This is a genomic window from Arthrobacter glacialis, from assembly GCF_002909445.1.
In the GTDB taxonomy this organism is placed as follows: domain Bacteria; phylum Actinomycetota; class Actinomycetes; order Actinomycetales; family Micrococcaceae; genus Specibacter; species Specibacter glacialis.
This window is the reverse complement of record NZ_PPXC01000015.1, coordinates 55493-106606: the sequence shown is the minus strand read 5'-3', so window position 1 is coordinate 106606 and position 51114 is coordinate 55493. Positions and strand designations below refer to the sequence as shown.

At 62.5% G+C, this 51114-nt stretch carries 42 protein-coding genes and 1 tRNA gene (1 of these 43 running past the window's edge); 15 read left to right on the top strand and 28 right to left on the bottom strand.

Going from position 1 to position 51114, the window contains the following annotated elements; all coding sequences use genetic code 11:
* Positions 1-158 precede the first annotated feature (158 nt).
* The 4 genes from cls to CVS27_RS16730 all read right to left on the bottom strand — a co-directional run bounded on the left by cls (position 159) and on the right by CVS27_RS16730 (position 5227).
* The gene (gene cls, locus CVS27_RS16745) at positions 159-1625 is read right to left on the bottom strand and encodes a cardiolipin synthase (protein WP_103466997.1); all 1467 of its coding nucleotides are present in this window, start codon (positions 1623-1625) and stop codon (positions 159-161) included.
* Between the two features lie 100 nt (positions 1626-1725).
* Entirely contained in the window at positions 1726-3228 is a 1503-nt protein-coding gene (locus CVS27_RS16740) for a leucyl aminopeptidase (RefSeq protein ID WP_243400249.1), read from the bottom strand.
* 36 nt (positions 3229-3264) lie between these two features.
* Positions 3265-4818 carry an AbgT family transporter gene (locus CVS27_RS16735; protein WP_243400248.1) on the bottom strand — a complete coding sequence of 518 codons (1554 nt, stop codon included), beginning with the start codon at positions 4816-4818 and terminating at the stop codon, positions 3265-3267.
* Positions 4819-4849: 31 nt separating this feature from the next.
* Entirely contained in the window at positions 4850-5227 is a 378-nt protein-coding gene (locus tag CVS27_RS16730) for an SHOCT domain-containing protein (protein ID WP_103466979.1), read from the bottom strand.
* A 199-nt stretch (positions 5228-5426) separates the two neighbouring features.
* On the opposite strand from CVS27_RS16730, the gene CVS27_RS16725 reads away from it, so the two are divergent.
* Positions 5427-7235: an SLC13 family permease gene (locus CVS27_RS16725; RefSeq protein ID WP_103466978.1), complete on the top strand. Its 1809-nt coding sequence runs from the start codon at positions 5427-5429 to the stop codon at positions 7233-7235.
* 147 nt (positions 7236-7382) lie between these two features.
* Here CVS27_RS16725 and CVS27_RS16720 read toward each other — a convergent pair.
* The 3 genes from CVS27_RS16720 to CVS27_RS16710 form a co-directional block, all read right to left on the bottom strand.
* Positions 7383-7459, bottom strand: a tRNA-Met gene (locus CVS27_RS16720).
* A gap of 174 nt (positions 7460-7633) precedes the next feature.
* Positions 7634-10624 (bottom strand): UPF0182 family membrane protein, encoded by a 2991-nt coding sequence (locus tag CVS27_RS16715; RefSeq protein ID WP_243400247.1) that lies wholly within the window; start codon positions 10622-10624, stop codon positions 7634-7636.
* A 111-nt stretch (positions 10625-10735) separates the two neighbouring features.
* Positions 10736-11764, bottom strand: a complete 1029-nt coding sequence (locus CVS27_RS16710) for a YlbL family protein (RefSeq protein ID WP_243400246.1) — start codon at positions 11762-11764, stop codon at positions 10736-10738.
* Between the two features lie 319 nt (positions 11765-12083).
* On the opposite strand from CVS27_RS16710, the gene CVS27_RS16705 reads away from it, so the two are divergent.
* Positions 12084-13457, top strand: a complete 1374-nt coding sequence (locus tag CVS27_RS16705; RefSeq protein ID WP_103466976.1) for a zinc-dependent metalloprotease — start codon at positions 12084-12086, stop codon at positions 13455-13457.
* A gap of 87 nt (positions 13458-13544) precedes the next feature.
* Here the strand turns inward: CVS27_RS16705 and CVS27_RS16700 are convergent, their stop codons facing one another.
* The gene (locus tag CVS27_RS16700) at positions 13545-14201 is read right to left on the bottom strand and encodes a M48 metallopeptidase family protein (protein WP_103466975.1); all 657 of its coding nucleotides are present in this window, start codon (positions 14199-14201) and stop codon (positions 13545-13547) included.
* A gap of 169 nt (positions 14202-14370) precedes the next feature.
* Between CVS27_RS16700 and CVS27_RS16695 the strand changes: the two genes are divergently transcribed.
* A complete protein-coding gene (locus CVS27_RS16695; protein ID WP_103466974.1) occupies positions 14371-15465 on the top strand; it encodes a TOMM precursor leader peptide-binding protein in 1095 nt (364 codons plus the stop codon).
* Here CVS27_RS16695 and CVS27_RS16690 read toward each other — a convergent pair.
* On the bottom strand, positions 15426-17573 hold the full coding sequence (locus CVS27_RS16690; RefSeq protein WP_243400245.1) for an ATP-dependent DNA helicase UvrD2: 2148 nt from the start codon (positions 17571-17573) through the stop codon (positions 15426-15428). The genes CVS27_RS16695 and CVS27_RS16690 overlap by 40 nt on opposite strands.
* Positions 17570-18535, bottom strand: coding sequence for an NAD(+) diphosphatase (gene nudC, locus CVS27_RS16685; RefSeq protein WP_103466972.1), 966 nt, complete (start codon positions 18533-18535; stop codon positions 17570-17572). Before nudC ends, CVS27_RS16690 begins: the two co-directional genes overlap by 4 nt.
* 152 nt (positions 18536-18687) lie before the next feature.
* Here nudC and CVS27_RS16680 point away from each other — a divergent pair, with 152 nt between their 5' ends.
* Complete coding sequence (locus CVS27_RS16680) at positions 18688-20028, top strand: macrolide 2'-phosphotransferase (RefSeq protein WP_103466971.1); 1341 nt, start codon at positions 18688-18690, stop codon at positions 20026-20028.
* 10 nt (positions 20029-20038) lie between these two features.
* Here CVS27_RS16680 and CVS27_RS16675 read toward each other — a convergent pair whose 3' ends face one another.
* The 3 genes from CVS27_RS16675 to CVS27_RS16665 are packed head-to-tail and all read right to left on the bottom strand — an operon-like array spanning position 20039 to position 27275.
* Entirely contained in the window at positions 20039-23503 is a 3465-nt protein-coding gene (locus tag CVS27_RS16675) for an ATP-dependent helicase (RefSeq protein WP_103466970.1), read from the bottom strand.
* Positions 23500-26838 (bottom strand): ATP-dependent helicase, encoded by a 3339-nt coding sequence (locus CVS27_RS16670; protein ID WP_103466969.1) that lies wholly within the window; start codon positions 26836-26838, stop codon positions 23500-23502. Before CVS27_RS16670 ends, CVS27_RS16675 begins: the two co-directional genes overlap by 4 nt.
* Positions 26835-27275 (bottom strand): MGMT family protein, encoded by a 441-nt coding sequence (locus CVS27_RS16665; protein ID WP_103466968.1) that lies wholly within the window; start codon positions 27273-27275, stop codon positions 26835-26837. Before CVS27_RS16665 ends, CVS27_RS16670 begins: the two co-directional genes overlap by 4 nt.
* Before the next feature lie 68 nt (positions 27276-27343).
* Here CVS27_RS16665 and CVS27_RS16660 point away from each other — a divergent pair, with 68 nt between their 5' ends.
* From CVS27_RS16660 to CVS27_RS16645, 4 genes are all read left to right on the top strand, one after another.
* The gene (locus CVS27_RS16660; protein ID WP_103466967.1) at positions 27344-28030 is read left to right on the top strand and encodes a 3'-5' exonuclease; all 687 of its coding nucleotides are present in this window, start codon (positions 27344-27346) and stop codon (positions 28028-28030) included.
* Between the two features lie 365 nt (positions 28031-28395).
* Positions 28396-29331 (top strand): ABC transporter substrate-binding protein, encoded by a 936-nt coding sequence (locus CVS27_RS21065; protein WP_103466966.1) that lies wholly within the window; start codon positions 28396-28398, stop codon positions 29329-29331.
* Between the two features lie 3 nt (positions 29332-29334).
* Positions 29335-30093 carry an amino acid ABC transporter permease gene (locus tag CVS27_RS21060; RefSeq protein WP_103466965.1) on the top strand — a complete coding sequence of 253 codons (759 nt, stop codon included), beginning with the start codon at positions 29335-29337 and terminating at the stop codon, positions 30091-30093.
* Positions 30094-30096: 3 nt separating this feature from the next.
* Positions 30097-30834, top strand: a complete 738-nt coding sequence (locus CVS27_RS16645; RefSeq protein ID WP_103466964.1) for an amino acid ABC transporter ATP-binding protein — start codon at positions 30097-30099, stop codon at positions 30832-30834.
* Between the two features lie 285 nt (positions 30835-31119).
* Here CVS27_RS16645 and hemL read toward each other — a convergent pair whose 3' ends face one another.
* The 8 genes from hemL to hemE form a co-directional block, all read right to left on the bottom strand.
* Complete coding sequence (gene hemL / locus CVS27_RS16640) at positions 31120-32427, bottom strand: glutamate-1-semialdehyde 2,1-aminomutase (protein ID WP_103466963.1); 1308 nt, start codon at positions 32425-32427, stop codon at positions 31120-31122.
* 46 nt (positions 32428-32473) lie between these two features.
* On the bottom strand, positions 32474-33454 hold the full coding sequence (hemB, locus tag CVS27_RS16635; protein WP_103466962.1) for a porphobilinogen synthase: 981 nt from the start codon (positions 33452-33454) through the stop codon (positions 32474-32476).
* 17 nt (positions 33455-33471) lie between these two features.
* A complete protein-coding gene (locus tag CVS27_RS16630; protein WP_243400244.1) occupies positions 33472-34398 on the bottom strand; it encodes a uroporphyrinogen-III synthase in 927 nt (308 codons plus the stop codon).
* Between the two features lie 131 nt (positions 34399-34529).
* Positions 34530-35513, bottom strand: coding sequence for a hydroxymethylbilane synthase (gene hemC, locus CVS27_RS16625; protein WP_243399859.1), 984 nt, complete (start codon positions 35511-35513; stop codon positions 34530-34532).
* A 17-nt stretch (positions 35514-35530) separates the two neighbouring features.
* Complete coding sequence (locus CVS27_RS16620; protein WP_103466960.1) at positions 35531-36712, bottom strand: ferrochelatase; 1182 nt, start codon at positions 36710-36712, stop codon at positions 35531-35533.
* Positions 36709-37404: a hydrogen peroxide-dependent heme synthase gene (gene hemQ / locus CVS27_RS16615; RefSeq protein ID WP_103466959.1), complete on the bottom strand. Its 696-nt coding sequence runs from the start codon at positions 37402-37404 to the stop codon at positions 36709-36711. Before hemQ ends, CVS27_RS16620 begins: the two co-directional genes overlap by 4 nt.
* Before the next feature lie 74 nt (positions 37405-37478).
* Entirely contained in the window at positions 37479-39035 is a 1557-nt protein-coding gene (locus CVS27_RS16610) for a protoporphyrinogen/coproporphyrinogen oxidase (protein WP_103466958.1), read from the bottom strand.
* Between the two features lie 34 nt (positions 39036-39069).
* The gene (gene hemE / locus CVS27_RS16605) at positions 39070-40125 is read right to left on the bottom strand and encodes a uroporphyrinogen decarboxylase (RefSeq protein ID WP_103466957.1); all 1056 of its coding nucleotides are present in this window, start codon (positions 40123-40125) and stop codon (positions 39070-39072) included.
* A 164-nt stretch (positions 40126-40289) separates the two neighbouring features.
* On the opposite strand from hemE, the gene CVS27_RS16600 reads away from it, so the two are divergent.
* Positions 40290-41636: a glutamyl-tRNA reductase gene (locus tag CVS27_RS16600; protein WP_103466956.1), complete on the top strand. Its 1347-nt coding sequence runs from the start codon at positions 40290-40292 to the stop codon at positions 41634-41636.
* Positions 41637-42080: 444 nt separating this feature from the next.
* On the opposite strand, the gene CVS27_RS16595 is transcribed toward CVS27_RS16600, so the two are convergent.
* Positions 42081-42506: a MarR family winged helix-turn-helix transcriptional regulator gene (locus tag CVS27_RS16595; protein WP_103466955.1), complete on the bottom strand. Its 426-nt coding sequence runs from the start codon at positions 42504-42506 to the stop codon at positions 42081-42083.
* A gap of 58 nt (positions 42507-42564) precedes the next feature.
* Between CVS27_RS16595 and CVS27_RS16590 the strand changes: the two genes are divergently transcribed.
* Complete coding sequence (locus tag CVS27_RS16590) at positions 42565-42936, top strand: VOC family protein (RefSeq protein ID WP_103466954.1); 372 nt, start codon at positions 42565-42567, stop codon at positions 42934-42936.
* An 81-nt stretch (positions 42937-43017) separates the two neighbouring features.
* Here the strand turns inward: CVS27_RS16590 and CVS27_RS16585 are convergent, their stop codons facing one another.
* Both CVS27_RS16585 and moeB read right to left on the bottom strand, forming a co-directional pair.
* A complete protein-coding gene (locus CVS27_RS16585) occupies positions 43018-44004 on the bottom strand; it encodes an SDR family NAD(P)-dependent oxidoreductase (RefSeq protein WP_103466953.1) in 987 nt (328 codons plus the stop codon).
* 74 nt (positions 44005-44078) lie between these two features.
* Positions 44079-45278: a molybdopterin-synthase adenylyltransferase MoeB gene (gene moeB, locus CVS27_RS16580; RefSeq protein WP_103466952.1), complete on the bottom strand. Its 1200-nt coding sequence runs from the start codon at positions 45276-45278 to the stop codon at positions 44079-44081.
* A 111-nt stretch (positions 45279-45389) separates the two neighbouring features.
* Here moeB and CVS27_RS16575 point away from each other — a divergent pair, with 111 nt between their 5' ends.
* From CVS27_RS16575 to CVS27_RS16555, 4 genes are all read left to right on the top strand, one after another.
* Positions 45390-46028, top strand: coding sequence for a TetR/AcrR family transcriptional regulator (locus CVS27_RS16575; protein WP_103466993.1), 639 nt, complete (start codon positions 45390-45392; stop codon positions 46026-46028).
* Between the two features lie 62 nt (positions 46029-46090).
* A complete protein-coding gene (locus CVS27_RS16570; RefSeq protein WP_103466951.1) occupies positions 46091-46315 on the top strand; it encodes a DUF3107 domain-containing protein in 225 nt (74 codons plus the stop codon).
* A gap of 46 nt (positions 46316-46361) precedes the next feature.
* Positions 46362-46667 (top strand): hypothetical protein, encoded by a 306-nt coding sequence (locus CVS27_RS16565; RefSeq protein ID WP_103466950.1) that lies wholly within the window; start codon positions 46362-46364, stop codon positions 46665-46667.
* Between the two features lie 36 nt (positions 46668-46703).
* Positions 46704-47579, top strand: coding sequence for a lytic transglycosylase (locus CVS27_RS16555; protein ID WP_133162962.1), 876 nt, complete (start codon positions 46704-46706; stop codon positions 47577-47579).
* 18 nt (positions 47580-47597) lie between these two features.
* Here the strand turns inward: CVS27_RS16555 and CVS27_RS16550 are convergent, their stop codons facing one another.
* Genes CVS27_RS16550 through thiO form a run of 4 tightly spaced genes read right to left on the bottom strand, consistent with a single transcriptional unit; the run spans position 47598 to position 50302 of the window.
* Positions 47598-47933, bottom strand: a complete 336-nt coding sequence (locus CVS27_RS16550) for a 4a-hydroxytetrahydrobiopterin dehydratase (protein WP_103466947.1) — start codon at positions 47931-47933, stop codon at positions 47598-47600.
* A 23-nt stretch (positions 47934-47956) separates the two neighbouring features.
* Complete coding sequence (locus CVS27_RS16545) at positions 47957-48757, bottom strand: thiazole synthase (RefSeq protein ID WP_103466946.1); 801 nt, start codon at positions 48755-48757, stop codon at positions 47957-47959.
* Positions 48758-48809: 52 nt separating this feature from the next.
* Positions 48810-49049, bottom strand: a complete 240-nt coding sequence (gene thiS, locus CVS27_RS16540; protein WP_103466945.1) for a sulfur carrier protein ThiS — start codon at positions 49047-49049, stop codon at positions 48810-48812.
* On the bottom strand, positions 49046-50302 hold the full coding sequence (gene thiO / locus CVS27_RS16535; RefSeq protein ID WP_103466944.1) for a glycine oxidase ThiO: 1257 nt from the start codon (positions 50300-50302) through the stop codon (positions 49046-49048). The genes thiS and thiO overlap by 4 nt, the downstream gene beginning before the upstream one ends.
* A gap of 133 nt (positions 50303-50435) precedes the next feature.
* On the opposite strand from thiO, the gene thiE reads away from it, so the two are divergent.
* Positions 50436-51114, top strand: the 5' portion of a protein-coding gene (gene thiE / locus CVS27_RS16530; protein ID WP_103466943.1) for a thiamine phosphate synthase. 2 nt of this gene lie beyond the right edge of the window; only the first 679 of its 681 coding nucleotides appear in the window; its start codon is at positions 50436-50438; only part of the stop codon is in view: it crosses the right edge, with 1 base visible at position 51114.

Genomic DNA, 51114 nt, shown 5'->3' with positions numbered 1-51114 from the left:
CCTACGTCGCCATCAACGACCCCAAACAACGAACTCAACAAAACGTCAATCTCTCTCAAACAGGTTGACAGATACCGTATGTGAAGGAGCGTTGCCGAAAACGACCCCCATATGTGAAGGAGCGCCTGAAGGGAGGGAGGAGTGGCAGCGTCTGGGGACTATTGCAGGTTTGACGTCAATCTGGCCGCGCTGTCCCAGAACTTCTCCCACGACGGGCGCTTGACCCAGTCTGCGAGTTCCAGCTGCCGGCTGTTGGCCCGGTAGCCGTCCTCCACGGCACGCATTTGCGTCACAAAGGAGGCACTGTGGATCAGCACGGAGATCTCCATGTTCAGCGAGAAGGATCGAATGTCCATGTTGGAGGAGCCAATCACTGCAACATCGGAGTCAATGCTGAAATGTTTGGAATGCAGCACCTCCGGGGCCTTGTACAGGTAAATTTTCACCCCGGCCCGCAGCAGCGCCTCGTAGTACGATCGCTGCGCGTGGTAGACCATGGCCTGGTCGCCAATCTCCGACACAAACAGCTCCACGTCCAGGCCGCGCCCGGCCGCTGTGATGATGGCCAGCAGCACCGAGTCCTCCGGCACAAAGTACGGGCTGGTGATGCTGACCCGTTCGGTGGCCTGGTGGATCATGGAGACAAAGAGTTTCAGGTTGTTGTCATTCTCAAAGCTCGGCCCGCTGGGAACCACCTGCGCATCCACCAGGTGCGGGGCCGGGTCCATGACAACGGGTGAGGTGTCCAGCTCCAATAAAACCTCGGTCTCGCTGAACCAGTCGGTGACGAACACGGCGTCGAGCTCGCGCACCACTGGCCCGTGCACGCGCATCATCAGCTCGTGCCAGCGCAGCCCGCGCGCAATGTTCTTCTTCTTGTTGTAGCTCTCGTGGACCAGGTTTTGCGATCCGGTGAAGCCCACCACCCCGTCAACCACGAGCAATTTCCGGTGGTTGCGCAGATCGATCCGCTGCCATTGGCCCCGCCACGGCCGCAGCGGCAGCATGGCATGGTATTCGGCACCCATGGCGGCCAGCACGGCCAACGTTTCCTTCCGGCCCGGGTTCATGACGGCCGCCAGATGGTCGCTGAGCACCCGCACTTTCACCCCGCGCAGGCAGGCCCGTTCCAGCGCATCAAAGAACGGCTTGGTCGCCGCGTCGTGCACCAGAATGTAAAACTCCACGTGCACGTAGCTTTGGGCGGCGTCGATTTCCTTGGCCATGGCGGCGATCGAGCCGTGATAGTCGGGGAGAAGTTCGACGTCGTTGCCTCCCACCATGGGCAGCGCACCCAAGGTGTTGTTGAGGGTGACAAGGGTGCCCAGGCCGTGCGGCCAGTCCTCCCGATGGCTGAGCTGGTCAAACCCCTCGGTACGGTCCAGGATCAGCTCGTTGACATGCTTTTGCTTGTCGCGACGGGCCCTGGGCAGCCGGTTGTAGCCCACCAGAAAAAAGGCGATGATCCCGATGAAAGGGATGAAGATGATGGTCAGCATCCACGCGATGGCAGTTGCCGGCCGGCGTCGTGCGGAAATATAGGCAACTGCCACGGCGCCAAGAATCACGTGCAGGGCTAGCAGGACCCAGGCAAGATGATTGGCGTCGCTGAACCAATCCAGGATGCTCACGAACAGGTATCTCCCTCATGAAAAACGAGCAACGGCGGACTCATGCGAGTCCGCCGTTGCTCCTCAATGGTTCTAGCAGTCTAGGGCAAGCCGGTTAGGAAACCTTGGCGAAATTCAGCATCAAATCGCTCAACAGCCGTGTGCCATACCCTGTTGCGCCGCGGGGGCGCCAGGAATCGTCGGTGTCGCTCTTCATGGTCCCGGCAATGTCCAGGTGCGCCCAGGGCGTGCCCTTGACGAATTCGGACAGGAACAGCGCCGCGGTGATGGCCCCGGCTGTGGGGCCGCCCATGTTGGAGATATCGGCAATGTCCGAGTTCAGCTGGGGCAGGTACCGTGTCTCCAGCGGCAGCTGCCACGCCGACTCCCCCGTTGCCTGCGCCGACGCCGTGACCTGGTCCACCAAGTCCTGGCTGTTGCCGATGACAGCACCCACCAAGGTGCCCAGGGCAGCCATGGCGGCACCTGTTAGCGTGGCGACATCCACAATGGCGTCAGGGGTTTCTTCCATGGCCAGGCACAGGGCGTCCATCATGACCAGGCGGCCTTCGGCGTCGGTGTTCTTGACCTCAACCGTTTTGCCATTGCGGGCTGTGAGTACGTCGCCGAGCTTGGTTGCCGTGCCGGAGGGCATGTTGTCGGTGCACATCAACCAGGCGCTGACCTCGGCGGTGGCACCCAGATCGCGCAGCCCCGTCATGGCGGCCAGCACGGCAGAGGAACCTGCCATGTCCATTTTCATGGCCAGGTGCATAGGATCTGATGGCTTCAGGCTGATTCCGCCGGAGTCATACATGATGCCTTTGCCCACCAGGGCCAGGTGGGCTGTGGGGACACCCGCCGGCTTGTACCGCAGCACAATCATGCGCGGTTCCTCGAAGCTGCCGGCATTCACGCCGAGCAGCCCGCCGCAACCGAGTTCAATGAGCGCAGCTTTGTCGAACGTTTCCACCGTCAGCCCAAACGAGGGGCCCTGCTCCGTGGCAAAGTCAGCATATTCGGTGGCCGTGAGGTGCCCGGGCGGGTTGTTGGCCAGATCGCGGGCCAGAGCGGCAGAACGGGCCAGCACCTTTCCGCGGGCCGCACCGGCTGCTGCGCCGTCGCCGGCGCCCACCACGTCAAGGCTCTCGACGGTGACATCCTTGGGAGCCGTCTGCAGGGCATTGAAACGGTACCGGGCCAGCAGGGCGCCTTCCACGACAACCTGGGCGGCCAGTGCGCCGTCGAGCCCGTGGCCAGCCGGGAGGATCAGGGCCAGCTTGGCATGGCGGGCCGCGGCACGGGCGAACGCGGCGGCAGCGTCGCGCAGCTCGTCGGCCGTGCGGGTGGCACCGGCTCCGGCACCCACCGCAACTGCCGCCGTCGCATCTGCACGGGGAATGACCAGTGTCTGGCCAGCTGCGCCGGTGAAGCCGGCAGCTGCCAGGGCCTCCTTGCCCAAGCCAAGTTCGGCAGGTGCGTCACCGTCAGTGGACACAAAGTATCCGACGGCGGTTGCCTCGCCAGCAGGCGCATCCGGGGCAGACACGGCCGGATCAAGCTGCAGCGAGGGGGCCGGGTTGTACGATTCGGGAATCAATTTAATGGGCGTATGCACCAGGGGAAAACCTTTTCTCTCGTAATGAAACGCTTGCTAGCTTGCGGGGCCCCAGGGGATGCCTGTGACAAACCAGAGCACCAGGAACGTCGTCCACACCACAATCAAGACCACCGTGTAGGGCAGCATCATGGCCACAATGGTGCCAACGCCTGACTTGGGGCGGTACTTTTGGGCGAACACCACGATCATAGCGAAGTATGGCATGAGCGGTGTGACGATGTTCATGGGTGAATCGCCCACGCGGTAGGCGGCCAGCACGGCCTCGGGCTCAATGCCCAGGCGCATGAACAGGGGTACGAAGATCGGGGCAAGAATGGCCCAGGCGGGCAGCCCGCCGGGCATCAGAATGTCGATGATCAGGGCCACAATGACAAAGCCGATCAACAGCGGAACCGGTCCAAAGCCGGAAGTTTCCAACCAGTCGGCCATGCCCACGGCACCCACTGTTGCCAGGTTCGTGTAGGCAAAGTAGGCGATGAACTGGGCGATGACCAGCAGCAAGAAGATCAGGCCCGCAAGATTGGCAAAGGTCTTCACGATCGGGTTGATGATGTCCATGCTGTTTTTGATGGTGCCAGCGCCCAAGCCGTAGGCGATGCCGCAGCCAAGGAAGACGATCATGACGAGGAAGATGATGCTGTCCATCAAGGGTGCGGCAACAATCAAGGAGCCTGTCTCCGGGTTGCGCAGCGGCCCCCAGGACGGCAGCGAGAGCAGAAGCACGACGGCGGCGATGCCAAGACCTGTGAACATGGCCCATTTCAGGCCCTTCTTCTCCGCAGGGTCAAGTGCACCGTCCTCGTGCCCGGCTGACGGACCTTCATAGACACCCAAGCGGGGTTCCACGAATTTGTCCGTCAGCACGGTGCAAACGATGGTTACCAGAATGGTGGAGGCGATGCTGAAGTACAGGTTGGCCGTTACATCCAGGTTCCGGGCCGGGTCCATCATGTGGATGGCCTCGTTGGTGACCTCCGTGAGCATGCCATCGAGCGGGGTGATCAAAACGTTGACACCAAAGCCCGCAGCGACACCGGAGAACGCTGCGGCAAGGCCGGCCAGCGGATGCCTGCCCAAGGAGTGGTAGATCGCCGCACCCAGCGGGATCAGCACCATGTAGCCGGCATCGGTGGCAATGCTGGAGATGACACCCAGAAGCACAATCACAAAGGTGATCATGCTTGGGTGCGTGACCAGCACCAATTTGCGGATCAGGGCGGAAATCAGTCCGGCTTCCTCAGCGAGGCCCACACCGAGCATCGCCACCAAGATCACGCCAACAACACCAAAGTTGGTGAAGTTGGTGACCATGGAGGTGAAAAGGAAACGGATTCCATCGGCGTCCAGAAGGCTACGCACCTTGGTGGTGACGTCGTCGATCTCTCCTGTGACGATGTTGGCGCTCTGGAACGTGGCGCTGGCACCGGCCCAGGAGAAGATCACCGACAACACCATGACCAAGCCAATAAGGATCAAAAAGATGACGGCAGGATGCGGGACTTTATCTCCCACTACTTCCACACCTGTCAGAAACTTCTCAAGAAATGACTTTTTTTGCGGTTTAAGTTCCGCCATCTTTTCGGCCATGATGTGTTCTCCCCAATCCTTACTATGTTGCTTAGACCAGAGCCTTGGCCTTGAGCTGTGCGTACTCGCCCTCCGTGATGGTTCCGGCGTCTAGCAATGCCTTCGCAGCGGCGATCTGCTCGGCGGGGCTCTGGGTGTGAGCCACGCGGCGAACGTACTCCTCAGTTTCCTTCTGCGCCTGGTTCACCTGGGCGATGCTGCGCTCAGTCATGCCCTGGCCACGGGCGATGATGTAAACCAGTGCGGTCAGGAACGGCAGCACAACCAGACCAATGATCCACACAACCTTCATCCAGCCGGAAAGCTTGGAGTCACGGAAAAGGTCGGCGACAATCTGGAACAGCAGTATGAGGTAGGACAAGAACAAGAAGAAGATAATGATGGACCAAAGTGTTTCAAGGAAGTTCATTGTTACCCCAATATTGGTAGAACGGAATGGGCACACTATTGGTGTCCAGAAAGTAATTCACGACGCTCAAAGAGCCGCGTTTCTTTGTTAGATTAGCAGGTGATGGGCCGGTGAAGTTCATTGAAAGATCACAATGCCTCAACGGTTTGGGGCGGCGTCAAAATTGTTATGCGCCCACCAAAGAAGTTAGCCTGTGCCTATGAGCGAAATCGCTGTCATGCTGACAATTCTGGCAATCACCGTTGCCATATTCGTGTGGAACAAAATCCCCGTGGAGATAGTGGCCATCGGTGTTGCGCTGATTCTCTTCGCCACGGGAATCATTGGAATTGATGATGCATTTTCAGGCTTCGGCTCTCAAACAGTCATTCTGATTGCGGCGCTCTTCGTGGTTGCTGAATCCATTGATGCTGCCGGAATCACCACCTGGATGGGTGGCTTGCTGGTGAGGTTCGCCGGCGACAGCAGGCCCCGCCTCATTGCCCTGATCATGCTGTTTACGGCGCTGCTCACAGCAATTATCAGTGTGAATGGCGCGGTTGCCGCCCTGCTGCCCATGGTGGTGGTTTTGGCTGTGCGACTGGGCCGGGAGCCTGGCCAATTGCTCATGCCCATGGCCTTCGCCGCCCACGCGGGCTCCTTGCTTGTCCTGACTGGTTCTCCTGTGAATATTTTGATTTTGGAAGCAGCCATCGACTCCACCGGCCGGGGTATTGGCTTCTTCGAGTTTGCACTTGTTGGCTTGCCCTTGCTGATAGGCACCATTGTGGTGGCTATCTATTTGGGGCCCAAACTCCTGCCGCAACGGGTTCCCGAGGACTCACCCAAGGACCTCAGTGACCATCCACGGGTTCTGTTGGGACACTACTGGCCGGCCGAGCATGAACTGGTGCGTCTTCTGGTTCCGGTGGGAAGCGGCCACGTTGGCGACAAGATAGCCGGGGTGCTGCCCGCCACCCGCGGCGGGGTGCACCTGCTCAGCGTGCAAAACGCAGCCGGCAAGCCGCTCTCTTCAGATGTGTTGGGTGCCGGTAACTACCTCGTGGTGCGCGGCACGGCAAGCGACATTGCCGATTTTGCGCTGGAACACGAGATGGCAGTGGATACCACCCATGGAAGTGACGTTGCGTGCGGCTTGGTGAGCAAGTCGTTCGGAGTGGCTGAAGTCTTGGTGGCCCCCCGCTCAAATTTGATTGACACAAGTGTTTACCCGGGCATGGTCACTGAGAGTGGTTCCTTGGTGGTCTTGGCGCACCAGCGAGCCGGCAAGTCCCCGGAGTCCGGCGCAAACCAAGTCAAAGCTGGCGACACCTTGCTGCTGCAGGGAAGCTGGAACTCATTGGATCAGCACACCCGCGACCAAAACGTGTTGCTGGTTGACTCCCCCGACGCCATCCGCCGGCAAACGGTGCCGTTGGGTCCTGGCGCCATTCCCGCGCTCATCATCCTGGCAGCCATGGTGGTGATGATGACCACCAACATTGTCCCGGCATCAGTGGCAGCACTCTTGGCCGCCATGGCCATGGTCCTGACCCGTGTGGTCACCATGGGGCAGGCGCACAGGTCCATGTCTTGGCAAACCCTGATTCTGGTCGCAGGCATGATCCCGCTCTCAGCGGCCATCACCAAGACTGGTACGGCGGAAATGTTGGCCAACGGCATTGTCTACCTCACCGGTGGCAGCAGCCCCTATCTGCTGTTGCTCGGCATTTTTGTTGTCACAGCCGTCTTGGGCCAGCTCATTAGCAACACGGCCACTGCCCTGATCATCATCCCGATCGCCTTGTCAGTGGCCAACGAGGCCGGTTTGTCCCCGCTCACCGTGTTGATGTGCGTCAGCGTGGCCTCGGCAGCGGCCCTGCTGACACCCATTGCCACCCCCGCCAACATGATGATCATGCGCCCGGCGGGGTACAAGTTTGGCGACTATTGGAAGTTTGGCCTGGTCATCATGTCCTTGTACGTGGCGGTGGCGGTGTTCCTGGTGCCAGTCTTCTGGCCCTTCTGATTCCGCCCGTCGGATTCCGGCCCCGTCTATGACGCAGTAGGTGCAGCAATTTCCCATCGGAATGCGCTTTCCAATGCAACTACTGCGTCACAGACGGTGGGGAAACAAGAAAGTCCCCGATCCGAAGATCGGGGACTTTCTTTTCCATGGTTGCGGGGACAGGATTTGAACCTGTGACCTCCGGGTTATGAGCCCGGCGAGCTACCGAACTGCTCCACCCCGCGATGTGATTATTACTTTACGCTGCCCCCGCCCCGGGTGCCAAACTGAAAGCACGTGACCTTCGTCTCCCCTCCGGTTTGCCCCGTGTTTACGCAGATTTCACCCGGCAAGGGCACAGAAAAAAGCCCCGTCACCACAAGTGACAGGGCCTTTCTCATGAACCTTCGACGCCGGAGCTAGGGTGCTGCACTCGGAGTAGCCGTGGGAGCCGGTACAGGCGTTCCGGACACACCCTCAGCTGCCAGGGCCGCAGTGAGTGCAGCCTCCAGAGTCTTCTGGGCTTCGCCGTAGGCTGCAAAGTCACCCTTGGCCAACGCTGCCTGGCCTGCCTTCAGGGCGGCGTTTGCGTCGTTGAGGGCCTTGGTCAGTGCGGGGTTGGTACTCGAGGGCGTGCCCGTACCAGTGGAGCTTCCGCCTGAACCTGTGCCCTTGTCAATGCCGGCGTCACCTGCGGTGGCACCGGAGTCACCTCCAAAGAGTTTGTCCAATGCCTCGTTGAGAGTGTCCGCATACCCAATGCTGTTACCGAAGGCCACCAGAACCTTCTGCAAGGTGGGGTAAGAGGTGGATCCCGTGGATTTCACATACACGGGCTGCACGTAGAGCATGCCGCCACCCATGGGGAGGGTCAGCAGGTTGCCGTTGATGACATCCGACTGGCCCAGCTTGAGCACGTTCAACTGCTCCGATACCTCGGTATTTGATTGGAAGGTATTTTGAACCTGGCCCGGCCCTGGCACCTGGGTAGCGTCCGGAAGTTCAAGCAATTGCAACTTGCCATAGTCAGGGCTCTTGACGCCCTTGACATTGCCGGCATCACCGTTGGCCGCCATGAAACCGTAGAGAATGTTGCGGGAGTCCGTGTTTTGAACTTCCTGCGGGATGAAGTCGGTGGTCAGCGAGAACGCTGTCTTGTCTTTCCCTGGCATCTTCAAGGACATGTAGTACGGCGGCTGCTTGTCTTTGGCTGGCGTGGTGGGGTCATCCGGCACGCTCCACGCCAGCGTGTTCTTGAAGAAGTCCCTGGCATCGGTGACGTGGTAGCGGCCCATGAGCTCACGCTGGACCTTGAAGAGGTCCTCCGGGTAGCGCACGTGGGCCATCAGGTCCCCGGACATTTCCGAGAACGGCTTAACAGTGGTGGGGAAAACGTTCTGCCAGGACTTCAGGATGGGATCCTGCGCATCCCAAGCAAACAGCTCCACCGAACCGTCATAAGCATCCACTGTGGCTTTAACCGAGTTGCGGATGTAGTTGACCGAGGCGTTGGGCAGCGGGGCCACGCCGTTGGCAGCCGTCAGGGAGTCAGTGGTGGCCTCCTGAAGTTGCTGCTGCTGCGAGTACGGGTAGTAGGAGCTGGTGGTGTAGCCATCCACAATCCACTTAACCTTGCCGTCAACGATCGCCGGGTACGGGTTGCTGTCCAGGGTCAGGTACGGGGCAACCTTGGCAACACGTTCTGCCGGGGTCCTGTCGTAGAGGATCTGCGACTTCTCATTGACACCATTGGTTAGCAGCAAATCCGTTGACTGGAACTTCAAGGCGTACATCAGGCGGTTGAACCAGTTGCCCAGATTGGGGCCGGCGTCGCCGGTGAAGGTTGTCAGCGCCTCGGAGGCAGGATCGTCGCTTCCGGTGGTTGTTGAACTTCCCTGCGGGCGGTCCAGTTCAATGGGAGCGGTTCCATCTGGCGCGCCCACAATGGAGTAGTCGGTGGTTGACTGGCCAAAGTAGATGCGCGGCTGGTAGCTGGTGTCAGTACCCAGCACGCCAGTGGAAGGCACTCCGGACTGCATGAAATCGGGTTTGCCATCAGATGTAGCCCTGTTGGCATAGGCTGCCACCATGCCGTAGCCGTGAGTGTACACCAAATGTTGGTTGTACCAGCTCTGCTGGTTGGGGTTGATGCCCTGGGGGTTCAGTTCACGCACAGCAATAACTGCGTCCTGGACCTTGCCGTCAACGGTGTACCTGTCCACATTCAAGGTCTTGGGGAACTTGTAGTACGGGCGGAACTGCTCCAGCTGGGCAAAGGTGGAGGACATCAGGTTCGGGTCAAGCAAGCGGATGTTGGCAGCAGTGTCGGCGTCCTTGCGCAGGGCGCCAGCCTCCGCCGTCGTGGTTGCGTTGTAAGGGGTGACTTCCATGTCGGCGAGTCCATACGCGTTGCGGGTCATCTCAATGTTGCGCGCAATGTACGGCAGTTCCACGTCACCTTCGGAAGGCTTCACCTGCCATTCCTGAACGGCCAAGGGGTATATTCCGCCAGCCACAATGGCCGTTACGGCCAGCATGCCGGCGCCAATGAGAGAAAGCTTCCACTTGCCGATGAACGCGGCCACAATAAACAAGATCGCAACAATGATGGCGGCGGCAGCCAAGATCGCTTTGGTGGGGATTACGGCATTCACATCAGTGAACATGGCACCCGCACGGTAGCCGCCGTTGTCCTGCAACGTGGCGAAACGGCCCAACCAGAAGTTGACGCCCAGCAGGATCAGGAAGATTCCCACCATGACGGCAATGTGGATCTGGGCGGCGCGGGAGGTGAAGATGCCACGCTCGGTCAGGCGGATTGCACCATAGAGGTAGTGCGTCAGCAGCCCGGCAATGAAGGCTATGACGGTGGCGCTAATGAGCATCCCCACAGCAAAGCCAAGGAAAGGCAGCGTGTTGGTGTAGAAGCTGATGTCCATGCCGAACTGGGGGTCAGTGCTGCCAAAAGGCACCTGGTACAGGAAAAGCATGACCTTTTCCCACTGGGCCATGGCTGCGGTCCCGGCGAACAAACCAAAGACCACAGGAATGCCAATCATCACCACGCGGCGGATGGGTTCCAGCTGCATTTGGTAGCGGTTGAGGTTGTCCTCACGGGCACTGTCCGGGGCGTAGATGGGCCGGGCCCGGTATGCCACGCGGATGGAGAAGAACACCGCCAGCGCCATGATCAGGAAGCCTGCGAAGAAGATCACCAACTTGGCAATGCGCTCAGTCCAGAAAACTTCGGAATATCCGATCTGACCGAACCAGAGCAGATCGGTGTACACGCCGGAGAAAAGCACAACACCAACCACCAGCGCCGCCACCACAATGATGGTTGGTAGTAGGGCGCTGCGGCGCTTGGGCCGGACGGAATTACTCGGCGGCGGGGCTGGGCGGGATGTCACTCTCTACCTCTAACTCAAGTGGTGGAACTGAAAATGCAGGTGCTACTACTTAGTACTCTCTCTTGTTGCCACGAACAGCTCACAATCAAAGTTCCATATGATGCGCAATTGTTACGTGCAGCTCGGCAGCGCCGAACCGTCTTTGCCCGAACCAATCAGGGAGACCGCGTCATAGGCTTCTTCAAGCGTATCGACCTTGATAACCTGCAGCCCGTTGGGAATATGCCCCACAACATCGCCACAGTTGGCGCCCGGCGCCAGGAAGTAGTCGGCTCCGTTTTGCTGGGCGCCCACCATTTTTTGGGCGATCCCGCCAATGCCGCCGACCTTGCCTGCCGGGTCGATGGTGCCCGTGCCGGCAAACTTCTTGCCGCCCGTGAGCTCCCCGGGTGTCAGATTGTCCATGATGCCGAGCGCAAAAATCATGCCCGCACTGGGTCCGCCAACGTTTTCCAGGGAAATCTTGACCTCGAAGGGAAACTTGAACGTGTTTTGCGTGGAGATGCCCAACAAGTACTTGCCGGCCTCACCGAGTTTTGGTGTCACAGAGACAGTCTTCTCCACCCCGTCCCGCAACACAGTCAGCTCCACAGGGGCGCCCTTGCCCTCGGCGAGCACCTCCTGCACCACTGACAGGTCAGTGAATTTCCGCCCCCCTACGGTGAGCAGGACGTCGTCGGGGTTCAGGATGCCCGAGGCGGCACCATCGGCCGGGATCGACGCCACTGTCAAGCTGGATTCGAAAGGGATGCTCAGGGCCGTCAGTGCTGCGGCCGTGGCATTTTCCTGGGAACCCGTCATGGCGGCGGAATTCTCACTGTTGACAGTTTCCTGGCTGACCCCCGGGGCATAGATAAGCTCGGCAGGGTAGAGGGTGTGCGACGGCGTGAGCCACGACTGGAGCGCGTCGAAGAAGCTGATCCGGCTGTCGGGCAGGCCGCCGGTGAGGTGGACAGTGGTGAGGTCCAGGCTGCCGGAGGTGGCGGGGAAGTTTTCGTGGCCCGAGATGGTGATGATGGGTTTGCCGTTAAAGGTGCCGATCGTATTGATGGCGGGGCCCGGCGACTCAACAACATACGGGACCGGGATGGTCATGGCTGCCACCGCCAGCACCACCGACAGGGCCCCGGAGACAAGCATGAAGGGGAATCTTTTGTCCCGACCGGTGCTCGGTGACGTGGCTGTCTCTAGTATCTCCTGGCTCAAAGCTGTGACCTTTCCAAGCTCTTTTGGGCCTCGCTGGAACCCGTCAGAAATCAGGCGCCAACCACTAAGCTTACTGTGTCTAATTGTGCTGCCCATGTGCCCAAGCTGAGAGCACGCAGTGAATAGTTCCGTCCGTGGCCAAGGGCCAAAAACCCTTTGCCTGTAGCGAACAGGCGCCTGCCACGGGGCGACAACTCAACGCTGCGGCGGTAACGTAAAAGTATTCAGCGTCCACGCCAACGAACGGGCCATCATGTCTTCCACACCAGCCAATAACGACGACGACACCCCGAAGGATCCGCTTCAGGAAATGCTCGCCAACCTCTTGGGCGGCAAGGGCATGGAAGGCTTTGACCCTGCCGAACTGGCCAAGGCAGCCGGGCTGCCCTCCGATCCCAACGCGCTGGCGCAAATGTTCTCCCAGGTTCAGGCCATGATGAGCGGCTCCTCGGACACCCCCGTCAACTGGGATCTGGCGCGCGACGCCGCCCGCAAGGCAGCAGCCGGTGATGATCCTTCCGTGACCGCCGCCCAGCAGCAGGCCGTGGATGAAGCACTGCGCTTGGCCGAAATGTGGTTGGACCCTGTGACGGATCTGGCCGCAACAGCCATCATTGGCCGCGCATGGTCTCGGGCGGAGTGGGTTGAGGAAACCCTTGGCACCTGGCAGCGGTTGACGGAGCCGGTGGCCAACAGCATCGCCTTCGCGATCTCCAAGGCCATGAATGAACAACTCCCCGAGGAAATGAAGTCGGCCATGGGCGGCGCTGCATCGATGATGCAGAACATGGGCGGGGCCCTGTTTGGCTTGCAGCTGGGCCAGGCTGTGGGCGCCCTGGCCAAGGAAGTGCTCGGCTCCACTGACATTGGCATCCCACTGGCTGATCTGCAGATGGCCCTGATTCCCGCCAACATCAAGGCCTTTGGCGAAGGGCTTGAAGTACCAGAGCAGGAGATCCTGCTGTACTTGGCCCTGCGCGAGGCCGCCCACGCCCGCTTGTTTGTGCAAGTCCCTTGGCTGCGCGGGCACCTGCTGGGAGCCATCGAGTCCTACGCCCGCGGCATCCACATCGACATGTCCCGAATTGAGGACCTGGCCCAGAACCTCGATCCGTCCAATCCGGAAGCCATGCAGGATGCACTCTCCCAGGGTGTGTTCATGCCGGCCCGCACACCCGAACAGGATGCTGCCCTGGCCAAGCTGGAGACCGCACTGGCTCTGGTTGAGGGCTGGGTTGACGAGCTCAGCTTTGAGGCTGCCGCGAACCTTCCGGCCGCCGCGGCCATCCGCGAAACCATTCGCCGCCGTCGCGCCACGGGCGGCCCGGCCGAGCACGCTTTCGGCTCGCTGGTTGGTTTGGAGCTGCGACCCCGCAGGCTCCGTGAGGCAGCTGCCCTGTGGGCTTCACTGAAGGAACAGCGCGGCATTGCCGGCCGTGACGCCATTTGGGCCCACCCGGATCTGCTCCCCACGGCAACTGACTTGGATGACGCGGCGGGCTTCAGTGCCCGCCGCAGTCTCGAAGACGCCTCCGAGTCAGATGTTGATGCGGCACTGGCCAAACTCCTTGACGGCGGCTTTGACGACACCCCCTCGGGCGACGCCGAACCCGATACGGACAAGTAAGCACCTCGTTTTCCGCTCCGGCGGTCGATGTGGTTTTTCGCTGGTGATATATCACCAGCGAAAAACCACATCGACCGCCGGATTCAGTTAAGGCCCGCCAACGGTGTCGAGGTCGCCGTCAAAATCATTGTTCATGCCGTGAATCTTGCGGTTGGCGGCAAACGAGGCACCGTCAAGGAACGCCTTGGCCCTGTCCAGCTCGGCAAAACCTGCCATCTCTGCCCAGAAGGCCGGGCTGTGGTTGGGGTGGATCAAGTGTGAGAGCTCGTGCAGGAGCACATAGTCCACCACCCACTCGGGCATGCCCTGCACATGGTGGGAGATGCGAATGGATTTCCTGGCCGGCGTGGCCGATCCCCAACGGCCATTTTGGTTACTCACCCACCGCACCGATTCGGGCACGGCGCGGGAGCCCAGATACTTTCCGGACAGGAACAGGCAGCGCTGCATCAGGGCGTCGTCGCTGGGCTGCAGCCGGCGCTTGCCGCCCCTGAGGCTGGCCTCAAGCTTCGCCACCATGTGCGGCACCCAATACTGTTCGTCCTCCAGGCTCAGCCGGGCCGGCACGGCTATGACTGCTTGGGGGCCTTCCCAAAACGCAGCCAGTCCTGTCTTTCGCCGGGCCGTCCGCCGGACCACCACGGCGTCCCCGTTGCTGCGCCGGTGTGCTGAGTACGAGTCTCCCAGCGGCCCGGGTGTCCCCTTGCCGATGGGCCGCCTGCGCGGATCCAATGCTGCTGCCATGCTTCGACGGTACAGCGAGGTTGCTCCAGTTCTAAACTCGGCGGCGCCAGATTGTGGACAAGTTTCAAGGTGTGGATAACTCTGCGCACGCTGGGGCGCAAAGTGCCATGATCGGTAAGTAGTGCTGTTGCCGCCAGCCAGCCCGAGGGAAATCCGCAAGGAGGTCGTCATGACAACTATCAACCCGGGGCTTCGCATGGTGCGGCGCAGCAGCCACAGCATCCAGATAGGTCTGGGCCCGGGCGGGGTTATTCTGGACGGTTTGGCGGAGTCCGATCTGGCGTTCGTCACCGCCTTGGGGCAGGGCATCACTGATGGCGAGGTGTTCGTGCAGGCCGCAGCGCTCGGTGTGGAGCCGGCCCGTGCCCTGGATATCTGCGCGAAGATTTCGGAGCTGCTGTTCAGCGATTCCGAGCTGACTACCCAAGGTTTTCGCGGCGAACGGCTCCTGCCTGAACGCGCAGCCCTGCTGAGTTTGTACCGGGCGCCGAGCCAGGACTACATGACCCGGCGCGAACATGCCGTGGTGCACGTAGTGGGCTTGGGCCGCACCGGAGCAGCACTGGCCGCGGTGTTGGTCAGCGCCGGTGTGGGGACGCTTCTGCTCGAGGATGACAGGGCCGTGATCGCCACCGACGTCAGCCCCGGGTCTTTCCTGCTGGCCGACATTGGCTTGGCCCGATCGGTGGCTGTGCGCCGGCATCTGTTGCGGCTAGATCCCAGCAGCAACGCCCATATTGTGCACGACGGCGGGACCGGAGGTCCCAGCCTGCGGTACCTTGACCTTGCCGTAGTGGTGGGCCACGACGTGGTGCACGCGTCAACCTCTGCCCGTTTCATGGGTGCGGAGCGGCCCCACCTGTTTGTGCTCCTGCGTGAACAGGACGGCGTGGTGGGTCCGCTGGTGGTGCCGGGCGAAACCGCGTGTGCCGAGTGTGTGGAACGGCACCGCAGCATCCACGATCCACAATGGTTGGAGGTGTGCGGCCAACTGGCAAGGAGCCAGCAATCCGCCACCGGCCGCAGGCGCACTGCGCATTTGTTGGAGAACGCGGCCATGGCCGTCACGCTGGCCGGAACTGCTGCGCAGCACGCCCTCTTGTTCCTCGACGCGGTTAACCAGCCAGCCTCGTGGTCATCCGTGCTGACGTTTCACCCGGACAATGGGCGGTGGACGCAGCAAGAATTCAGCGCCCACCCCGAGTGCGGCTGCCAGTGGCAGAATCAGTCGTTGGCCACAATCTCCAGCACAGCTTCCCCATAGCGTTCCAGTTTGGCCGGGCCCACCCCGGGCAGCGATGCCAAGGCATCAAGGTCCTGTGGGGCTGCCTCCGCAATAGCCATGAGTGTGGCATCCGTAAACACCACAAAAGCCGGGACTTCCGCGGCTGCGGATTCCTTCAAACGCCACTGACGCAATTGTTCAAAAATTGCTTCATCGTAGCCCGGCGGGCAATCGGGGCAGCGACCAACCTTCCGTTCGGCACCGGTGTTCAGGATTTTCCCGCAGACCCGGCATACCGAAGGACCGGCCACCTTGCGTGACTTCTTCGCGGCGGGCTGGCGGGGACCGGTGGGTGCGCCACCCACTGAGCTGGGCCGCAACCCATCAAGGAATCTCGAGGGCCTGCGGTTGGCCCGGCCGCCCGGGGTCCGGGCTGTTGACCAGGAGAAGTTCAAGAATTCCCGGGCACGGGTGATCCCCACATACAGCAGCCTGCGTTCCTCATCGACGGTTTCCGGGGTGTCCGCGAAGGAGATGGGCATGAGCCCTTCACTGAGCCCCACCAGGAACACCGCATCCCATTCGAGGCCCTTGGCCGAGTGCAGGGACGCCAAGGTGACGCCCTGGACGGTGGGTGCGTGCTGTGCCGAGGCACGGTCCTGCAGTTCGGCCACGAAGTCCACCAGGGTAAAAACGTGCTCGGGTGTGCTGCGTGAAACTACCAGTTCATCGGCAAGGGCCACGAGTGCTGAGAGTGACTCCCAGCGTTCGCGCACCGCCCCGCCAGTGTTGGGCGCCTCAGCCTGGTAGCCCAGGTTTTTGAGCACATCCCGTACCAGCTGCCCCAAGGGCTCGTCCTCGGCCGCGCGCGAGGCCGCGCGCAACTGCAGCATGGCATCGCGTACTTCCTTGCGGGCAAAGAACCTTTCGCCTCCCCGCAATTGATAGCCGACGCCCGCACCCGTGAGCGCCTGCTCGTAGGCTTCGGATTGTCCGTTGGTGCGGAACAGCACGGCAATTTCGCTGGCCGGTGTTCCGTGCTCAATCAGGATCTTGATCCGGGCGGCAACCGCCGCCGCCTCGGCTTCGTCGTCGCTGCACTCCAAAAATTCCGGCGCCGGGCCGCCGGGGCGCTGAGCCACCAACTCCAGCGGTGCCGACCACAGGGCATCAGCGCTCAGGCCACCACTGCGTCGATTGCCCAGCAGCGAGTTGGCCAGCCCCACCACCTGCGGGGTGGAACGGTAGTCGCGCACCAGTTTCACCACGTTGGCGGCGGGGAAACGCTTGGGGAAGTCCAGCAGATGCCGCGGCGTGGCACCAGTAAAGGAGTAGATAGTCTGGCTGGCATCGCCCACCACACACAGTTCGTCACGACCACCCAGCCACAAATCAAGCATGCGTTGCTGCAGCGGGGACACATCTTGGTACTCGTCCACCACAAAATGCCGGTACTGGTCCCGGACGGTGGCCGCCACCCGCGGGTCCTCCTGCAGGATGCCCACAGTTATGAGCAGCACATCCTCAAAATCAATGAGGTTCCGATCCGCCTTGACGTCCTCATAGCCCTGGAAAAGCCGACCCACAGCCACTTTGTCCAAGCCGCCGGGCTCGCCGCGGTCAACGGCTTTCAAAAGGTACGTCTCAGGCGTCAGCATGGAAACCTTGGCCCACTCAATTTCCGCCGCCAGGTCACGGATGGATGCCCTGTCGGCGGGCAGGCGCAGCCGACGCGCGGCCTCACCAATGATGGTCGCCTTGTGTTCCAGCAAGCCCGGGAGCTGACCGCCGACGGCGTGCGGCCAGAAATACTGCAGCTGCCGCAACGCTGCGGCGTGGAAGGTGCGGGCCTGCACGGTGCCAACACCCAGGTCCCGCAAACGAGTGCGCATCTCCGCGGCCGCGCGTGCTGTAAACGTCACTGCCAGGAGCCTGTTGGGATTGTAGACACCCGTGTGTACACCGTAGGCAATGCGGTGCGTGATGGCCCGGGTTTTACCTGTGCCGGCACCCGCCAGAACACACAAGGGTCCGCTCAGTGTTGTTGCCACTGTGCGTTGTTCCTCATCCAGTCCGGCCAGGATGCGTTCCTCGGCGGTTCTCTCATCCATGACCGGCAACCCTGTAAGCCGCGGATCAAAACTCATTGCTGCTCCCCAACGTCCAGGATGGGACCGCCGTACCACTGCTCAATCAAGGACCGGGCAATGGACTGCCTGTGTGAAATGGCCACGTCACCGTTGAGCACGGCGGTTTGCAGTTCGTCCCGGCTAAACCATCTGGCTTCCCTGACCTCAACGTTGTCTGGTGTTGGCACCACATCATCCGTGTAGCCAATGAAGCCCAGCATCAAGGAGCGTGGGAAGGGCCAGGCTTGGGAGCCAGAGTATTCCAATGAATGCAGGTGAACGCCCACCTCTTCAGCGATCTCGCGCACTGCAGCCTGTTCGGCGCTCTCCCCCGCCTCGGCAAACCCGGCCACTGTGGAGTACCTGTGGAGGTCCCACGCGAAGTTGTTGGCCAGCAGGATCCGCTGGTCGGCACCCACAATGGCCACGATGATGGCCGGATCGGTGCGAGGAAAGTGTTCGGAGGCATCCACCGGGCAGCGGCGCATCCACCCGGCGGAGGCAACCTCAGTCAGGTTTCCGCAACGCGGGCAGCACGGGTGGGTGGTGTGCCAATTGGCCACGGCGGCAGCCTGGATAAACACTTCCGCATCAGCAGGATGCAGGTGCGCGGCGGCCTCACGGTACGTGACAAAGCCGGCGCCAGCAGGCACCCAGGCCGGCACGTGCGCCTGCTCCGGGAGACCGGCGTCGTACGGGAGAACCTGCAGCACCAGGGACGTCGTGGCAGGCAGCTTATGGTCATGGTCATCGTTGACCTTGCCCAAAAACACTGTGACCGTCCCGGCCGGAAGCACCGCGGGGAGGTCGGCAGGGTCCAAGTAGCTCAGCGCACCGCCGTTCATCAGGGCCTTGCCCTGGTGCAGGAGCACCACCCGGTGGGAGGGATCGCGCTGCACGGCCTCCAAGTAGCCGGGTTCAGTACGCTGCTCGCACGCCCTGTCAAGAACTGTTTCGGCAGAGGGCTTGGATGTGGTCATGGTTCTACCGTACGCATCCGCAGCAAGTTTTTACATTCCACACTCGCGTGATTGTGGACAAGTTGACCAGCTTGTCCACTACTTCTCACGACTCGCCGCCGCAACGGCGCGGCGTTGGCGCAATAGCGTTCTACGGTAGAGGTGTGAGAAGAATGACTGCAATCGAATTGGCCGCTATTGCCAGCGCTGCCGTGCCCGGACTCAACGTCACTGCCTTTGGCCCGGAACCAGATGACACTGCCGATTTCTGCTCAGCATTGCTCGTTGACTCGGACAAACGGCGTTGGCGTGTGCGTTCACCGCGGCATGCCGAGGCAAGCACGCGCCTGGAGACCGAACGCCAGGTGCTGAGGGCGTTCCCGCCGGCCATCCGCGCCGAATTGCCATTCCTGCTGCCCACGGTTGCCGGGACGGTGCGCCAGGGCGAGCTCACCACTTTTGTTTACTCCCACATTGCCGGCCGGGCCGCAACCGTGGATGAATTGGCAACAGGAAGCACCGCGATGGCGTTGGAGATTGGCGCCGCCATCGCCGCCATCCATGATCTGCCGCACGACCTTGTCACCACCTATGACCTGCCCAGCTACACGGCCAATGAATTCCGTCAGCGAAAACTCAACGAGTTGGACCAGTCGGCCACCACCGGCAAGATCCCCCCAGCCCTGTTGCGCCGTTGGGAACATGCCATGGAGGACGTTGCCCTCTGGCGTTTTAATGCGTGCGTGGTCCATGGCGACCTGCATGAAGACAATATATTGCTCGACGGCGATCAGGTCACCGCCGTGATTGGCTGGACCGATCTGCGCGTGGGCGACCCCGCCGATGATTTTGCCTGGCTGGTGGCCGTGAACGATTCCACCTTTGTGGACTCCGTGATGGCTGCCTATGCTGCAGCCCGCAATGAGACTCCCGATCCTCATCTGCTGCGCCGTGCCGCCCTGAGCGCCGAATTTGCGCTGGCCCAATGGCTGGTCAAGGGCTATGCGGCGGACAGCGCACGCATGGTGGAAGATGCCGAAACCATGCTGCGCACCTTGGAGGCTGATATTGCCGAACATGGCGGGCAGCCCATCAGCGTTGAAGCCACAGTGGTTCCTGCCGCCTCTGCCGCCCCGGTGAATCCGGCTGCGCCCGCCCACGCCGCGCCACTGAAGCAGGCCGGGCCTGCTTCAGCTGCTGCTGCGGCCAAAGCAGGCCCGGCCAAAGCAGTTCCGGCCAAACAGGCGGACCCGGCCAGCCCCGTCACCTCGGCTGTGCCAGTTGTTGCGCCCGCAGCTGTCGAAAAACCCAGCGAGAGCGCCGCCGAGAACACTGGCGGAAGCGGAGCGGATGCCGATGGCAGCGCAGGCGAAACTGAACCCAGCAGCTCGGCTGACGCAGCTAGCGCTGACGAGACAGGCGAGGCAGAAACAACGGAACCGGCCGACGCAGATGCTGGATCCGCAACGGAACCGGCCACTGCTTCCTTGAAGGTCATCCCCCTCCACAAGTAGGTGGCAGGCGTTAGGCGGAGTAGGCGTTCGTGACGATTGCCTCCAGTTCATCCTGGCCCGCCAGGTCCACGGGACGGATGAGTTTGTCCTGGCTCACATAGTAGAACGCCGCGCGAACCTGCTCCAGCGGCACGTCCTTCAGTCGCGACCAGGCAAGCCGGTACACGGCCAGCTGCACACCACGCACCGCCAGCTGCGCCTTCGAAGGAACTTTCCCGGTTTTCCAGTCGATCAGGTCCCAGCCGCCGTCGTCGTCGCGGAAGATCGCGTCAATGCGACCGCGCACCACAACCCCGGCAACCCTGGTCTCTATGGGCACCTCCAGTTCGGCCGGGATGCGGGTGGCCCAGGCAGAGTTCTTAAACGTTTCTTGCATGTCGGCAAGCCCATAGGCCTCGTCAACGTAAGCGTCGGCGCCGGGAACCTCATCAAAGTCCAGCTGGCCGCTAGTCCCAAAGTAATCTTCAATCCAACTGTGGAAGGCCGTTCCCTTCCTTGCCGCCATGCCGGGCTTGGTGGGCACGGGCCGGCGCATGGCACGGGTGACCTTTTCCGGATCCTCACCGAGAGCCACCAGCCGTGACGCGGAAATATGGGGTGGCAGTTCCACCCGGAGTTGATCCGATTCCCTGTGTTCCTGGGCCAGCAGCACAGCCAATTCCTTGCCCCAGTGGGGATTGAGTGCAAAGAACTCCTCAGATTCCAGCGCCGCCGCACCGGCAGCGGCCAACTGCAGCCGTGCCGCGTGGACCGCTGCTGCCGAGCGTTCGGCGTTCTCGCGCCGCCCCAGCCGCGCCGCAACGCCGGACCGGCCCACAATGACGGGCCCATTGAGCGGATCGTAGGGCCACTGGGCGCTTTCAGCACCAGCACTCACGGGGTTCTCCGCGTCCTCCTCGGGATCCTCAAACCACTGCAGAATTTCCGCTGTATGCGCGGCACCCTCGGTGAGCGGCAGTAGTTCCTCCAGGAACTTTGACGGGGGCAGCGGTTTCTTCCCGGTGCCCCAAACGGTGCCCGAGCACATGAGGAAGTCGCGGGCCCGGGTGAACGCAACATAGGCCAACCGCCGTTCCTCCTGTTCGCCGTGGAGCAGAACGTCGTCGGCGAACAATTTCTCGTTCTCCATCAACGTTTTCAGATCCGGCACGTTGAGGTCCCATTCGGGCAAGTCCTCCTTGTCCCCGCGCAATGGCCAGGGCAGGGATTTGGCACCCGTGCTCCAGCGGTCCGCCCGGGTGCTGGGAAAGGCGCCGGAATTCATGCTCGGCACAAACACCACATCCCACTCCAGCCCCTTGGAAGCGTGCACCGTCAGCAGCGCCACGGCGTCCGGATTGCTCTCGGTGGGCGTCATCTCAAGCCCGCCCTCCTCCGACTCCGCCGTTTCCAGCCAGCCGAGGAAGGCATCCAGATCAACCCTCTGGGCGGCCTGCATGAACGTTGCCGCGGCATCGGCAAAGGCATCCAGGTTGCGCCGGGCATGGTGGATGCTGGATCCGGGTTTTGCCGCCAGCTCAATGTCCAGGAGCATGGTCCGCTCCACCACACCGAGCAGATTACTCAGGTCCTCCCCCACAAAGGTTCGCAGCACCCGCAGCTCGTCCCGCAACGCCAGAAGGCGTGTTCGGGCAACGTCACTGAGCGGGCGCGCCGCCTCGGGCCAATAGTCAGCGCTGAGGTAATCCAAGGCCTCAATCAAGGACGATGAATCCACCAAATCGGCGGTCACCACGGTTTCTTCAACTTCATCCAGAGGACCTTGCTGCGAGCCGCGGGTTTGTAGATTTTCGCCCGTCCCGGCATCGACCCGCACGGCTGCGTCAAAGTCCACTTTGTGCGTGGCCGCCCAGTGGCGGCGCCTGGCCAGGTACCGGGCCCAGTCGGCAAAAGCCATCAAGTCGGCCGGACCAATCCGCCACCTGGCACCTGTCAGCAGGCGCATCAGGGCGTCCGAACGGCCGGGGTCGGCAATGACCCGCAAGGTGGCCACCAGGTCCACAATTTCAGGGGTGCCCAGCAGCCCGCCCAAACCGACAATCTCATAGGGAATTCCACGAGCCTCAAACACCGACTGCAGGCGCGGAAATTGTGCCCGACGGCGGCACAAAACCGCCACTGTCATGGCACCTTGGGCGCCTCCTCGGTGGCTGAAGTCGCCCTTGCGAGCCGAAATTTGATCGGCAATGGCTTCTGCTTGCACCAGTTCTGTTTCGTACCGGGCCAGCACCACTTCCCCGGCCTGTGCGTTCGGCTTTTCCCGCAGGGGCGAAACCACCACGGCGGGTCCGGCCGCTGCACGCTCCGCCTCGGAAAGTCCTGCCGCCAACGTGGCGTTGGCCTTCCGGATCTGGGCCTGGGCCAGTTCTGCCGACATGACGTTGGCGGCGGCCAAAATATGGGCAGAGTTGCGCCAGGCGATGGTGAGCTCGGCAGTGGGTGCGTACCCGCCGTCGGACTTGAGGAAAATCTCCGGGAACCGGAACAGCTGGCCCGCGGAGGCGCCCCGGAAGCCGTAGATGGACTGGTGCGGATCGCCCACGGCCGTGACGGGGTGCCCGCCGCCAAAGAGCTGCGCAAAAAGCTGCAATTGTGCGTGCGAGGTGTCCTGGAATTCATCCAGCAGCACCACTTTGTAGCGTTGGCGTTCCATCTCCCCCGCGTGCGGAACGTCCTGGGCAATTCTGGCTGCCAGGGCCACCAGGTCCCCATAGTCCAGGACGTTGCGACGGCGTTTGGCCTCCGCGTAGCTCTGCACCAGGGCTGTCACGGATGCGCGCGTGCGCAACACGTCCAGCTGCTTCTTGACGGTGGCCGTGGCCGGCTTGGCGGTCTCGGCAATGTAGGGCAGTGCCTCAAAACTGCTGACGTAGTCCTCAATCACGTTCTTCACGTGGGCAGGATCCTGCAGGTGCTCGGCACATTCACCGGCCAAATCCATGACCGACTGGATCAAGGTGGACTTGGCGGCCGTGAAGTGTTCGTGGGCGCCGTCATGGGCCTCCACCACCTCGCTGGCCAGCTGCCAGGCCTCAGCGGCACCCATGACCACCGCGTCCCGTTCAATGCCCAGGCGCAGACCATAGTCGGTGACAATGCCGCTGGCGTAGGAGTGGTAAGTGGACACCTTGGGCTCCAGCGCGTCCCGGGCCGCAGCCGCTGGCGCCAGTTCCACCTGGCCGGAGCGGGCCAAGGTGCCCAATTTGGCAAGTTGTCCCCGGATCCTGGCCGCCAGCTCCCCTGCAGCCTTGCGGGTGAAGGTGACGCCAAGAATTTCCTCGGGCAGCACCAGTCCGTTGGCCACCAGCCACACCACACGGTCGGCCATGGTGGTGGTCTTTCCCGATCCGGCCCCGGCAATGACCAGCAGCGGTTCCAGCGGGGCACAAATAATGGCTGCCTGCTCCTCTGTTGGCGGGCGCTGTTCCAACAGCTCAGCAAGTTCATAAGGGCTCAGAAGCGGTGAAAGGCTCATTCGGTGATTTGTTTCCCTTCCGGGCACAGCGGGCAAATAGTGGGCAGGGGGCAGCCATTGCGTTCGGACCAATCGGCGCCGTGGCGGGCGGGGAACACAGACTGGGCCATCAGCAATGCGGCTTCCATGACCTTGTGGGTGGGGTCGTTCTCGCTGCCGGCAACCATGGGTGTCTGGTCCTGGGTTTTTACCGACTTGGTGCCATCCCCCAACGGCAGCAGGGCAGCCCCGCCGGAGGCCGCACCAGCCAAGCCGGCGGCCGCAGCTAGTTCAGCGAATCCTCCAGCGGTCACAGCCACCTGGTAGGCGCCAAGCTGCGGATGCGCCGCAACCTGATCCTTGGTGGGTTTGCTGCGCCCGGTTTTGATGTCCACAACAATCAGCCTGCCGTCTGCATCGGCCTCCAATCTGTCCACCTGGCCGCGCAAAACAACCATCCGTTCCGGAACTGGAGTGCCTGCGGCGTCGGTCGTGTCCGCAGTGCTCTCTCCGGCAGGCAGCTCACCCAGTTCAACGCTGAAGTTCTGCTCAACTCCCAACAGGGTGCGGCCGTCCTGGCGGGCGGTGATGACATATTGGGCCAATTTGCCCAGCATCTCCTGGGCGCGGCGGTAGTCCACATCGCTTTCCCACGACTCCGGAAGCCCCAACGACGGCCACCGTTTGTCCAGTTCAGCCAGATATTCGTGGCCTGCCCCGTTGGGAATGTCCTGGGCAATGGCGTGGATCAGCGTGCCAAGGCTGCGGGCAAAGTCTGTGGTGGCTTCCCCGCCAGCTGCCTTGATAAACCAGTTCAGCGGGGATTTCAGCACTTCTTCAACCTTCGACGGCGAGACTGTCACCGGCTCGCCCGGCGCAATAATGGGCGCCTCCGTGCTCACGGGCAGAAGACCCCACCACTGCTGCGCATCAGCACCGGCAATGCTCCTCTGTGCCAGCACTGCCAGCATTCTGGCCGCCTCCGGATCGGCATGCATCTCCGATTCCTGCCGCAGCTCAGCCACCAGGGACCGCAGGGTCATGGGTCGTGGCACGTGTTCAACGGGGCGCACAGGGTACTGGGATTCACCGCCGGAATCCGTGACCGGGATGTAAGGGGCTGCCAAGTCAATGAACTGGGAGGGCTGCAGGTCATGGCCGGCAGCTGCCGTGAGAATGAGTTTCTCGCTGGCCCGCGACATGGCCGCGGCAAAGCTGCGGAGTTCGTCATACCGGATGTCCCGCAAGCGGGCCGCCGGCTCAATTTGCCGGGCAGCCTGGCCACCCCTTTCCAACACGTCCACCAACAGTTGGCTGCCCAGCAGCTCACCGCGCAGGCGGGTGTTGGGCCAGACCCCCTCCTGCAGGCCGGCCACAATGACCACCGGCCATTCCCTGCCGGCAGCACTGGCGGGCGTCAGGATTTCCACCGCGTCAGTGCGTTGTGCACGCGCCGCCAAGGTGTCCATGGGCAGCTCCTGGCTCATCAAATAGTCAAGGAACTGCTGGGGACTGGACCCGGGCAACTGGTCAACGTACCGCTCGGCCGTTTGGAACAGGGCCATGACAGCGTCAAGATCCCTGTCGGCGCGGATGCCCGTGGGCCCGCCTCGCAAGGCCTGGGATTCCCAGGTCCCGGAACTGTCGCAGGCATCCCACAGTGCCCAGAGCACTGTTTCGGCGTTGGCGCCCGGCTGGGCCACGGCCTCGTGGCCGGCTGCGAGCATGGCGGCAAGCCGGGTGGCGTTGGCTGCCTCCCAGCCCAGCCCGGCCAGCTTTTCTGGATTCAGCAGCGCCTCCACCAACAGTTCGTCGCTGGCGCGTCCCCCGCCGGCATGCAGTTCCTGCTGCCGCAATGCCTGGCGCAAACGCCGCAATTGCAAGGCGGTGGAACGCCCCAGCCGGGACGTCAACAGCGCAACGGCTGCCTCGGCGTCGAACGTTTCAGGGGCCAGTGCCACGGCAAAAGCCTCAAGCAGGGGCCGCACGGCTGGCTCATCGCGCACAGGGTTCTCCGCCACGGGAACCTTCACGGCAATGCCCTGCCCGCTCAAGTACCGTTGCAGCGCGGCAAGCGCCGACCCTGTGCGCACAATGACAGCAATCTCATTGAGACCGTGCCCGCCCAGGTGCTGCAGGTGCAATATGCGTTCGGCCACCAGGCGCAGCTCATGAACCTCGGAGGCCACAACATGGGCGCTGACACAGGATTCGGGGTTCGCCTCACTAACTTGGGGCCAGCTGAGTTCACGCGCCTTGTGACCGCCACGGATCTGGAAGATGCGCTCAGCCACCCCGGACCAAGCCGCAGCCAGCTGCCGGCTCATCCGGTGCGAGGTGGACAGCGAGAACTGCCGCAGGGGCAAGTCTCCGGTGCCCAAGGATTCGCCCAGCGTGGCCACCAGGTCCGGGCGGGCACCACGGAAACCCTGCACCACCGTGTCAGGGGAAGCGGCCACCAGCACGTCCTTGCCGTGGCCCACCAACTGCAAGAGCTCGTGCACCGCCTTGTTGGCTTCCTGGATCTCGTCAACCACAATCAAGGCAAGCCGCTGGCGTTCCTGGGCCAAAAATTCGGGGTCGATGCGCAGCAGGGTTGTTGCTGCGGTGATGATGCCTGCGGGGTCAAAGGAGCCCGACTTGCCCCAATCCACCACATCCCGGTATTCGCCATAGAGCGAAGCTGCGGCAACCCAATCGGGGCGCTGGTTGGCAGCTCCCAGCTCCGCCAGGTCCTCGGGGGCCAATCCATACTCAATGACCCTGTCAAAGAGCTGGCGGATCTCTTGGCGAAACCCGCGGGTGTCCAAGGCCTCGGCAAGTTCCGCCGGCCATTGCGGGGCGGTGCCCAGCCCCATCCTGTGACCGGCAAGAAGGTCCCTGATGATGAGATCCTGTTCGGGGCCGCTCATGAGCCGCGGGGGGCCGTCAAGGTGCGGCATGCGGCCCTCCACCTTGGCCCGGCGCAACAGGTCGAAGGCATAGGATGACCAGGTTCTGGCGGGGGATGTGCTCAAACTTCTGCTTAACCGGGCACTGAAGCCGTTGCGCAGCCGCGCGGCAGCCAGTCGCGACGGCGCCAGCAGCAGGGCACCTGCTGGATCAACGGCGTCGTGCTCGATCCGCTTCACGGCCGCCTCAATCAGCACTGTGGATTTGCCCGTGCCGGGGGCGCCCCAGATCAGCACTGGTCCGGTTCCGGGGCTGAGGTCAACCACGGCCTGCTGGTCGGGACTCAATGCCGGAGCGGTGACCTCACTCTGGGCGGGCGCCACCAGCGTGAGTTTGGGCAGCGCCTGTACCGGCACGGTCTGGTTGGACCGTGGCTGTGGCTCCTGCTTTGCTTGCGTGCTCATGCACCCAGTCCATCACGAGGCACTGACATTGGCGCAGTGTCCGCGGAGGGCAGCTGATCCGCGGCGTGCAACCGTTCCGCGATGGCGTCAATGAGCACAAAATCCGGCTCTCGAGGGTTCCACCGGGCCGTCCTCATATCCACCCGCCAGCTGGGGGCACGGCCGGGCACTGGCTCTTCATCCGGATCTCCTCGCAGCGCAGTCCCCTCGTGGCGGTAGTGGCCCAGTGCCCGTGCCTCGTGGCCCTGCGGGGCCATGCCACTGGCGCGGATCACCCGCCACCACGGCACAGCTCCGCCGTCGACGGACATGGCCGCACCCACCTGCCGCGGGCCGCCGCTTTCCAGCAACGCCGCAATGTCCCCATAGGACAAAACTCTGCCCGCGGGGATCACCTCGGCCACGGCCAAAACTGCCTCAACATACTGCTCACGCATGCTTCAAGCGTAGTTCGCCGCAGCGGCCCGCGCGCCCGGATGTCCGCCCTAGCGGGTAGCGTTGGAGCATGACTAGCTGGAGCATGCACCCCCGGGCCGCGTTTGACTTGGAAACCACAGGCAAGGACCCCCGCACCGCCCGGATTGTGACAGCCTCCATTGTGGTGGTCGATGAGACCGGCGCAGTGGTTGACGTCCATGAATGGCTTGCGGATCCGGGCATGGAGATTCCCGAGGAAGCGGCAGCCATTCACGGGGTCAGCACCGAGCACGCCCGCGAGCATGGGCGCCCGGCGGCTGTTGTGGCTGCCGAGGTGGGCGCCGTCCTGGCCACACTCTTTGCCAACAACATTCCCGTGATTGCCTTTAATGCCAGCTACGACTTCACGGTCTTGGCCAATGAGGCCCGCCGGCATGGGCTGGAGCAGATCACAGCAGCTCCCGTCATTGATCCCTTTATCTGCAACAAGCACTTGGATAAATTCCGCAAGGGCAGCCGGACACTGGTTGCCCTCTGCGAGGAATACGGGATTAAGCTCGAGGCCGCCCACACCTCGGCCGCCGACGCTGAAGCCACGCTGCGGCTGGCCGACGCCCTGGCTGCCAAATACAGCGCGCTGCGCATTGATGTCATGGATCTCCACACGGTACAGGTCACCTGGGCCTTGGAGCAGGCAGCTGATTTCCAGGGATATCTGCGCCGGGTCAAGGATCCGGCAGCAGTCATTGAGGGCGATTGGCCGGTACTGCCCTAAACTCCAGTGCTTCCCTCAACGACGGAGGACGTACGAGGCATTGACAGCAGGCATGATCTATATCACAGTATCGATAGCGCGGCACTTGACACGTAGTGGTGCGTCAGTCGTGCAGCGATGTGACCCTGCCAGCGTCCCGCGCCAGTCGCAAAAACAGCATTGATCGCAGATTGTTCTGCAATATTCTGGTTAGGGCAATCATATATTCGCATCTGCCACATTTTGTGGCCGGGTGACATAATTTAGTTTTGTGGCTCGAGTTCTGCTACGAAACTCCTGTGAGTTTCTTCATCGCTCGCCACGCTACGCTTACCCTGCCCGATGCGTCTTTCGGGCTGGGCACCTGCAATGAAAGTGAATGTTTGATGAAGAATTCAGCCCTCAAGTGGCTCACCACGGTCCCTGTTGCCGTTGCACTGGCTTTCTCACTGGCAGCCTGCGGCGGAGCTGCCACTGACTCCGGCTCGGCCAAGCCCACGGATGCCCTGGCTGGCAGCGACCAGGTGTCACTGGACAAGTACACAACAGCGGACGTTGTTCCCCTCGACAAGATCGACAAGGCTGCCCTCGGCCTGGTCACTGCCGGCACCATCTCTGTTGGCACGCTCTCCGATGCCCCGCCGAACATCTTCTTGAAGGACGGCGTGTTCACCGGTTACGACAACGAGCTGTTGCGCGCCATGGGCGAGAAGCTGGGCCTGAAGGTTGAATTCAAGTCCACCGATTTCTCCGCGCTGTTGGCTCAGGTTGAGAACAAGCAGTTCGACGTCGGATCCTCCTCCATCTCCACCACCGACGCACGCCGTAAGAACGTTGGCTTCACCAACGGTTACGACTTCGGCTACATGGCTGTTGTTGCCAAGACCGATTCAGCCATCAAGGGCTTTGCCGATCTGAAGGCCGACACCCGCATTGCAGTTGTCACCGGCACCGTCCAGGATGACTACGTCAGCAATACTTTGAAGATTGAGCCCGTGCGCTTCGCCGACTACAACACGGCGTACGCCAACTTGAAGAACGGCCAGGTTGACGCCTGGGTTGCTCCTTCCCAGCAGGCCACCGGCCAGGTGAAGGACGGCGACGGAACTACCATCGCCGAAGAAGTTGTCAACACCCAGAACTTCACCGCTTACGCCGTGAATTCCGAGAACAAGGCACTGACTGACGCATTGAACTCTGCCTTGGATGCAGTCATCGCCGACGGCACCTGGTCCAAGCTGACCAAGGAATGGTACCCGACCCGTCCCATGCCCGAAGACTGGACCCCGGGCTCCAAGGCAGTAACGGTTCCCAAGGCCTAATCTATGGATGTTCTCGAGCAGCTCGCAAAAACGTTCCTTGACTGGGAGGCCATGGCGGAAGTAATTCCCGCCATGCTCACAGTTGGTTTGCCCAATACTTTGATTTTGGCCGTTTCCTCGGCCTTCTTCGGGTGCGTCCTGGGCATGATCCTGGCAGTGATGGGCATTTCACGGAATCCCATTCCACGCTGGATCGCCAGGATCTATACAGATATTTTCCGTGGCCTGCCCGCCATTTTGACCATCCTGTTGATTGGTCTTGGACTGGGTCCCGTGGTTCGCATCCTGACCGGAAGTACCAATCCCTACCCCTTGGGTATTTTGGCGTTGTCCTTGATGGCTGCAGCCTACATCGGCGAAATCTTCCGTTCGGGCATTCAAAGCGTTGAAAGCGGACAGCTAGAGGCATCGCGCGCCCTGGGGTTCAGCTACAGCGCCGCCATGGTGCTGATTGTTATTCCTCAGGGCATCCGCCGGGTTCTGCCGGCACTTGTCAACCAGCTAATCTCCTTGATCAAGGACTCTTCTTTGATCTACATGCTGGGCCTGCTGGCCAGCCAACGGGAGATCTTCCGTATCGGCAACGACCAGGCCGCCACCACCGGAAACCTGTCCCCCCTGGTTGCTGCCGGCTTGCTGTACCTGTGCTTGACGGTACCGCTGACCCACTTGGTCAACTTCATGGACAAGCGCATGCGTGAGGGCAAGACTCAAAAGGTTGAACCCGATGAGGCAGCAGCAATTATTGGAAAGGGACACTAAACCATGAGTGAATTTAGTTCAGGAACCCTGACCGCCAAGAACATCCACCTGTCTTTTGGTTCCAACCACGTTTTGCGTGGCATTGACCTGCACGTGCCCAAGGGCACCACAGCGTCAGTGATCGGCCCCTCGGGATCGGGCAAGTCAACGCTGTTGCGGGTCATGAACCGGCTGATCGAACCGGATCAGGGCGACATCTTCCTCGATGACCGCTCAGTCTTGAAGGACAACCCGGATGAGCTACGCCGTCGTATTGGCATGGTCTTCCAGCAGTTCAACTTGTTCCCGCACAAGACGGTGGTCCAGAACGTTTCTCTGGCGCTGAGCAAGATCCGCAAAATGCCCAAGGACCAGGCTCACGCCAAGGCCCTGGAGCAGCTGGACCTTGTTGGCCTCAAGCACAAAGCCGACGCCCGCCCCGGCAACCTTTCCGGTGGCCAGCAACAGCGCGTGGCCATTGCCCGCGCACTGGCGATGGAACCTGAGGTGATGTTCTTTGACGAGGCCACCAGCGCTCTGGACCCGGAACTGGTCAAGGGTGTGCTGGCGCTGATGACTGACCTGTCCAAGGGTGGCATGACCATGGTTGTGGTCACCCACGAGATGGGCTTCTCCCGCAACGTCTCCGACACCGTGACGTTTATGGACGGCGGCGTGGTGGTTGAAACCGGACCGCCCGACCAGCTCTTCACCGAGCCGAAGACGGACCGTCTGAAGGGCTTCCTCTCGGACGTCCTCTAATCATTTCCAACTGACCCGCAGAAAACGCCGAAAATCACGTCAAAATCGTGAATTTTCGGCGTTTTCTGCGGGTCAGTTGTTTAAACGCGCTCCAGCAGCTCGTGTGGTACTTCCGGAAGCACGACGACGATCTTCTCGCCCAGGCGGGCGCCCACATGCGCAACCGTGTTCACGCGGCACGTTTAGGCACACAGCCCAACGAACTGACCCGCAGTAGTGGTCGAAAAAACGCGATTTCGCGACGTTTTCCGACCACTTCTGCGGGTCAGTTGCTTAATTGCGGGTCTAGGCCGCCGCGGCGGCTGCTGCCTTGGCCGCTGCCGGCAGTGCGGCGAAAATGCGGTTCATGGCGGCGTCGTCGTGAGCGGCGGAGAGGAACCAGGCCTCGAACACGCTTGGCGGCAGGTATACGCCCGAATCCAGCATGGAGTGGAAGAACGGCGCGTAGCGGAACGCTTCCTGGGCCTGCGCGTCAGCATAATTGTGCACGCCGTTTGCAGCAGTGCCGAAGGCCACCGAGAACAAGTTCCCGGCCCGCTGGATGGAGTGATCCACGCCCTCGGCAGCCAAAGCCAAAGACAAGGCCGTGGACAGTTCCAGGGAACGCGCATCAACAGTGGCGTAAACAGCAGCGGTAGCAGCCGTCAGGGTGGCAACACCGGCAGCCATCGCTACGGGGTTGCCGGACAACGTGCCCGCTTGGTAGACCGGGCCCAACGGAGCCAGATAGTCCATGACGTCGGCGCGGCCACCGAGCGCCGCCGTCGGAAGTCCGCCGCCAATGACCTTGCCAAAGGTGAACAGGTCAGGGGTCCAGCCCTCGGAAGCACCGGTCAGGCCCCAGTAGCCAGCCGCACCAACCCGGAATCCGGTCAGGACCTCGTCCAGGATCAGGAGGGCTCCATTGGCCGAAGTGATGCGTGAGAGTCCGGCATTGAACCCCTCCCCCGGCGTGACAACGCCCATGTTGGCGGGCGCTGCTTCAGTGATGACGGCGGCAATTTTGTCCCCGTGAGCGGCAAATGCTGCTTCAACGGCGGCCAGGTCGTTGTACGGCAGCACCAGGGTCTCGGCAGCGGTTGCCGCCGTGACGCCAGCAGAGCCGGGCAGGGCGAGGGTGGCCAGGCCTGATCCCGCCGCGGCCAGCAGGGAATCCAGGTGGCCGTGGTAGCAGCCGGCGAACTTAATGATCAGGTCACGGCCGGTGAAGCCGCGGGCCAGGCGCACGGCCGTCATGGTGGCCTCGGTCCCGGTGGACACCATGCGCAGGCGTTCGACGCCGGACACGCGGCCCTGCACCAAGGCGGCCAGTTCGCTTTCGGCCGGGGTGGAGGCGCCGAAGCTCAGGCCGTGATCCACGGCTGTGTGGACTGCCGCCAGCACGTCAGGATGGGCGTGGCCCAGCAGTGCCGGACCCCATGAGCACACCAAGTCAACGTAGTCGCGGCCGTCGGCGTCGGTGAGGTAGGCACCCTTGGCATTGACCATGAAGCGCGGAGTGCCGCCCACCGAACCAAAGGCGCGTACAGGCGAGTTCACCCCGCCGGGCATGAGAGTCTTGGCGCGGTCAAAGAGTTCTTGCGAGCTGGTCATGAAATGTCCTTCGAATAAGTAGTGGCGAACCGGAGGCTGCTGGAAGTTAGTTGGTGCGCATCCAGCCGGCCAGCTCGGCCGCCCAGTACGTCAGGATCATGTTGGCGCCGGCCCGCTTGATGCTCAGCACTGATTCTTCAATGGCTGCGCGGCGGTTGATCCAGCCGTTCGCTGCTGCGGCCTCAATCATGGCGTACTCGCCGGAGATTTGGTATGCCGCTACGGGGACCGGGCTCATGGCTGCCACGTCGGCCAGAATGTCCAGGTAGCTCATGGCCGGTTTGACCATGACAATGTCCGCGCCTTCGGCCAAATCCAGTTCAACCTCGTGCAGGGCTTCGCGGCGGTTGCCCGGATCCATCTGGTAGCTGCGGCGGTCGCCGTCAAGCTGTGAATCCACGGCCTCACGGAACGGGCCGTAAAACGCCGAGGCGTACTTGGCTGCGTACGCCAGCACGGAAACATCGGCATGGCCTGCCGCGTCCAGCGACTCGCGGATGACTGCAACCTGGCCGTCCATCATCCCCGACGGCGCCACCACGTGCGCCCCGGCGGCCGCCTGGGCCACGGCCATTTTGGCGTAGATGGACAAGGTGGCGTCGTTGTCCACCCCGCCGGCGGCGTTCAGCACACCACAGTGCCCGTGGTCGGTGAACTCGTCCAGGCAAAGGTCACTCATGACCACCAAATCATCGCCAACCACCGCGCGCACATCCCGGATGGCCTTGTTCAGCACGCCGAACGGGTCCAGCCCAGCGGAACCTGTGGCGTCACGTTCGGCGGGGATGCCGAAGATCATGATGCCGCCGAGCCCCAGCGCCAGCGCCTCGCGCGCGGCCGCCACCAGGGAGGCAGTGGTGTGCTGCACAACGCCGGGCATGGAGCTGATGGGTTTGGGTTCGCTGAGGTCCTCGCGAATGAAGACAGGCAAAATCAAGTCCGACGGCGCCAGCCGGTACTCACTCACCAGATTGCGCATGGCGGCAGTGGTGCGCAGGCGGCGCGGACGGTGCTGGGGGAAGCTCACTGTGGATTCTCCGTAAATTACTTGGTGTGAAAATTCTTGTGGGCTGCTGCCAGTGCGGCAACAATTCCCGCCGGTGTGGGGTGCGTGGCCGTGGCCACAACCCGCAGGCCCAGCCGCTGGGCCTCGTCCCGGGTTGGCTGCCCAATGGCTACCACCAGGCAGCCGTCCGGTAGCGGAGCCATGGTTGAGGCAACCCGCCGCGCTGCACTTCCGGAAGCCAGTACGACGGCGTGGATCACCCCCGCCTGCACCTCCTGTGCCGCTTGGGCCGGGGTGAGCAGAGCGTAGCTGGAGTTGACAGGTGGAGAGGTTGCACGAGTTGAATGGGCCAAGCTTGCCGTCAACCGGCTGCCGTCCTGGGCCGGGTAGTCCACCGTGTGATAAGCCGTGACAACGTCGGTGTCCCAGCCCTTGGTGTTCAGGCCTTCCACCAGTCTGGGTTCGGCCAGGTCCGACTGAGGCAGCAGGACACGCCCGCCGCCGTCGTGCGCTTGTGGCCACAGCTCAACCAGCCCGGCCGCGGATTGCAGATCCGTGGGAGCCAGTGCGGCGTGGATGCCCTCAGCCGCCAAGACAGCAACAGAGGTGGGCCCAATGGTTGCCACTGACGTTGTTGCAGGAATGAGGTCCGCCAGCGACGTCCCAGCTGTCTCACACCATTGCTTCAGGGCCCGCACAGTGGTGATGGAGCTGACCACCAGCCAGCGGTACTCCCCCGCCGCCAGCCGGCCCAGCGCAGCCCCCAAGGTCTCATTATCCGAGATTTCAAAGTCGATGACGGGCACCAACACCGGCTCGGCCCCGGCCGCAGCAAGTGCATCAGCAAAAGCCCCAGCCCGGTCCGCGCTGCGCGTAACGGCAACCCTCAACCCGGCAAGGTCGACCACCGGCACGGCAAGCGACTCGGCACCTAGAGCGGATGGGTCAATGCCCCGCGGGAGCACGCTCCCGTCCTTCCCCAACCTCGCAAGCTCGGATGGGGCCCCGCGGACGGTCCCTTTCGGGCGTCCGCGAAGCGGGCGGCGGGGCATTGACCCATCCGCGAGGGTGCCTTTGTCGGTGGCCGCGGCGTCAGTCACTGTGCCGAGCCGGCCAGATCTGCCAAGTCCCCTGCACCGTCCGCGAGCAGCTCTTCGGCCAGTTCAATGCCAAGGAGTGTGGCACCAACGTTGCTGAGTCCGTCGGTAGCCTTTTTGACGCGCATGGTGCGCGCGCCGTCGAGGGAGGCAACAACTGCTTCGAGGTAGAGCATGGAGCCCTTGCGGTAGGCGAAGGCTCCGACGGGGGCGCTGCAGCCTGCCTCAAGGCGGGCAAGGAGTGCGCGTTCTGCCGTGATGGCCAGGCGGGTGTCCTGATGGTCAACGGCTGCCAGGGATTGTCCCAGGATGCCGGTGAGGGAAGCGTCGGCGGTGCGGCATTCCAGGGCGAGTGCGCCTTGGCCGGGGGCCGGGAGCATCACCTCGGAGGAGAGGAACTCGGTGACGGTGTCCAGGCGGCCAATGCGGGTCAGCCCGGCCGCGGCCAGAACCACAGCGTCGAGGTCGCCGGTTTTGCCGGGCACAAGGTCGGTGACAGGGTTGCCGGGCAGCCCTGGAACCCGGGCCAGGCGGGTGTCCACGTTGCCACGGATGTCCACGATGGCCAGATCCGGGCGTGCAGCCAACAGCTGCGCGGCGCGCCGGGGTGAGCCGGTGCCCACTGTGGCGCCGTGAGGCAGCTCCGCCAGTTTCAGTCCGTCGCGGGCGCACAGGGCGTCGCGGGCGTCCACCCGCTGTGGCACGGCAGCCAGGGTCAGGCCCGGAACAGCAGCCGTGGGCAAGTCCTTCAAGGAATGCACGGCAACGTCCACGCGTGAATCCAGGACAGCAGTCCGCAATTCAACGGCGAAGACGCCGGTTCCGCCCATTTGTGACAGCGGGCCCGTGAGGACGTCGCCGTCGGTCTTGATGGGTACAATCTCTGCTTCAAAGCCGCCAACGGCACTGAGTTGATCGGTAATTTGTTGGGTCTGGCTCAGCGCCAGTTTGCTTCCGCGGGTTCCAATTTTCACAGTATTTATTATCCCTGCCGCCGCGGCTAGCGGCTATTCCCGCTGCCGGCGGCCACCAAGCCCACGGTGCTGCCCACTTCGGAGATGACTGGCTTGGTGCCACGGAAGTTGGCGCAGCAGCCGGGGTTGCACACATCAAACCAGGGACCCAGCTTGGTCATGGCGGGGCGTTCCTCGATGTGGTTTTCAATGGTTCGTTCACAGATCAAGTCCACGAGGCCGCTGACAAACTTTTGGTGCGTTCCCGGAGTGGGAGCACGGTCAAAGGTCAGGCCAAGTTCTGCGCACGTCTCTGCCGCTTCGGTGTCCAGGTCCCAGAGGACCTCCATGTGGTCGCTGACAAAGCCCAGCGGCACCACTACAACGCCCTGTGTGCCGGCAGCAGCCAAGTCAGCGAGAGCATCGTTGATGTCGGGCTCCAGCCACGGCACATGCGGGGCGCCGGAACGGGACTGGTAGACCAGCGACCACTCCTGGCTGGGGTCAACCTTGGCCATGATGGCTTCAGCCGCGGCCAGGTGCTGGGCCACATAGGCTGAGTTTTCGGCAAATTCGCGCAGCTCGAGTTCGGAGCTGCCGGAAGCCTCGGCGTCCCGGGTGGGGATGGAGTGCGTGGCAAACATGACGTGCACGGAATCGGCGGACTTGCCGTCGGCGGCCAGCGCCGCGCGCACCTTGGCCAGGGATGCGGCGGTTCCCTCAATGAAGGGCTCCACAAAGCCGGGGTGGTCAAAGTACTGGCGCACCTTGTCCACGGCAAGCTTGCCGTCGAGTTCGGTTTCCGTCAGCGCCATGCCAATGTCCTCGCGGTACTGGCGGCAGCCCGAGTATGAGGAGTAGGCGCTGGTGGTGACCATCAGGAGTCGGCGGTGGCCGGCGTCGTACGCGTCCTGCAAAACTGCGGGAATGTACGGGTCCCAGTTGCGGTTGCCCCACAACACCGGCAAGGCGATGTTTCGGGCGGCCAGCTCGGCTTCCAGGGCGGCCTTCAAGGCGCGGTTCTGGGCGTTGATGGGGCTGATGCCGCCATTCTTGCGGTAGTGGTGGCTGACCTCTTCCAGGCGCTCGTCCGGGATCCCGCGCCCACGCGTGACGTTGCGCAGGAAGGGGATCACATCATCCTGGCCTTCGGGCCCGCCAAAAGAGGCAAGCAAGATGGCGTCATACTGGGCCGGCGCGGCAATGGGGGTCGAAACAGGCGCGTTCATCGCAGAACCTCGGCAATCTCGGTGGAGGAGATGCGGCGGCCCGTGTAGAAGGGCACTTCTTCGCGGACGTGCAGACGGGCGTCGGAATAGCGCAGGTGGCGCATCATGTCCACCAAGTCTGTGAGCTCGTCAGCTTCCAGGCCCAGCAGCCACTCCCAGTCGCCCAAGGCGAAGGCGGAGACTGTGTTGGCTAGAATCTGCGGGAATTCCCGGCCCAGCATGCCGTGCTCGCGGAGCATGCGGCTGCGGTCTTCGGCGGGCAGGATGTACCAGTCGTAGGAGCGCACGAACGGGTAGACGCAGACCCAGCCTTTGGGCTCGTGGGGGCCCATGTAACTGGGGGCGTGGCTCTTGGCGAATTCGGCCTCGCGGTGCACACCCATGGCTGACCATGCAATCTCGGTGTTGGCAAAAAGTTCGGTGCGGCGGATGGCGCGAATGGCCTTCTGCAGGTCTTCCGGAACGGCGCCAACCAGCCACACCATGATGTCTGCGTCGTTGCGCATGGCGGAGACGTCATAGGCGCCGCGCAGCGTGATGCTTTCCGCGGCCAGGGCGGCCACCAGTTCATCAAACTCTGCAACGGCAGCTTCTGCGCCGGCGAAGGAGCCCGTCCGCTTGAACACGGTCCACAGGGTGAACGGTGTCGCGTCAGGAGTTTTGGTGACAGATTCTGCGTTTGTGTGGCTCATGTGTTCAAGTTTGCACCCAAGCACCCCGAAAGCTAAAACCGAACTTCTCTACATGACGTAGAAAGTGAGGAAGGTCACTGCTTTAGGGCGGCGTCAACGGTTGCCCGAATTTGCCGCCTGGTGCTGCCCACAACCGCCGCCAGACCGTTGCCGCTCATCCATGCGCCGGTCAAAGCCAGGCCCGGAACGGCTTGAACCAGGGCATGGACCTGCGCCATCTTCCCCTGATGCCCGACGGCGGCAAACGGCAAGGCGCCCCGCCAGCGGACAATGTCGGCACCCAGGAGGTCCGCCTCGCCCACCGGCACACCCAGCAGTGCTGACGCGTCGGCAAGGGCTGTGGCAACGAGATCGGAGTCGTTCGGGGTGCGTGCCGTGAGCCTGACGGCGTCGGCCGCCTTGACCCCGGCGCGGCCATAGGAGAGCCGCAGCACATGGGTGCCGGGGCCGGTCTCGGCTGCCAGCCAGTCCCATTTGGCCGTGGCGTGGGTGAGCGCCTTGGCCGCGATGCCATCAACTCCGGGCGCCACCAAGACACCCGTGCCGCGCGGCGCCGAATCAAGCTCGGGTACGTCCACCACAAGTGTCACTAGGCGGATATCCGGCCCCGGGGCGGGGGCGAACGGCAGCAGCTCGGGTAGCTCCTGGCCCAAAAGTTTCACAGCCGTGGGGCCGTCGGTGGCCACCACCAAAACGTTGGCGGCAGCAAATCCGCGCTCCGCACCCCGCTCCCACTCCACAATCCAGCGCTTGGGGGCGCCGCCGTCGTACTTCCTGGCCGGCACAGCCGTTGACTCGGCGGAGGGGGCATTCAAGGGCTCCGTGTCGCCGCGATAAATGGCCTTGACCTGGTGCTCTGAATGCATGGCGACACCGCCGGCACGCAGCGATCCCACCAGGGCCGCCACCAGCGTGTGCATGCCCCCGGAGAGCCCGGCCACGGCGGATCCGGGCTTGGTGCCGGCCGCCCGCTGCGCCGCCACCGCGGCAGCGAGGGAACCGTGTTCACGAATGCCTGCCCGCAGGCCCGGCGCCACCATGTCCACGTCCAGGAGTTCGGCGTCGGCCGAATGCACGCCGGCAACCACGGGCGCCACCAACCGCTCCAGCACCCGCTTGCCCATGCGCGCCCTGACAAGATCGGCCACACTGGAAACAGGCTCGCTGGTGCCCACCGCAACAGGCATCTTGGCATCCAGGGCTGCCCGCAACACGCCGGAAGCGCCCAGGGCGGCACGCACCTCGGGAGCTGAAAGGTCCGACGGGATACCCAAAATGCCTGTCTTGGGCAGGGGCACGGGCCCCTCGGGCAGCCACACCCAGGCTCCTGCTGGATTGGGGGTCACAATCTTCTCTGCAAGCCCCAGTTCGGCAGCCAAATCGGCCACGGCACTGTTGCGGGTGGCGAACGACTCTGCGCCACTGTCCAGCACCACACCGGCCACCTCATGGCTTCCCACACAGCCGCCCCAGGAGACTGCCGCATCGAAGATACTCACCTGGAATCCGGCTTTTTGGAGATCCATGGCAGCCAGCAACCCCGAGATGCCACCGCCCACCACCACTGCACTATTGGGGGCAGGGTGTTGCTGCGGCCTGTGGGCTTTAGCGGCGAGTTTTCGGTTTTCCATGGTGTCCCCTCAATGGCTGGTGCTAAATCTGGCGCTAAATGGAGTGAATGAGCTCAACGAGCCGGGTCAGAATGGCCGGATCAGTCTCCGGCGGCACCCCATGACCCAAGTTCACCACATGTCCGGGCGCGGAGGCGCCCGCCGCGACCACCTCGCGCACATGTGCCTCCAATACCTCCCAGGGAGCGTTCAGCAGAGCCGGGTCAATGTTGCCCTGCAGCGGCACTTTGCCACCGAGCCGGCGGTTGGCCTCATCCAGCGGCAGCCTGTAGTCAACACCAATCACGTCCACGCCCACCTCAAGCATGGCGCCGAGGAGTTCACTGGTGCCGGTGCCAAAGTGGATCAGCGGCACACCAAGGTCGCGCACATGGTCCAAGGCCCGGGACGACGCCGGGGCCACGTGTTCGGTGTAGTCGGCAAGTCCCAGCGACCCTGCCCAGGAGTCGAAGAGCTGTCCGGCGCTGGCACCGGCTTCGATTTGGGCGCGCAGGAACTTTCCGGAGGCGTCGGCTGCCCAGTTCATGAGTGCAGCCCACACCTCGGGCTGGGCGTGCATCATGGTGCGCGGGCCCAGGTGGTCGCGGGAGGGACGGCCTTCCACCATGTAGGCGGCCACCGTGAACGGCGCCCCGGCGAAGCCGATGAGCGGGGTGCTGCCCAGTTCGGCAACCGTCAAGGCGACGGCTTCGCGGATGGGGGCCAGCGCCTCTTCGGTGAGCTCGGGCAGGTTGGCCACATCTTCGGCGGTGCGAATGGGCTTCTCCAGGACGGGGCCCACACCGGGCACAATGTCCACGCCCACACCGGCGAGCTTCAACGGGATCACAATGTCGGAGAAGAAGATGGCGGCGTCAACGTCGTGGCGGCGCACGGGCTGGAGGGTGATTTCAGCTGCCATGGCCGGCTTGAGGCAGGAATCCAGCATGGTGGTGCCCACGCGCAGCTCGCGGTATTCAGGCAGCGAACGCCCAGCCTGGCGCATGAACCAGACAGGCCGGCGGCTGGGCTTTCCACCACGGTAGGCGGTGATCAGCGGGGAATTGGCGGTGCGGCCATCCATCAACGGGTGGTTCGGGCTCAGTGTCATGGCACCACCCTACAGAGCCAATCTGGGCATATTTTGTGCACAAACTGTCACCGTAGTAGAGCACACCACCAGCAGCTCACGTAAGCAGTCTCACAGTTTTTTGCTGACGGTTCAGGGCATCCTGTGTATAAACACCCAGTTTAAAGGTCTACGATATTGCCATTGTGGTTCTTTTTTCTCTCGTTGCCTCGCACACCACCATTGACTTGGAAACCGTTGCCCGCCTTAGCGCCGGGGCCGCGGCCGTCAGTGCTGAGCTGACCCAAGAGGAAAACGCCGTTGCCGGCATGGTCACACTGGCCACGTGCAATCGTTATGAGCTCTACGTTCACGCCCAGAGTGCCCAAGATCTGGAGTCTGCCCGCAGTTCGGTCATTGCTACCGTCAGCAAGCATTCCGGGCTGGCGGAAACGCAGGTCTCTCAGGCGCTCACCACCCAGGAAGGCGACGCCGTCCCCCGGCATCTTTTTGCCGTAAGTACTGGTTTGGAATCGGCAGTGGTGGGCGAACGCGAAATTGCCGGCCAGGTGCGCCGCGCGCTCAGCGAGGCCCAATCCCAGGGCGTAACAACACCTTCCTTGGTACGGCTCTTTCAGGCTGCAGCAAAAACCGCCAAAGATGTTGGCGCCCAAACTGCCTTGGGCCGCCGTGGAATGTCGATAGTTTCAGTGGCCTTGGACCTGGCCGCGGAGCTGGCCGATCAACCCACCGAAACGCGGTCACTGACTGGCAAATCCGCTGTCTTGTTCGGCACGGGCGCCTACGCCGGCGCTGCCATGGCCCAGTTGATCCAGCGTGGTTGCACAGACATTTCGGTATATTCATCCTCGGGCCGGGCTGAGACGTTTGTGGCCTCACGCGGCGGCACGGCGCTGGACGATGATTCCCTGCCGCAGGCGTTGGCCTCAGCATCGTTGCTGGTGGGCTGCAGCGGTTCGGACCAGCAGCTCACTCGGGATGATTTGGCCCGGTTGCGCACCACTGATTCGCAGCAACTCACGGTCATCGATTTGGCCTTAACCCACGATTTCGCCCCTGACATTGCCACCCTTGACGGGGTGGACTTGTTGACCTTGGAAACCGTCCGGCAGGCAGCCCCCGCCGAACAGGAATCCACCCTGGCACAGGCAGCCACCATGGTCTCCACAGCCACGCAAAGCTTTGCCCAGGCCCAAAACTCCCGCTCCCTGGACCACGCCATTGTGGCCCTTCGCCGGCACACCATGAGTGTGCTGGACGACGAGATCGCCAAGGTCCGCAAACAGCACGGCTGCACGGCCGCCACCGACGAGGTGGCCTTTGCCATGCGCCGCATGGTCAAGCAGCTGCTTCATGTGCCCACGGTGCGCGCCAAGGAACTGGCTGCAGCCGGGGACGCCGAAAGTTACCTGGCCGCCCTGGAAGTCCTGTACGGCCTCAAGATTGAACCAGCAGCATTGGGCGCAACCCTAGCCGACCGCCTCGACGGGGACCCGGACCCCAAAGCAGCCCCCGACGCCGTCTCCGCCTAGCGCCAGCACTCGACGCCGTGCCAAACGGGCGAGGGCGCAAGAAATTTCATGCCTCCTCACCCGTTTGGCACGCCGTCGTCCTGTTGGACTCTGAGCCGCAGTAGCTGGAGCGGTTTCGCCGCAGCCGTGACAAGCGAATACTCTGCTTGGTCCCTGGCAATTCACTTTTGTTGCCAACGATGGTAAGACGCAGCACCGTGACCAACGGCCGCCCAGACTTATGCGTAGTCCCAGACACGAGCGTGGCGCATAAACCCAATTCGGAGCACGCCGTCTTTGGCTATGCGCTGGGCTGGCAGCCAGCTAGGCGCAGCTGTGTCACGGGCGCAGCGCCAGATGCCAGCAACGCGCATAACCAAAGTTATCTTGGGCTGCGGCATGGGCATCCTCCCTGAGGGAACCGCTAACGGGCGGTCGATACCGTAGGCGGCGCTTCTGGCAAGCTCACCCTCCCAGCGCCTTCACACAAGCGTTGAGTCCATGGGTGAGCGAGATGAGCTCGGATGGGCTAAGTCCCGACAGCATCCGCTCTTCGACTCCGTCCACGTCAGCCTGTGCGGCGGCGAGGAGATCAGCACCCGCTGCCGTGAGTGCCGTGGGTAAGGCACGACCGCTCTCGGGGCGGGCAGGGCGATCCACCAGTCCACGTTCGAGCAATTGCTGCAGCATCGAGTTCATAGACTGGCGCGTCATGAACGTGGCGCGGGCCAGCGCCGCAGCGGAGATACCAGGATCACGAAGTAGGCGGTGAAGACACGAGTACTGGGAAACAGTGACGGCGTAAGGGTGCAGCGCCTCCTCCATTCGAAGGCGCAGCAACGATTGCGCCTGCTTCACCACGTACCCGACCTGTTGTTGCTGGTTGCTCATGTAAGAATTCTGACATAGTCTCTCAATGTAAGAAAACTGACATACAAGGAGAATTACTATGGCCGTCACCGGTCCCGACTTCATTGCCCTGCAGGTACGCGACCTCGAGAAGGCCGCGGAGTTTTACGAGAACACCGTTGGTCTGACTAGGGCACCTTTCTCGCCTCCACACGCCGTCGTCTTCGACACCCAGCCGACCTTTGCCGTTCGTGACCCCGAACCCGGATTGGATCTCGAATCCGGCCCATTGGGCCTTGGCGTTGCGCTCTGGCTGCATGATCCTGAGGCCGTCACCCTGCACCGAACTGTCGCGGATGCTGGTGTGAGAATCCTTCGGGAACCCTTCGAGGGTCCGTTTGGCATGACATTCGTTTTCCAGGATCCCGACGGGTACACAGTCACTATCCACGATCGCGCCACACGCAGCTAACCTCGGGTCAAGCGGAGCGGCAGCAACGGCACGGCTTACCTTTGACGCACAAGCTTGCGTGCCGCAGGTCGCCCATCCCGGCTACGGGAGCGCGTTCACGCCTGTCAGCTCTGCTGAGAGTTCCCACAGCCTGGCTGCGCTGTCCGGGTCGACGGCGTGCGCGTCCACCCCAACAAAACGGGCCAGCGGCGATTCCGGATCCGTGGGCCGGGCAATGTCGCAGTCCTCGCAATACACTCCGCCCTTGCCGTCCAGCAGAGGGGAGGTGGCCGCCCAAATGGACGTTGCGGCACCTTGCTCCGGCGTCTTGAAACCCTCCCGGACAACGCCTTCATCATTCATCCAGCCGGCGGCCACCATCTCCTCGCGGGTGAGGTGGCGTTGCAGTTCAGTCATGATCCCGCCCGGGTGCACCGCAAATGCCCGCACGCCGTGGTCAGCGCCGCGCTTGTCCAGTTCAACGGCAAAGAGGCTATTGGCTGTCTTTGCTTGGCCATACGCCTGCCATTTGTCGTAGTCTGTGGTGAATTGGGGATCGTCAAAGTGGATGCCGGAAATTTTGTGACCCGTGGAGGTCAGCGACACCACCCGTGCACCGCCATCGGCCAACAGCGGCCACAGCTCGTTGCTCAGGGTGAAATGGCCCAGATGATTGGTGGCAAACTGCGCCTCCCAACCCGGCCCAACACGTGTTTCGGGGCAGGCCATGATGGCTGCGTTGTTAATCAAGATGTCCAGCCCGGCCCCGGATTTCAAATACTCCTTGGCGAAATTCTTGACGCTTTTCTGGTCCCCCAGATCCATGGCGTAGACCTTGACGCCACCAAGATCGGCCGCTGCCAGGACCTCACGTGCATGACCTGCCCGGCGTGCCGGCACAGTTACCTGCACACCGGCTCCTGCCAGGGCACGGACAGTCTCCAACCCCAGACCTGAGTAGCCACCAGTGACCACTGCCGTGCAGCCGGATAGATCCATGCCCTCCAGCACCGCTGCGGCTGTGCTGTCATGGCCAAAGCCGGAACGGATGGGATCTTGTGGTGTGTGCAATTTTTCCACACGGCTCATGGCGTGCCTCTTCCTTGAGTGCCGGCCCTGATCCAACGAACGGACCTTTTCTGATCTAACTCCTTGGGCGCAATTTACTCCTGTGCGCCGCGTTTGTCGCTAGCCAGCCACGCATCCATGCCGCCTTCCAAGTGCACCACGTCCTCATATCCTGCCTCGCGCAGGCTTGCCAATGCCTGGGCCGAGCGGCTGCCGGCCTTGCAATGCAGCACCAGCGGCACTCCTCGCGGCACCGCATCCAGCGCTGAACCATCCTTAATTCCGGCCAAGGGAATCAACACGGAGCCGGGAATTCGCCCGATCTCAAATTCCACAGGTTGGCGCACATCAATCAAGACAAAATCCGTACTTCCCGCAGCACGCTGAGCCAGTCGGTTGGCGAGCTGGGCTGCTGAGATGAGATCGCCGTCGTTCTTCTCCGGCGCGAGGATGCCGCAAAAGTAGTCGTAGTCGATGAGTTCGGTGATGGGCGCAGCCTCGGGGTCCTTGGCGATCCGGATTTCCCGCCAGCGGGCGGTGAGTGCGTCAAAGATCAAGAGCCGGCCCAGCAGCGTTTGGCCAATGCCTGTGATGAGTTTGACGGCCTCAGTGACCATCATGGCGCCAATGGAAGCACACAACATCCCGAATACTCCGCCTTCCGCGCAGGAGGGCACCGTTCCGGGGGCGGGAGGTTCGGGGTACAGATCGCGGTAATTGGGCCCAAACTTGTCCCAAAAGACGCTGACCTGGCCATCAAAGCGCAGGATTGATCCCCATACATACGGTTTGCCCAGCAGCGCCGCAGCGTCGTTGACAAGGTAGCGCGTGGCGAAGTTGTCGGCGCCGTCCAGAATTACGTCATAGTCGGCAAAAATTTCCAGTGCATTTGAAGCATCTAGGCGGACCGGGTGCAGCACCACCTTCACACCGGGATTGATGGATTCGATGGAGTCCTTGGCCGATTCCAGCTTGGTGCGGCCAATGTCCCCCACACCGTGAATGACCTGGCGTTGGAGGTTGCTCAACTCCACAGTGTCGTCGTCCACGATGCCCAGCGTGCCCACACCCGCGGCGGCCAAATACAGCAGGGCCGGGGAGCCTAGGCCGCCTGCACCAATGACCAGAACACGGGAGTTTCGCAGCCGCCGCTGTCCCTCCAAGCCGATCTCGGGGATGAGGGCGTGGCGCGAATACCGTTCCAATTCCTGCGCAGCAAGGGGCGGGCCAGGCTCCACCAAGGGGGCCAGGGCAACAGTGCGGGCGGAGGCATTGCGTTGGATCAAGGAAACCATACCCTTTAATCTAGTCCTGCTTGCAGCAGGCTACGCATTACCCGCGGGTACAATGAGTTCGACCGGACCCCTGCGGACAACCATGGGGTGACGGAGAGAAAGGCTGCCATCATGACTTTAGAATCCTCCGCCAAGGACGCACCCGCCCCGCGCACCACACCGGCGCGGCTGCCCCGGGATGAACGCCGGGCACAGCTGCTGGCCTCCGCCTTGGAAGTGTTTGTCAACCACGGCTATCACGGGGCGGCCATGGATGAAATCGCGGAGACGGCCAAAGTCAGCAAGCCGGTGCTTTATCAACACTTCCCCAGCAAGCGGGACCTGTACTTGGCGTTGCTGGACAGCCATTTGGAATCCTTGACCAAGATGCTGGTCGCCGCCTTGAGTTCCACCACCGACAACAAACTGCGCGTCCAGGCCACCATGAAGGCCTACTTCCTCTTCATGGCCAATGACGACCAGGCGCACCGGCTTGTCTTTGAATCGGACCTTGTCAACGACCCCGAAGTGGCAGCCCGGCTGGAGAAATTCAACGCGAACTACTCCGACGCCATTGGACAGGTCATTGCCGAGGACACCAAGCTGCCCCCCGTGGAAGCGACGCTTTTGGGCCGCGCCCTGGCCGGCATGGCCCAGGTAAGCGCCCGGTACTGGCTTGAAGCCAACGGCGACTTGGACATCGATGTGGCCAGCGATCTGGTCTACCGTTTAGCTTGGCGCGGAATTAGCCGCTTCCCCAAGGAATCCTAGGCACCTGCCCCTAGAGTGGTGGGTACATCTATTAGGCCTTTAGTTTGCACCAGGAGACATCTGTGGAAATCAAGATCGGCATCCAACACATCAGCCGTGAAATCGTCCTTGAATCCGAGCAAAGCGCGGACGACGTCGCTGCTCTGGTTTCCGAGGCAATGACCAAAGGCACCGATCTGCGTCTTAAAGACGAAAAGGGCCGGCTTGTCATTGTTCCCGGCAACAGCCTGGGGTACGTTGAATTGGGTGGCGAGAAGGCTCGCAGCGTAGGCTTCGGCGCGCTCTAAGCACCCCACAAGACGCAAAATCCAGATAGATAGAGACGGAATTTTCATGGTTGCTTTGATCATTATTGCCCTAACTACTGGCGCTCTGGGCGCCATAGCGTGGGCCGTGGATCAGTACCGCTCCACTTTTGGCGCAGCACTTCCAGCAGGTGCCGCCATTGCCTCGTCCCTTCTTGTCTGGATCATCACCATGGCCCTTGGTTTGGGCAATGACAGCGCCACCGCCTGGATCCCATGGGTCCTTTCCATTGCCGTTGGCGGTGCCGCTGCCTGGGCCACTGCCGGTTTGGTGGGACGCGCCCGCCATTCCGCGCAGGTGGCAAGGACCACGGCAATTTTGCAGATGCACTAACTCTCACCTCGAGAGATTTCCATTGGGGGAAATTTGATGCCTCGTTCGGTTGTGGTTCTCAGCGCAGTACTGATTGCGTTCACGACCACCTCGTGTACCGTCGCGATGGATGAGCCGGGACCAAGCACATCGGCTTCCAGCACCGCATCCTTGAAAAGTGCAGCGCTACCGGGCAGTCTGGCTCCTTCGGGCGGCGCACTGCCTGCGGCGTTGGACATGAAACCGAGCCCGTCGCCTCCGATTCCCGGCGCCATGGGTCAAGTCACGTTGGATGCCAGTGGCGTCCCGGAGAACTACACAGTGGTTCAGGACGATACGACTGAGGGCATTCAATTGCGCTTTGGCATCAGTGCACAGCACTTGGCCAAGGCCAACAAGGTTTCTGGAGTGCACACGGTGGGTGTGAACTATTTCCTGCACCTGGAGGACGTCGTTGCCCTCCAGGTCAAGCCTGTCGATATCAACTCGGGGACCGGTCCCACCGTCAAAAACCATGAAGGTGCGCCGATCTTCTACACCACGGTCGACGGCGACACTTTTGACAGTTTGGGCTACCAGTTCCGGATAAGCACTGAAGCCTTGTTGCGCTACAACCGCTTCCTGCCCCAAGGCTCAACCATCCCCGCAGGCACCAAGATCGCGTTGATGCCCAATGAGCTCACGATCCGTGGCGCGCAAGGACCCTTCACCGCGGACAGCAACGACGTCCCCCTGAGCTACACCACAGCGGCAGGGGATATTGACAGCCAAGTTGCCGCCCGCTTCAATCTTGAAATAGTGCAGCTGCTCCACGCCAACCGCCCCCTCGACAACAGCACCCCGGCATGGTTTGCCTACACAGACCATCCAAGCGGTGAACTGCAGGCCAATCAGACCATCAGTTTGAGCGGCGAGCACCCCATTCAGAAGTAAAAGCCGCGAGCCTCTCCCCTACCCGCCGCGGATCAGCTCCGGCTTGGCCACAGCCCCTGCCGCCGTGGCAGCCAGGGAAATACGCCGCGCCAAGGCGACGTCGCGCGCGGTCACCTGCCCCCCGGCGTCGTGCGAGCAGGTGGAAATGAACAAGGTGTCGTAGCGCCAGTCAACATCCGGGTGGTGATTGGCCTTCTGGGCCGCCTCCCCAATGGCGGCGAACAAGTCCAAGGCGATGGCCGACGTCGGACATTTCAGCACAGTGCGCAGCTCACCTGTGAAGCGCCAGTGGGGCAGTGTTGAGAGTTCGGTGTCGATCTGGGTCTTGGTCAGCACATCGTCCGGGGCAGCCATGGCACGATCCTTACAGTAGACGCCTACAGATCGGGACGGCCGTCCATCGCCGAGGACGCCAACGCGTGCTGGCGCTTGGGAATGCGGCCACCCTGTGCTGCCAGTCTGCCACCGATTACAGCGTGTTTGAAGGCCTGCGCCATAAGAACCGGATCTTGCGCGCGGGTCACGGCCGTTGCCAGCAACACGGCGTCACAACCGAGCTCCATCGCCAGGGCGGCGTCCGAGGCTGTGCCGATTCCGGCGTCGAGCACCACGGGAATGCCAGCACGGGAAACGATCAGTTCAATGTTGTGCGGGTTCAAGATTCCAAGGCCCGTACCAATGGGCGCACCCAGTGGCATGACAGCGGCCGCCCCCAGGTGCTCCAGGCGCAGGGCAAGGACGGGATCGTCGTTGGTGTAGGCGAAGACCTTGAAGCCGCGGTTGACCAGCTGCTCCGTAGCCTCCACCAGCTCCAGAGCATCGGGCAGCAAAGTGTGCTCGTCGGCGATGACCTCGAGTTTAATCCAATCCGTTTCCAACGCCTCACGCGCCAGTTCGGCCGTCATGACAGCCTCCCGTGCAGTAAAACAGCCGGCCGTGTTGGGCAGGACACGGATGTTGTTTTCCAGCAACAGGCCAAACAGGTTGGTGTTTGCGCCCGCAGTCCCGTCCACGGAATACCGGCGCATGGCAACCGTTGTCAGCTCCGTGCCCGAGGCAATGAGGGCCGCTCCCAGCCCGGACAAGCTCGGCGCGCCGCCGGTTCCCATGATGAGCCGGGAGTTCAGGGCCACGCCGTCAATGATCAGCGCGTCGTTGCGGGTAAGGGTTTCAGTCATGACACTTCACTTTCAAGATTGAGGGAGGATGCTGGGGCCGCCAAAAAATGCCCTAGCCGCCTTGAACGGCTGTGACGATCTCAAGCTCATCATGGAGCTCAAGGGGTGTGGCTGCCCATTGGCTGCGCGGCACAATGCCTGAGTTGCGGGCCACAGCGACGCCCAGCCGGCCGCCGTCGGCCGCCTGACCTGAGGCCAACAGGACCCGGCCCGTCATGGCTGTTACCAGCTCGGCAACGGTGGTGCCGGCAACGTACGGGTGGGCGCTGCCGTTGAGTTGGATGGTGCTCATGGTGTCTCCTGATGGCTGTTTGGGGGTGGCTCGTGGTGGGCTGGCTGCAGGGCGGGTGAGAACCTGTCCGGGCGGAAGCGTGTCCACGCCAGATCCGTGATCCCACCCAGCAGTTGCCGGGCAATGAGTGCCGCCATGGGCGTGAGCAGCACACCGTGGCGGAAAAACCCTGTGGCAATGATGAGCCCTTGGATGTCCTTCCCGTCGGCGCCGGCAACGCGGCCCAGCAAGGGTGCGTTGTCGGGGGTGCCTGGCCTGGCCCGTGCAGTGGTTTCCAGCAATTCCAGTTCTGCCACTGCCGGTACCAGCACCTGGGCGTCGCGCAGGAGCTGGTGCACTCCCCCGGCACTAACTCCGGGCGAGCCGTCTTCCCGGCTGCTGGCACCAATCACCACTGTGCCGTCCTCGCGCGGCACAATGTACACGGGCAGCCCGCGTACCAATCCTCGAATGGTGGCGGTGGTCAGCGGCCGCAAATGTTGTGGAACCTTCAGCCGAAGAATGTCCCCGTAGACTGCGCGCACAGGAAGCTTCAGTCCTTCCGGCAGCCCGTCCAGTTTTGGGGCGCCGAGGGCGTTGGCGACGATGACCTCCATTGCGCGCACCTCCCTGCCATCGGCCAGGGCAACACCTGTCACGGCGGAGTGGGTGTTGCCGGGGTCTTGGTGCATCAGGCCCACAGCGGATTGGGCCACAAAGGTGTCCTCCGCGGCTGGGCGGCCGTGCGCCGCAGCCGTCTGCAGGAGTTGGCGGCGCAGGGTTTCGGCCAGCGCCCGGGGATCAACGCTGTGGTCCGCATCCACCGTGTAGGCGCAGGATATGTGCGGACCCACCATGGGTTCCTGGGCGCGGGCCTCGCGGATGGTCAAGGCAGTGACGCTCAAGCCGTGCCGTTTCTGGACATCGCGCAGATCTGACAGCGACTTCCGGTCTGCCGGGTCGGCACCCAAAACAAGTGTTGGGGCTGCACTGAATCCGGTCTTGCTGCCGGCGGGCAGGGCTGCCAGGAACTCGGGCCACCGCGCTGAGGCGGCCAGCGTCAGCTCCAGCAGGTCTTCTTCTTGGTAGTGAAGTTCACTGACGGGCGCCAGCATTCCGGCGGCGGCAAAGGTGGCACCCGTGGCCGGCGCCGGGTCAATGATGGTGACGGCATGGCCTGCGCGTTGGGCTTCTGCGGCAATGCCGAGGCCCACAATTCCGCCGCCAATGATGGCTACATCGGTGGTGATAATTTGCGGCACGGTGTGCAGCACTAGAGGCTCCTTCCCTACGCCGGTATGAGCCGGATCAGGTTCCACGTCCTTGCGGACGTATTTCGGTCGGCGCAGTCGGCGCCCTCTCAGCCAGCATCCCTGGCTCCCGCGGTACTGCATTAGTCTATGAGATATGAGCAGCCATTCCATCACTTATGACCCCACACCCGCACCATCCACCCCCACATTGGCCACCGCCCGGCTGTATTTGTGCACGGATGCGCGGAAGGAACAAGGCGATTTTGCCGATTTTTTGCGTGCCGCCTATGCCGGCGGGGTGGATATCATTCAGCTCCGCGACAAATCCATTGAGGCCGGCGAAGAGCTGGAATTGTTGAGCGTGTTTCGCTCTGTGGCCGAAGAATGCGGCAAATTATGGGCGGTCAATGACAGGGCAGACATTGCCATGCTCAGCGGTGCGCCGGTGTTCCATGTGGGCCAAAAGGATCTGCCCCTGCCGGCCGCGCGGTCCCTGCTGGGCGGCTCCGTGTCGATGGGGTTGTCCAGTCACGATCCTGCCCAAATTTCAGCTGCCGCCGCCAACGCCAACGCCGACTACTTCTGTGTGGGGCCGCTGTGGGCCACCCCCACCAAGCCCGGCCGGGCCGCCGTCGGCCTGTCCATGCTGGAACACGCAGCCTCGCTGGGCACGTCCAAGCCGTGGTTTGCCATTGGTGGGGTAGATCTTTCCAACGTTGACCAGGTGGTGGCGGCTGGAGCCTCACGGATTGTGGTGGTGCGGGCCATCACGCAGGCTGAAGATCCGACGGCGGCCGCGCAGGAATTGCTGTCCCGGCTGCCCGCGCTGGGGT

Excerpts from the sequence above, each read along its gene's own strand:
- hemL (WP_103466963.1), bottom strand. The coding sequence starts at position 32,427 with ATGACCAGCTCGCAAGAACTCTTTGACCGCGCCAAGACTCTCATGCCC.
- CVS27_RS16620 (WP_103466960.1), bottom strand. The coding sequence starts at position 36,712 with ATGAACGCGCCTGTTTCGACCCCCATTGCCGCGCCGGCCCAGTATGAC.
- CVS27_RS16700 (WP_103466975.1), bottom strand. The coding sequence starts at position 14,201 with ATGGCAGCAGCATTGGATCCGCGCAGGCGGCCCATCGGCAAGGGGACA.
- CVS27_RS21060 (WP_103466965.1), top strand. The coding sequence starts at position 29,335 with ATGGATGTTCTCGAGCAGCTCGCAAAAACGTTCCTTGACTGGGAGGCC.
- CVS27_RS16585 (WP_103466953.1), bottom strand. The coding sequence starts at position 44,004 with ATGAGCCGTGTGGAAAAATTGCACACACCACAAGATCCCATCCGTTCC.
- CVS27_RS16670 (WP_103466969.1), bottom strand. The coding sequence starts at position 26,838 with ATGAGCACGCAAGCAAAGCAGGAGCCACAGCCACGGTCCAACCAGACC.
- CVS27_RS16590 (WP_103466954.1), top strand. The coding sequence starts at position 42,565 with ATGGCCGTCACCGGTCCCGACTTCATTGCCCTGCAGGTACGCGACCTC.
- CVS27_RS16735 (WP_243400248.1), bottom strand. The coding sequence starts at position 4,818 with ATGGCCGAAAAGATGGCGGAACTTAAACCGCAAAAAAAGTCATTTCTT.
- CVS27_RS16690 (WP_243400245.1), bottom strand. The coding sequence starts at position 17,573 with ATGAGTTTTGATCCGCGGCTTACAGGGTTGCCGGTCATGGATGAGAGA.
- nudC (WP_103466972.1), bottom strand. The coding sequence starts at position 18,535 with ATGACCACATCCAAGCCCTCTGCCGAAACAGTTCTTGACAGGGCGTGC.
- thiS (WP_103466945.1), bottom strand. The coding sequence starts at position 49,049 with ATGAGCACCATCCAACTCAACGGCAGCGCCCACCCGTACGTTGCCGGC.
- CVS27_RS16660 (WP_103466967.1), top strand. The coding sequence starts at position 27,344 with ATGACTAGCTGGAGCATGCACCCCCGGGCCGCGTTTGACTTGGAAACC.
- CVS27_RS16545 (WP_103466946.1), bottom strand. The coding sequence starts at position 48,757 with ATGACTGAAACCCTTACCCGCAACGACGCGCTGATCATTGACGGCGTG.
- moeB (WP_103466952.1), bottom strand. The coding sequence starts at position 45,278 with ATGGTTTCCTTGATCCAACGCAATGCCTCCGCCCGCACTGTTGCCCTG.
- hemE (WP_103466957.1), bottom strand. The coding sequence starts at position 40,125 with ATGACACTGAGCCCGAACCACCCGTTGATGGATGGCCGCACCGCCAAT.
- CVS27_RS16695 (WP_103466974.1), top strand. The coding sequence starts at position 14,371 with ATGACAACTATCAACCCGGGGCTTCGCATGGTGCGGCGCAGCAGCCAC.
- CVS27_RS16565 (WP_103466950.1), top strand. The coding sequence starts at position 46,362 with ATGGTTGCTTTGATCATTATTGCCCTAACTACTGGCGCTCTGGGCGCC.
- CVS27_RS16575 (WP_103466993.1), top strand. The coding sequence starts at position 45,390 with ATGACTTTAGAATCCTCCGCCAAGGACGCACCCGCCCCGCGCACCACA.
- CVS27_RS16710 (WP_243400246.1), bottom strand. The coding sequence starts at position 11,764 with ATGCTTGTCTCCGGGGCCCTGTCGGTGGTGCTGGCGGTGGCAGCCATG.
- CVS27_RS16725 (WP_103466978.1), top strand. The coding sequence starts at position 5,427 with ATGAGCGAAATCGCTGTCATGCTGACAATTCTGGCAATCACCGTTGCC.
- CVS27_RS21065 (WP_103466966.1), top strand. The coding sequence starts at position 28,396 with ATGAAGAATTCAGCCCTCAAGTGGCTCACCACGGTCCCTGTTGCCGTT.
- CVS27_RS16645 (WP_103466964.1), top strand. The coding sequence starts at position 30,097 with ATGAGTGAATTTAGTTCAGGAACCCTGACCGCCAAGAACATCCACCTG.
- hemQ (WP_103466959.1), bottom strand. The coding sequence starts at position 37,404 with ATGAGCCACACAAACGCAGAATCTGTCACCAAAACTCCTGACGCGACA.
- CVS27_RS16555 (WP_133162962.1), top strand. The coding sequence starts at position 46,704 with ATGCCTCGTTCGGTTGTGGTTCTCAGCGCAGTACTGATTGCGTTCACG.
- CVS27_RS16675 (WP_103466970.1), bottom strand. The coding sequence starts at position 23,503 with ATGAGCCTTTCACCGCTTCTGAGCCCTTATGAACTTGCTGAGCTGTTG.
- CVS27_RS16610 (WP_103466958.1), bottom strand. The coding sequence starts at position 39,035 with ATGGAAAACCGAAAACTCGCCGCTAAAGCCCACAGGCCGCAGCAACAC.
- CVS27_RS16705 (WP_103466976.1), top strand. The coding sequence starts at position 12,084 with ATGTCTTCCACACCAGCCAATAACGACGACGACACCCCGAAGGATCCG.
- CVS27_RS16595 (WP_103466955.1), bottom strand. The coding sequence starts at position 42,506 with ATGAGCAACCAGCAACAACAGGTCGGGTACGTGGTGAAGCAGGCGCAA.
- CVS27_RS16680 (WP_103466971.1), top strand. The coding sequence starts at position 18,688 with ATGACTGCAATCGAATTGGCCGCTATTGCCAGCGCTGCCGTGCCCGGA.
- CVS27_RS16730 (WP_103466979.1), bottom strand. The coding sequence starts at position 5,227 with ATGAACTTCCTTGAAACACTTTGGTCCATCATTATCTTCTTCTTGTTC.
- CVS27_RS16550 (WP_103466947.1), bottom strand. The coding sequence starts at position 47,933 with ATGGCTGCCCCGGACGATGTGCTGACCAAGACCCAGATCGACACCGAA.
- CVS27_RS16665 (WP_103466968.1), bottom strand. The coding sequence starts at position 27,275 with ATGCGTGAGCAGTATGTTGAGGCAGTTTTGGCCGTGGCCGAGGTGATC.